This is a genomic window from uncultured Streptococcus sp., from assembly GCF_963456385.1.
Lineage (GTDB): Bacteria > Bacillota > Bacilli > Lactobacillales > Streptococcaceae > Streptococcus.
Map to the genome: position 1 here is coordinate 1 of NZ_CAUOLF010000005.1, position 57,671 is coordinate 57,671.

44 protein-coding genes (1 of these 44 running past the window's edge) are annotated in these 57,671 nt (G+C 43.5%); 9 read left to right on the forward strand and 35 right to left on the reverse strand.

Going from position 1 to position 57,671, the window contains the following annotated elements; translation table 11 throughout:
* The 13 genes from RP262_RS02955 to RP262_RS03015 all read right to left on the reverse strand — a co-directional run.
* Positions 1–3,885, reverse strand: a 3,885-nt coding sequence (locus tag RP262_RS02955; RefSeq protein ID WP_311154258.1) for a CshA/CshB family fibrillar adhesin-related protein, incomplete at its 3' end; no start/stop codon positions are given.
* Positions 3,886–4,094: 209 nt separating this feature from the next.
* Positions 4,095–14,273, reverse strand: coding sequence for a CshA/CshB family fibrillar adhesin-related protein (locus RP262_RS02960; protein WP_311154259.1), 10,179 nt, complete (start codon positions 14,271–14,273; stop codon positions 4,095–4,097).
* Between the two features lie 170 nt (positions 14,274–14,443).
* Positions 14,444–14,935: a flavodoxin family protein gene (locus RP262_RS02965; RefSeq protein WP_002919258.1), complete on the reverse strand. Its 492-nt coding sequence runs from the start codon at positions 14,933–14,935 to the stop codon at positions 14,444–14,446.
* A gap of 74 nt (positions 14,936–15,009) precedes the next feature.
* Positions 15,010–15,729 carry an acetolactate decarboxylase gene (budA, locus tag RP262_RS02970; RefSeq protein WP_125445183.1) on the reverse strand — a complete coding sequence of 240 codons (720 nt, stop codon included), beginning with the start codon at positions 15,727–15,729 and terminating at the stop codon, positions 15,010–15,012.
* Between the two features lie 150 nt (positions 15,730–15,879).
* Positions 15,880–17,109 (reverse strand): hypothetical protein, encoded by a 1,230-nt coding sequence (locus tag RP262_RS02975; RefSeq protein WP_311154260.1) that lies wholly within the window; start codon positions 17,107–17,109, stop codon positions 15,880–15,882.
* The gene (locus RP262_RS02980; RefSeq protein WP_311154261.1) at positions 17,096–18,274 is read right to left on the reverse strand and encodes an AI-2E family transporter; all 1,179 of its coding nucleotides are present in this window, start codon (positions 18,272–18,274) and stop codon (positions 17,096–17,098) included. The genes RP262_RS02975 and RP262_RS02980 overlap by 14 nt, the downstream gene beginning before the upstream one ends.
* Positions 18,275–18,442: 168 nt before the next feature.
* Positions 18,443–19,816, reverse strand: coding sequence for a HAMP domain-containing sensor histidine kinase (locus RP262_RS02985; protein ID WP_311154262.1), 1,374 nt, complete (start codon positions 19,814–19,816; stop codon positions 18,443–18,445).
* A complete protein-coding gene (locus RP262_RS02990) occupies positions 19,813–20,469 on the reverse strand; it encodes a response regulator transcription factor (protein WP_002915478.1) in 657 nt (218 codons plus the stop codon). Before RP262_RS02990 ends, RP262_RS02985 begins: the two co-directional genes overlap by 4 nt.
* 21 nt (positions 20,470–20,490) lie before the next feature.
* Positions 20,491–21,708 carry an ABC transporter permease gene (locus RP262_RS02995; protein ID WP_002897806.1) on the reverse strand — a complete coding sequence of 406 codons (1,218 nt, stop codon included), beginning with the start codon at positions 21,706–21,708 and terminating at the stop codon, positions 20,491–20,493.
* A 12-nt stretch (positions 21,709–21,720) separates the two neighbouring features.
* A complete protein-coding gene (locus RP262_RS03000; protein ID WP_002895848.1) occupies positions 21,721–22,395 on the reverse strand; it encodes an ABC transporter ATP-binding protein in 675 nt (224 codons plus the stop codon).
* A complete protein-coding gene (locus RP262_RS03005) occupies positions 22,382–23,647 on the reverse strand; it encodes an efflux RND transporter periplasmic adaptor subunit (RefSeq protein WP_002910035.1) in 1,266 nt (421 codons plus the stop codon). Before RP262_RS03005 ends, RP262_RS03000 begins: the two co-directional genes overlap by 14 nt.
* A 28-nt stretch (positions 23,648–23,675) precedes the next feature.
* A complete protein-coding gene (locus RP262_RS03010) occupies positions 23,676–23,948 on the reverse strand; it encodes a hypothetical protein (protein ID WP_002895853.1) in 273 nt (90 codons plus the stop codon).
* Positions 23,945–24,136 (reverse strand): hypothetical protein, encoded by a 192-nt coding sequence (locus RP262_RS03015; RefSeq protein WP_002910038.1) that lies wholly within the window; start codon positions 24,134–24,136, stop codon positions 23,945–23,947. The genes RP262_RS03010 and RP262_RS03015 overlap by 4 nt, the downstream gene beginning before the upstream one ends.
* A 54-nt stretch (positions 24,137–24,190) precedes the next feature.
* On the opposite strand from RP262_RS03015, the gene RP262_RS03020 reads away from it, so the two are divergent.
* Together RP262_RS03020 and RP262_RS03025 are read left to right on the forward strand one after the other, a co-directional pair.
* Positions 24,191–25,201 (forward strand): lactonase family protein, encoded by a 1,011-nt coding sequence (locus RP262_RS03020; RefSeq protein WP_002910040.1) that lies wholly within the window; start codon positions 24,191–24,193, stop codon positions 25,199–25,201.
* A gap of 68 nt (positions 25,202–25,269) precedes the next feature.
* The gene (locus RP262_RS03025; protein ID WP_002910045.1) at positions 25,270–25,461 is read left to right on the forward strand and encodes a hypothetical protein; all 192 of its coding nucleotides are present in this window, start codon (positions 25,270–25,272) and stop codon (positions 25,459–25,461) included.
* A gap of 47 nt (positions 25,462–25,508) precedes the next feature.
* Here RP262_RS03025 and mgtE read toward each other — a convergent pair whose 3' ends face one another.
* From mgtE to eno, 3 genes are read right to left on the reverse strand one after another with little or no spacing between them, the layout of a single operon-like run.
* A complete protein-coding gene (gene mgtE, locus RP262_RS03030) occupies positions 25,509–26,849 on the reverse strand; it encodes a magnesium transporter (protein WP_002910047.1) in 1,341 nt (446 codons plus the stop codon).
* A gap of 59 nt (positions 26,850–26,908) precedes the next feature.
* The gene (locus RP262_RS03035; protein ID WP_311154263.1) at positions 26,909–27,538 is read right to left on the reverse strand and encodes an HAD-IA family hydrolase; all 630 of its coding nucleotides are present in this window, start codon (positions 27,536–27,538) and stop codon (positions 26,909–26,911) included.
* A gap of 56 nt (positions 27,539–27,594) precedes the next feature.
* Positions 27,595–28,899: a surface-displayed alpha-enolase gene (gene eno / locus RP262_RS03040; RefSeq protein WP_311154264.1), complete on the reverse strand. Its 1,305-nt coding sequence runs from the start codon at positions 28,897–28,899 to the stop codon at positions 27,595–27,597.
* A 208-nt stretch (positions 28,900–29,107) separates the two neighbouring features.
* Between eno and RP262_RS03045 the strand changes: the two genes are divergently transcribed.
* Together RP262_RS03045 and RP262_RS03050 are read left to right on the forward strand one after the other, a co-directional pair.
* Positions 29,108–29,557: a DUF1694 domain-containing protein gene (locus RP262_RS03045; protein WP_311154265.1), complete on the forward strand. Its 450-nt coding sequence runs from the start codon at positions 29,108–29,110 to the stop codon at positions 29,555–29,557.
* A gap of 1 nt (position 29,558) precedes the next feature.
* Positions 29,559–29,897 carry a nuclear transport factor 2 family protein gene (locus tag RP262_RS03050; RefSeq protein WP_311154266.1) on the forward strand — a complete coding sequence of 113 codons (339 nt, stop codon included), beginning with the start codon at positions 29,559–29,561 and terminating at the stop codon, positions 29,895–29,897.
* Here the strand turns inward: RP262_RS03050 and RP262_RS03055 are convergent.
* The 13 genes from RP262_RS03055 to RP262_RS03115 all read right to left on the reverse strand — a co-directional run bounded on the left by RP262_RS03055 (position 29,894) and on the right by RP262_RS03115 (position 45,345).
* A complete protein-coding gene (locus RP262_RS03055) occupies positions 29,894–31,012 on the reverse strand; it encodes a glycerate kinase (RefSeq protein WP_311154267.1) in 1,119 nt (372 codons plus the stop codon). The two genes, RP262_RS03050 and RP262_RS03055, sit on opposite strands and share 4 nt — an antisense overlap.
* A gap of 34 nt (positions 31,013–31,046) precedes the next feature.
* The gene (locus RP262_RS03060) at positions 31,047–31,997 is read right to left on the reverse strand and encodes an SIR2 family protein (RefSeq protein ID WP_311154268.1); all 951 of its coding nucleotides are present in this window, start codon (positions 31,995–31,997) and stop codon (positions 31,047–31,049) included.
* On the reverse strand, positions 31,981–33,051 hold the full coding sequence (locus RP262_RS03065) for an AAA family ATPase (RefSeq protein WP_311154269.1): 1,071 nt from the start codon (positions 33,049–33,051) through the stop codon (positions 31,981–31,983). Before RP262_RS03065 ends, RP262_RS03060 begins: the two co-directional genes overlap by 17 nt.
* Positions 33,052–33,105: 54 nt before the next feature.
* Positions 33,106–33,759: a phosphoserine phosphatase SerB gene (gene serB, locus RP262_RS03070; protein ID WP_311154270.1), complete on the reverse strand. Its 654-nt coding sequence runs from the start codon at positions 33,757–33,759 to the stop codon at positions 33,106–33,108.
* 93 nt (positions 33,760–33,852) lie between these two features.
* Positions 33,853–34,539, reverse strand: a complete 687-nt coding sequence (locus RP262_RS03075; RefSeq protein ID WP_311154271.1) for a hypothetical protein — start codon at positions 34,537–34,539, stop codon at positions 33,853–33,855.
* A 74-nt stretch (positions 34,540–34,613) separates the two neighbouring features.
* Positions 34,614–35,282, reverse strand: a complete 669-nt coding sequence (locus tag RP262_RS03080) for a hypothetical protein (RefSeq protein WP_311154272.1) — start codon at positions 35,280–35,282, stop codon at positions 34,614–34,616.
* Between the two features lie 96 nt (positions 35,283–35,378).
* A complete protein-coding gene (gene ezrA / locus RP262_RS03085) occupies positions 35,379–37,103 on the reverse strand; it encodes a septation ring formation regulator EzrA (protein WP_311154273.1) in 1,725 nt (574 codons plus the stop codon).
* A gap of 86 nt (positions 37,104–37,189) precedes the next feature.
* On the reverse strand, positions 37,190–39,139 hold the full coding sequence (gyrB, locus tag RP262_RS03090) for a DNA topoisomerase (ATP-hydrolyzing) subunit B (RefSeq protein ID WP_311154274.1): 1,950 nt from the start codon (positions 39,137–39,139) through the stop codon (positions 37,190–37,192).
* A gap of 12 nt (positions 39,140–39,151) precedes the next feature.
* Complete coding sequence (locus RP262_RS03095; RefSeq protein WP_311154275.1) at positions 39,152–39,718, reverse strand: HAD-IA family hydrolase; 567 nt, start codon at positions 39,716–39,718, stop codon at positions 39,152–39,154.
* Positions 39,719–39,954: 236 nt separating this feature from the next.
* Positions 39,955–40,503: a DJ-1 family glyoxalase III gene (locus RP262_RS03100; RefSeq protein WP_311154276.1), complete on the reverse strand. Its 549-nt coding sequence runs from the start codon at positions 40,501–40,503 to the stop codon at positions 39,955–39,957.
* Between the two features lie 72 nt (positions 40,504–40,575).
* Positions 40,576–41,808 (reverse strand): FtsW/RodA/SpoVE family cell cycle protein, encoded by a 1,233-nt coding sequence (locus RP262_RS03105; RefSeq protein ID WP_002906844.1) that lies wholly within the window; start codon positions 41,806–41,808, stop codon positions 40,576–40,578.
* Positions 41,809–41,820: 12 nt separating this feature from the next.
* Positions 41,821–42,801 carry a YeiH family protein gene (locus RP262_RS03110; protein ID WP_311154277.1) on the reverse strand — a complete coding sequence of 327 codons (981 nt, stop codon included), beginning with the start codon at positions 42,799–42,801 and terminating at the stop codon, positions 41,821–41,823.
* Between the two features lie 99 nt (positions 42,802–42,900).
* Complete coding sequence (locus RP262_RS03115) at positions 42,901–45,345, reverse strand: bifunctional DnaQ family exonuclease/ATP-dependent helicase (RefSeq protein ID WP_311154278.1); 2,445 nt, start codon at positions 45,343–45,345, stop codon at positions 42,901–42,903.
* Between the two features lie 135 nt (positions 45,346–45,480).
* On the opposite strand from RP262_RS03115, the gene RP262_RS03120 reads away from it, so the two are divergent.
* The gene (locus tag RP262_RS03120; RefSeq protein ID WP_311154279.1) at positions 45,481–46,119 is read left to right on the forward strand and encodes an MBL fold metallo-hydrolase; all 639 of its coding nucleotides are present in this window, start codon (positions 45,481–45,483) and stop codon (positions 46,117–46,119) included.
* A 68-nt stretch (positions 46,120–46,187) separates the two neighbouring features.
* Here the strand turns inward: RP262_RS03120 and ftsX are convergent, their stop codons facing one another.
* The 3 genes from ftsX to prfB all read right to left on the reverse strand — a co-directional run bounded on the left by ftsX (position 46,188) and on the right by prfB (position 48,939).
* Positions 46,188–47,114 carry a permease-like cell division protein FtsX gene (gene ftsX / locus RP262_RS03125; protein WP_311154280.1) on the reverse strand — a complete coding sequence of 309 codons (927 nt, stop codon included), beginning with the start codon at positions 47,112–47,114 and terminating at the stop codon, positions 46,188–46,190.
* Entirely contained in the window at positions 47,107–47,799 is a 693-nt protein-coding gene (ftsE, locus tag RP262_RS03130) for a cell division ATP-binding protein FtsE (RefSeq protein ID WP_002895890.1), read from the reverse strand. Before ftsE ends, ftsX begins: the two co-directional genes overlap by 8 nt.
* A gap of 44 nt (positions 47,800–47,843) precedes the next feature.
* Positions 47,844–48,939 (reverse strand): peptide chain release factor 2 gene (gene prfB / locus RP262_RS03135; protein ID WP_268688407.1). Its coding sequence is split into 2 segments (ribosomal slippage): positions 47,844–48,866 and positions 48,868–48,939, totalling 1,095 coding nucleotides; the frame shifts between segments, so codons are not numbered across the junction.
* A 310-nt stretch (positions 48,940–49,249) separates the two neighbouring features.
* On the opposite strand from prfB, the gene RP262_RS03140 reads away from it, so the two are divergent.
* Complete coding sequence (locus RP262_RS03140) at positions 49,250–50,110, forward strand: metallophosphoesterase (protein ID WP_311154281.1); 861 nt, start codon at positions 49,250–49,252, stop codon at positions 50,108–50,110.
* On the opposite strand, the gene RP262_RS03145 is transcribed toward RP262_RS03140, so the two are convergent.
* From RP262_RS03145 to RP262_RS03155, 3 genes are all read right to left on the reverse strand, one after another.
* Positions 50,104–50,895 carry a DUF2785 domain-containing protein gene (locus RP262_RS03145; RefSeq protein ID WP_311154282.1) on the reverse strand — a complete coding sequence of 264 codons (792 nt, stop codon included), beginning with the start codon at positions 50,893–50,895 and terminating at the stop codon, positions 50,104–50,106. The genes RP262_RS03140 and RP262_RS03145 overlap by 7 nt on opposite strands.
* Positions 50,896–50,983: 88 nt before the next feature.
* On the reverse strand, positions 50,984–53,680 hold the full coding sequence (locus RP262_RS03150) for a cation-translocating P-type ATPase (protein ID WP_311154283.1): 2,697 nt from the start codon (positions 53,678–53,680) through the stop codon (positions 50,984–50,986).
* Between the two features lie 285 nt (positions 53,681–53,965).
* Positions 53,966–54,358, reverse strand: a complete 393-nt coding sequence (locus RP262_RS03155; RefSeq protein ID WP_311154284.1) for a DUF1934 domain-containing protein — start codon at positions 54,356–54,358, stop codon at positions 53,966–53,968.
* Positions 54,359–54,473: 115 nt separating this feature from the next.
* Between RP262_RS03155 and RP262_RS03160 the strand changes: the two genes are divergently transcribed.
* The 3 genes in view from RP262_RS03160 to RP262_RS03170 are tightly spaced (at most 1 nt apart) and all read left to right on the forward strand, a layout consistent with a single transcriptional unit that may run on beyond the window.
* Entirely contained in the window at positions 54,474–55,775 is a 1,302-nt protein-coding gene (locus tag RP262_RS03160) for an HD domain-containing protein (RefSeq protein WP_311154285.1), read from the forward strand.
* A gap of 1 nt (position 55,776) precedes the next feature.
* The gene (gene yidA / locus RP262_RS03165; RefSeq protein WP_311154286.1) at positions 55,777–56,586 is read left to right on the forward strand and encodes a sugar-phosphatase; all 810 of its coding nucleotides are present in this window, start codon (positions 55,777–55,779) and stop codon (positions 56,584–56,586) included.
* Positions 56,586–57,671 carry the 5' portion of an aminoacyltransferase gene (locus tag RP262_RS03170; RefSeq protein WP_311154287.1) on the forward strand. 129 nt of this gene lie beyond the right edge of the window, so the window shows 1,086 of its 1,215 coding nt (coding positions 1–1,086); the start codon lies at positions 56,586–56,588; its stop codon lies beyond the right edge, outside the window. The genes yidA and RP262_RS03170 overlap by 1 nt, the downstream gene beginning before the upstream one ends.

Consider the following 57,671-nt stretch of genomic DNA (forward strand, 5'->3'; position numbering starts at 1 on the left):
ATCAACACGTTTCACAGTAACTGGATCTGGCTTGCCTACGAATTGCTTCTCAGGAGTGAAGGTCACTGCCCCATCTGGAGCAATCGTGTAAGTTCCTTGACCTGGAATGTTCTTCTCTTTACTTCCATCTTCAAAGGTCGGTTCAACTGTTTCATCAATCGGAACTAGTTGGTCACCGCCCGCAAAGGTTGGAGTGCCCGTTTGTGGAAGACCTTGAGGGCCAGTGCCAGTCGCATTAGTACCTACCGGCGTTACCTTAGTAACAGTTGGCGTGTAAGTTGCAGTCACTTCCGTGCCATTTTTATCAATACGTTTTACTGTAACTGGTGTTGGTGTGCCAACATACTGTTTCTCAGGAGTAAAAGTGATAGAACCATCTGAGTTAATAGTGTATATCCCCACTCCCTGAACAGTCTTCTTAGGCTGACCATCTTCGAAAGTCATTGGAGAATCCATATCAATTGGAACAGTTGAGTCGCCAGGAGTGAAAGTAGGCGTCCCCTTTTGCGCTTGACCTTGGAGGCCGGTTGATTCAGCATTGATGCTGGTTGGGATTACTTGCGTAACGTTTGGCCAATAAACTGCATCTGCAGTAGAACCGTTCTTATCCCTTACACGAAGATGTGCAGGAGTAGGCGTTCCGTAGAAATCAGGAGCAGGTTGGAAACTAATATCTCCATTAGCTTGAACAGTGTAAGTTCCTTGTAGCTTGCCACTTGCGTCGCTAACTGCCAAGGTATTACCCTGTTGAACCTGCCCATCCACAACGAATTGTGGTCCTGCTGGGTTTAATGGGACTGTTTGTGTTTGGTTATTAACAGTTGCTTGACCAGGAGTAAAGTTTAGGTGACTCGTTTGAAGTTTCCCTTGGAGGCCAGTAGTCTGTGTATCTTGACCTGTTGGGGTTGCGGCCTTAACTTCAGCTTGATAAGCAGCGGTTACTTCTGTCCCGTTCATATCAACACGTTTAACAGGTTCAGCACTTGGACGGCCAGTGTAGCTAGGAACCGGTTGGAAGGTTACGCGACCTGCGTTATCAACCATATAAGTTCCAACATTCGGAATAACCTTAGTTGTTTGACCGTTATCAAAAGTTGGAGCAACTGCCTCATTAATTGGCACACGATTATCACCTGGCGTAAAGATCAAATTACCAGATTGTTCAGCACCTTGAATACCTTCAGAGTTTGCTCCTTGTGCTGTTGGAACAAGACGAGTTACTGTCGGTTGATAGGTTGCAAGGTGCTCTGTTCCATCGGTATCATACAATTGTAGGTTAACAGGGTCGACCGTCCCTACAAATGACTTATTCGGAGTGAAAGTCACACGACCAGTAGCTGGATCTAACTCAAAGCTTCCCACTTCTTGGCCTTGCGAGGTTGCCTTCGCACTTGTTCCAGCAATACGATTGCCATCAGCATCCAAGAAAAAGACAGGATTCGTTGCAGATGGTTGAGCAGGTGTCTTAGCAGGATTGCCATCATTAAAGACAATATCTTGCACTTGAGGCAAACCTTGTGCGTCCGTCGAACGATGTTCCGTGAAATTCAAAACAGTCGGAATATAGCGGGCATCCATATTATTCAACTTATCGTTGATAACAGGTTCTCCATTATTCTTCGCAATCCAATCTGTACTTGCACCATTAGTATCAACACGGCGGATATTAATTCCTTGAGTAGTACCGATAAAGCCAGTGCTAGGTTCAAATATCACATCCACATTTGCACCCTTGGCTGTTACTTTATATCGTCCCTCAGCAGTACTGTACCAACCGTCGCCATCTGCTGTTAATGTATGACCTGCATTGTCCAAAACGACAGGTGCTACAGTTGTATCAATAGCCACTTTCTTGCTTTCATCATTTTGATCAATACCTTGAGGTGTAAACTGAAGAGTAGCTTTCTGACGCTGGCCGATTATTCCCGTACTTTCCTTCTTTTCACCCTTTGGCGGATAGGTCAAGACGACTTCTAAGTCTTCAACTTCCCCACTAAAGGCTGTTCCAGTAGGTTTTTCAATATCTCCCTTATTCAGGGCAATGCGGACCCGCATTCCCAGCTTGCTAACTGCAGGATTGGTCATCGCTGGATTATTCTTAAAATTAACAGTATAGTCGCCAGCCGTTGTTACTTCAGTAAATTCGCTGGCCTCATTTTCATCAAAAACACCGTTTTGATTGAAATCAATCCAAGCACGAACATAGGCCTTGCTATTGCCATTGGCAGATGCTTGGAGACGAACTGAGTAGTCACCATTTTGAAGACGATTAACTCGGAAGAGGTTATTTGTCTTACCAGTCAAATCAGAAGGCAAGAGCTGATCAACCCCTTCGTCTGCGTGATCAGTATCGTCATCATGTCTCCAGTCATTACCCGAAGTAGTATCAATATCAGCTTCAACTCGACCCAAGAATGGCTGAGGAGTTCTTGCACCTGTATTGGCATCATAACCAGAAATAGCATGAACAGCATTTCCATAAGAGGCCGGTGCATCCCCTTCATCAACTACCATAAAACCAATCATAGCAGCTTGCTGACCAGAAGAAGCAATATAAATTCCAACTTCTGAAGCGCCACGTGTCATCACAATCGGAACTGTGTGATCTTTAGAAGTATTAGGACCAAAGACCTGGGAGCCTAAGCCTCCTGTTTTTTGATCTGGATTAGTAAAAGCAGTCCAGTCGATTACAGGTATAGTCGCATTATCTCCTATATATTGACCATATCTGTTAGGGTTCATTGGAGAATAGGTATCCGTAATTACAGCACCATCTGGCCGAACGCGTTTCCATTCTGCCAAGTGTTCCCATCCTTGGCCATTGGTCGTGAAGATAGCATACTCCCCTGGGTTAGCTTCTTCTCCATCAGACATGATAACGGTTGCTTTTACAGGTTTCCCAAGGTAAGTCGCTTCCACCTTGAACTTTATACCATAGCTAGCACCATTTTTAGGGACTTGTAATTGAGTCTTTCGACCATTGGTGTTAATCCCTTGGTCTCGGACGGCTGTCCATTGATTCTGTTCCGAACCTATAATTTTGGGTCTAGCCGAATCTCCTTCGGCTTCTTGCTTTTTATAGTCTTCGTTTACATATCTGAACCAAGTGTTTTTCGCATTCGGATCATAGCTGTTTTCATACGCAGTACCCTTGACGCGGTCACGATAAATCTCTGTTGAGTGGAAGGGTTTTAATTCCGTCACTGTCAGTTTGATACGATAGCCTGGCGAAATTTCTTTTTCATAAACAGTACCAACTTTAAAGGAATCGTCCGTATCTAAGTTGCTGATGGCACTTTTATCACCAAGATCCAGCCAGTTAATCTGCTTCATCAACTCCGTAGGGTTCTTTTTTTCAGAATCAGCCAAAGTAGGCTTCTCAATGGTGTTGTTAGGATCACCATCTCGCAGACCAGTAGGTGCTGCATCCCGTCTTACCCGACGAGAGCGACTAGGCTGAGCTGCCTCTGCGACTGCTACTGGTTGAGCAGGATCTGGTTGGGTATTTTCCTCAGACTTAACTTCTGTGGGAACACCTGCTTGTGAAGAGGCAGTTTCTGCCGCCGGCTGCTCACTTGTTGACTTGCCATCTGAATCAGTCCTTGCTGTCGATACAGCAGATGCATCTTCTACCTGAGCTGAAATAGTGGCAGGATTACTTTCCTCAGCTGGTGAATTTACTGATTCTGCAGTACTTCCTGCGGAACCTGCTGTACCTGTTTGCGAAACCTCGCTTTGGGCATTAGAACCAACAGTTTCATCAGCGCTAACCTGTGTTGCTGCTCCCAAAAGAAGCAGGGTTGACAAGAGCACAGAACAAACACCGACGTTTAGTTTTCGAATCGAAAACTTACGCAGGTGAGGATTAAATAAATCTTTTCCCATAATAATCTCCTAAATAATCATTTAAATTGCAGATTTTATTATACACTATTCTATTTTAGTTATCCATATATATAACTATAATTGTAAGAAACTAACATTGTAATTAGACACTTTGTTAAAAACAGTCTATTTTTAACAAAAAATAGGAAAGATCCATAAAAGAATCTTTCCTATTTTAATTTGGTATCTAAAACCTAAATTCTTAATTTTTAGTCTTCAGACTTTTTCTTCCTCTTCTCTAATCCAATCAGTCCCAAACCAGACACTCCCGCAAGTAAGCTTGCAGCCAAGTATGAGGTTTCTTCTGTACCAGTCTTAGGAAGAGCTTTTGCACCCTCACTCTTGGAAAGAGAAGGTGGTACTGGTGTAATCGTCCGCTCTGGCTGAACAGGATTTTCTGTCACAGTCGGAACGTAAACCGCTGAAATAGTCTGACCATTACGATCTTTGCGAATCACTGTTACGCCGTCAGCTTGACCGACAAAGCCCGTTTCCGGTACAAAGGTCACAGTACCATCTGGCGCAATCGTGTAAGTACCTTGGCCTGGAACAGCCTTTTCGGTGCTGCCATCCTCGAAAGTTGGCGGAACGGTTGGATCCACGTCTCCTTCAAAGATAGGTTTACCAGTCTGAGGCTGGCCTTTAAGCCCCGTACTTCCACTGTCTATAGTATCAGTGCTTCCCAATACAGTCGGAGTATAGGTCGCTGTTACGGCATTGCCATAAATATCGAGACGTTTCACGACGACTCCGCGAGCAGTTCCGACAAAGTCAGCTTCCGGCACAAAGGTCACTGCTCCCAGCATATTGAACCGATAAGTTCCTTCTCCTGGGACAACCATTTCGGTGCTACCATCCGCAAAGGTTGGTGCTACCGCTTGGTCAATCGCCCCTTCAAAGGTTGGCGTTCCCGTTTGAGCTTGACCCTTGCGACCACTGGACACACTGTCCTTGCTGGTTGATGGTTCAACCACAGTTGGAACATAGCGAGCCGTCACTGAGGTACCGTTCTTATCACGACGGACAAGGGTCACACCAGTACCCTGACCAAGGAAATCAGCTTCTGGAGTGAAGGTGACTGTCCCATCTGGTGCGATGGTGTACGTTCCCTGACCTGGAATGGTCTTTTCCTTACTTCCGTCTTCGAAGCTTGGTTCAACGGTTTCATCAATTGGAACCAATGGATCACCTGCTTCGAAGACAGGTTTGCCAGTCTGAACATGGCCCTTGATATTTGTAGATGTGGTATTTTTACCAGTTGGGACTACTGCTTTCACTATCGCTTGATATTTGACAATAACAGGAGTTCCGTTAGCGTCTAAACGAATTAATCCCTGTTCTGATGTTTCACCCTTGAATTGTTTTATTGGAGTGAAGGTCACCTTGTTATCCACATCCACTTCGAACTTACCAACATTTGGCACTTCTTTAATATTCTTTCCGTTACCAAAGAGTGGAGTAGATCCAGCAGGGAATGGAACTAATTTATGTCCTGGCGTGAAAGTCACTTGACCTTTTTGAACCTGACCTTGCAGACCTTCTGTCTTAGTGCCAGTACCAGTCGGAGTTACCTTAGTGAACTCTGGACTGTAGGTCGCAGTTACTGGTGTACCATTTTTATCTACTCGTTTCACAGTGATTGGATCTGGTTTGCCCACAAACTGCTTGTCGGGAGTGAAGGTTACTGCGCCATCCGGAGTAATGGTATAAGTTCCCTGACCTGGAATGGTCTTCTTCTTGCTTCCATCTTCGAAAGTTGGCTCTACTGTCTCATCGATCGGAACTAGTGGGTCTGCACCTTTGAAAGTTGGAGTGCCGGTTTGCGGAAGACCTTGTGGGCCAGTGCTCATTACGGTTGTGCCTGTTGGAGTCACCTCTTTCACTACCGCTTGGTACTTAACTGTAACAGGGGTGCCATTGACATCAGTGCGAGTTAATTCGAGTTCTGGTGTCTCACCCTTGAATTGTTTGTCGGGAGTGAAGGTCACCTTGCCGTCTGCGTCCACTTCAAACTTACCAACATTTGGTACTTCTTTAACTGTGGAACCATTGTCAAATAACGGAGTCGAATCCGCTGGGAATGGAACTGAATCATGACCAGGCGTGAAGGTCACTTTGCCTTCTTGGACTTGGCCTTGAAGCCCTTCTGTCTTGACACCAGTACCAGTTGGAGTTACCTTGGTGAACTCTGGACTGTAGGTCGCTGTTACTGGTGTGCCATTCTTGTCCACTCGCTTGACTGTGATTGGGTCCGGCTTACCTACAAACTGCTTGTCCGGTGTGAAGGTCACTACGCCATCTGGAGTAATGGTGTAAGTTCCCTGACCTGGAATATTTTTCTCTTTGTTTCCATCTTCGAAGATTGGCTCAACTGTTTCGTCAATCGGAACCAATGGATCACCACCTGCAAAGGTTGGAGTACCCGTTTGAGGAACACCCTGAGGACCAGTGCTGGTTGCAGTAGTACCTATTGGGGTCACTTTCTCGACAGTAGGCGTGTACTTAGCCGTCACTGGAGTACCATTCTTATCTACTCGCTTAACAACAACTGGGTCTGGTGTCCCAACAAATTGCTTGTCTGGTGTGAAAGTAACAGAACCATCTGGTGCCACTTCAAAGGTACCGACATTTGGAACTTCCTTGCGTTTACTTCCATCATCAAAAGTCGCTGGAGTGTCATTATCCAGTGGTACATCTGGGTCGCCACCGACAAAGTTTGGTTTACCCATTTGTGGACGGCCTTGTGGACCAGTGCTGGTTGAGGTAGTACCTGTTGGAGTTACCTCTTTCACTACCGCTTGGTACTTAACCGTAACAGGGGTACCATTGACATCAGTGCGAGTCAATTCAATTTCTGGCGTTTCACCCTTGAACTGCTTATCTGGCGTAAAGGTTACCTTGCCATCTGCATTCACTTCAAACTTACCAACATTTGGTACTTCTTTAACTGCGGAACCATTATCAAACAGCGGAATTGAACCAGCTGGGAATGGAACTGAATCATGACCAGGCGTAAAGGTCACTTTGCCTTCTTGGATTTGGCCTTGCAGACCTTCTGTCTTAGTGCTAGTACCTGTCGGAGTAACAGCAGTCACAATTGCTTGGTAGTTAGCCTTAGCTACTGTACCATTTACATCAGCGCGGCTGAGTTCGATTTCCGGTGTCTTACCAACAAACGTTTTAACTGAAGTAAAGGTGATATTCCCCTCTCCGTCTACTTCGAACTTACCGACTTTGGCAATTTCTTTCAGATTAGTACCGGTATCAAAGACTGGCGTACTGTTTTCTGGGAAGCCGACTTGCGGATTTCCTGCTTCAAAAGTAATCTTACCTTTTTGAACTTGGCCTTGAAGCCCCTCTGTCTGAGCACCTTTCGCAGTCGGAGTGACTTTCTCAACTGTAGGTGTGTACTTAGCCGTCACTGGTGTACCATTCTTATCTACCCGCTTAACAGTTACCGGATCTGGTGTACCAACATATTGCTTGTCAGGTGTGAAAGTGACAGAACCATCTGGTGCCACTTCAAAGGTCCCGACATTTGGAACTTCCTTGCGTTTGCTTCCATCGTCGAAAGTAGCTGGAGTGTCATTATCCAGTGGTACATCTGGGTCGCCACCGACAAAGTTTGGTTTACCCGTTTGTGGACGGCCTTGTGGGCCAGTACTGGTTGAGGTGGTAGCTGTTGGAGTTACCTCTTTCACTACCGCTTGGTACTTAACTGTAACAGGGGTGCCATTGACATCAGTGCGAGTCAATTCGAGTTCTGGTGTTTCACCCTTGAACTGCTTATCTGGCGTAAAGGTTACCTTGCCATCTGCATTCACTTCAAACTTACCAACATTTGGTACTTCTTTAACAGAAGAACCATTGTCGAATAATGGAGTCGAATCTGCTGGGAATGGAACTGAGTCATGGCCTGGCGTGAAGGTGACTTGGCCTTCTTGGACTTGACCTTGCAGACCTTCTGTCTTGGCTCCAGCACCTGTTGGAGTTACCTTGGTGAACTCTGGACTGTAGGTCGCAGTCACTGGTGTGCCGTTCTTATCGACACGTTTCACAGTGATTGGATCAGGTTTGCCTACAAACTTCTTGTCTGGAGTAAAGGTCACTGCACCATTTGGAGTGATGGTGTACGTTCCCTGGCCTGGAATGGTCTTTTCCTTGCTGCCATCTTCAAAGCTTGGTTCAACGGTTTCATCAATTGGAACTAGTGGGTCCGCACCTTTGAAGGTCGGAGTGCCAGTTTGAGGAAGGCCTTGAGGACCGGTGCTCGTAACGTTAGTTCCTGTTGGAGTTACCTTGGTAAACTCTGGACTGTAAGTCGCAGTCACTGGCGTTCCATTCTTATCCACACGTTTAACAGTGATTGGATCTGGTTTGCCTACAAATTGCTTGTCTGGCGTGAAGGTCACTACGCCATCTGGAGTTATGGTGTACGTTCCTTGACCTGGAATGGTTTTTTCCTTGCTGCCATCTTCAAAAGTTGGCTCGACTGTTTCATCAATTGGAACTAGTGGATCCGCAGCTTTGAAGGTTGGGGTTCCTGTTTGCGGGATACCCTGCGGACCGGTGCTCGTAACGGTGGTACCTGTCGGAGTTACTTCTTTCACTACCGCTTGGTACTTAACTGTAACAGGAGTGCCGTTTGCGTCCACACGAATAATCCCTAATTCTGGTGTTTCACCCTTGAACTGTTTGTCTGGAGTGAAGGTAATAATACCATCTGCATCCACTTCGAACTTACCGATATTTGGTACTTCTTTAATATTTTTTCCGTTACCAAAGAGCGGAGTCGAACCTGCTGGGAATGGAACTAATTCATGGCCTGGCGTAAAGGTGACATGACCTTTTTGAACCTGACCTTGAAGACCTTCTGTCTTATCACCAGTTCCTGTTGGGGTAACAGCAATCACAGTCGCTTGGTAGTTGGCCTTGGCTGCTGTACCATTGATATCTGCACGGCTAAGTTCAACTTCTGGTGTCTTACCGACAAACGATTTGACTGGTGTGAAGGTAACATTACCCTCCTCATCAACCTCGAACTTACCAACTTTGGCAATTTCTTTGACATTTGTGCCGGTATCAAAGACCGGTGTGCTGTCAGTTGGGAAGCCGACTTGCGGACTTCCGGCTTCAAAAGTAACCTTGCCTTTTTGAACCTGGCCTTGAAGCCCCTCTGTCTGAGCACCTGTCGCTCTTGGAGTCACTTTCTCAACTGTAGGCGTATACTTGGCTGTCACAGGAGTGCCATTTTTGTCCACTCGCTTAACAACAACTGGATCTGGCGTGCCAACATATTGCTTATCTGGGGTAAAGGTAACAGAACCATCTGGTGCCACTTCAAAGATACCAACATTTGGAACAACCTTGCGCTTGCTTCCGTCGTCGAAAGTAGCAGGAGTGTCATTATCCAGTGGTACTCCAGGAGTGCCGCTTACGAAGTTTGGCTTGCCTGTTTGTGGCCGACCTTGCTCACCAGTGCTGGTAATATTTGTTCCTGTTGGAACCACTTCTTTCACTACCGCTTGGTATTTGACTGTTACTGGTGTACCATTCACATCTGCTCGAATCAATGTTAGCTCAGGAGTGGTTCCCTTAAACTGCTTGTCTGGCGTGAAAGTAACCTTGCCATTAGCATCCACTTCAAACTTACCGACATTTGGCAATTCTTTAACAGTCAAACCGTTATCGAAGAGTGGAGTTGTTTCAGCTGGAAACGGCACAGAATCATGACCTGGTGTGAAGGTGACATGACCTTCTTGAACCTGACCTTGTAATCCTTCAGTCTTATCACCAGTACCTGTTGGCGTCACCTTGGTGAACTCTGGGCTGTAAGTTGCCGTCACGGGCGTACCATTCTTATCAACACGTTTCACTGTCACTGGCTCTGGTGTGCCTACAAACTGCTTCTCCGGCGTGAAGGTCACTGCGCCATCTGGAGCAATGGTGTAAGTTCCCTGACCCAGAATAGCCTTTTTCTTACTGCCATCTTCGAAAGTTGGCTCTACTGCTTCATCAATTGGAACCAGTGGATCACCACCTTGGAAAGTTGGGGTACCCGTCTGAGGAAGACCTTGTGGACCGGTGCTAGTCACATTAGTTCCTGTTGGAGTTACTGGTGTAACTGTCGCGATATAAGTGACTTTCGCGGCAATACCATTTGCATCTTTGCGAGAAATGCTAATTTCTGGTGTTTCACCTACAAAGCGCTTGTCTGGCGTGAAGGTGATATTGCCCTCCGCATCTACTTCAAACTTACCGACTTTGGCAATTTCTTTTACATTGGTGCCGGTGTCAAAGACTGGTGAACTGTCAACTGGGAATCCTACTTTAGGATCTCCAGCTTTAAAAGTTACACGTCCTTTTTGAACTTGGCCTTGCGGACCTTCTGTCTGATCTCCAGTTCCCGTCGGAGTCACAGCAGTCACAGTCGCTCGATATTTGGCCTTAGCTACTGTACCGTTGACATCTGTACGGCTGAGTTCGATTTCTGGTGTCTTACCTACAAATGTTTTGACTGGAGTAAAGGTGACATTCCCCTCTCCGTCCACCTCGAACTTACCGATTTTGGCAATTTCTTTCACATTCGTGCCAGTATCAAAGACTGGAGTGCTGTTTTCTGGGAAACCAACCTGAGGACTTCCTGGTTCAAAAGTAACCTTGTCTTTTTGAACTTGACCTTGAGGGCCTTTTGTCTGAGCGCCTGTGGCTCTTGGAGTCACTTTCTCAACAGTAGGCGTGTACTTAGCCGTCACAGGAGTGCCATTCTTATCTACACGCTTAACAACAACCGGATCTGGTGTGCCAACATATTGCTTGTCCGGTGTGAAAGTAACAGATCCATCTGGTGCCACTTCAAAGATTCCGACATTTGGAACCACCTTGCGCTTGCTTCCATCTTCGAAAGTCGCTGGAGTATCATTATCCAATGGTACATCTGGGTTGCCACTGACAAAGTTTGGCTTACCTGTCTGTGGACGGCCTTGTTTACCAGTGCTGGTGATGTTTGTTCCTGTTGGAGTTACAGCAGTGACTGTTGCCTTGTAGATAGCTGTAGCTGTGCTGCCATTCGTATCTGTACGAGTAATCCTGATGTCAGGTGTAAGGCCTTTAAATTGTTTCTCTGGAGTAAAGGTTACATTTCCATTCACATCCACTTCAAACTTACCAACAGTAGGCACTTCTTTAACAGTCGAACCATTGTCAAAGAGCGGAGTTGAGCCAGCCGGAAAGACCACTGTTTGTTTTTGACCGTTGACTTGCGCAGAACCTTCTGTGAAGCTGACTTTCCCTTGCTGCACTTGGCCTTGTATACCACTGGTTTCAGCATTCGTCGCACTTGGTGCTGCTGCTTTTACATCAGCCTGATAGGTAGCTGTTACTTCTGTTCCATTGACATCTACTCGCTTGATAGTCTCTGCTGCTGGACGTCCAGTATAAGTCGGCAGTGGAGTAAAGGTAACTAGACCTTGATTATCAACCTGATAGGTACCAACACCAGCAACTATTTTAGTCTGGCTGCCATTATCAAAGGTTGGCAACTTCTTGCTATCAATAGGCACACGATTATTGCCCGGATTGAAGGTCAGCTGTCCTGTCTGAACTGCACCTTGAATGCCCTCACTGCTGGCACCTTGAGCAGATGGTCTAACAGGAGTCACCTTTGGCTGATAAACAGCTTGATGCGGAATACCTTTGCCATCAAGCATTTGAACAGACACAGGGTCAACAGTACCAACGAAGTTTTTGTTTGGTTTGAAAGTAATCTTACCTGTTGAAGGCTCGACTTCAAAACGACCAATTTCCTGACCATTTGATAAAGCTGGAACTCTAGTATCATCTGTAGTCGTTCCATCTGCTCTCACAAATTTTACAGGATTTGTTGTACTTGGACTTGCAGGAGTTTTGCCAGCATCTCCATCATTAAAGACAGGTGTCTTTTCTTGCGTTAGTCCTTGAGCATCCCTTGTTTCATACTTAGGAACATTCAGCACGGTTGGCACATAGCGTCCATCCATAGTGTTGAGCTGGTCGTTGATGACTGCTTCAGCTTGATTCTTAGCAACCCAGTCTGTGCTTGCACCGTTAGTATCAAAACGACGGATATTAATCCCCTGAGCTGTGCCGATAAAGCCAGCCTTAGGCTCATATACCACATCTACATCAGCGCCGTTTGCAGTTACTTTATAACGGCCTTCAGCAGTGTTGTACCAGCCTGCTGCATCAGCAGTCAGTTCATTTCCTCTCGCATCTAATACAATCGGAGCTTTAGTAGTATCAATTGCTACTTTCTGATTTTCAGTATTTTGAGCAATCCCCTGTGGAGTGAAATGAAGAGTGGCTGTCTGTCTCTGATCACGGATTCCAGTACTTTCCTTCTTCTCACCTTTTGGTGGATAAGTCAGTTCAACTTCTAGGTCTTCCACCTCACCACTAAATGCAGTTCCGGTTGGCTTTTCAATATCTCCCTTGTTCAAGGCAATACGAACCCGCATTCCAAGCTTGCTAAGTTCAGGATTGGTCATGGCTGGATTCTTCTTAAAGTTGACAGTATAATCTCCCGCAGTTGTTACTTCGGTAAATTCACTGGCTTCGTCTTCGTCAAAGACACCATTATTATTGAAGTCAATCCAGGCACGGACATAGGCTTTTTCGTATCCGTTAGCTGAAGCATGGATGCGGAGAGAATAATCTCCGTCGTGCAGACGGTTTACTGGAAAAAGACCATTGGTTTTCCCGACTAAATCATCAGACAAGAGCTGATTAATACCTTCATCGGCTAAATCATTCTGATCGTCATGCTTCCAGTTGTTTCCAGATGTGGTATCAATATCAGCCTCCACTCGACCCAAGAATGGCTGTGGATTTTGACCGCCAGTTTCAGCATTGTATCTTGAAATAGCATGGATAGCTTTTCCATAAGAATCCGGTGCATCCCCTTCATCAATTGCCATAAAACCAATCATCGCAGCCTGCTGACCAGAAGAAGCTATGTAAATACCAACCTCTGAAGCACCACGAGTCATCACAAGCGGAATTGTATTGTTTCTAGAAACGTTCGGTCCAAATACTTGACTTCCCAGTCCGCCAGTCTTTTGGTCAGGACTGACATAGGCCTGCCAATGAACACCAGTACCGTCATTTCCAATAAATTGGCCTTCTGTAGTAGGCTTCATTGGCTTATAGGTTTCTGTAATCTCAGTAGTCACACCATTTGCGTCTGTAACTGTTCGCTTCCACTCGGCCAAATGTTCCCAACCCTTACCATTGGTTGTAAAGATAGCATACTCACCAGGGTTTGCCTCTTCGCCATCAGCCATGACAACTGTTGCTTTAACTGGCTTCCCACGATATCTAGCTTCAACTTTGAACTTCACACCATAGTTGGCTTCATCTTTAGGAACCTGCAGTTGGGTCTTACGACCCTTAGTATCAATTCCCTCTGACTTAATAGCTGAATATTGATTCTGAGCAGCACCAGTAATTTTAGGACGGTAATCATCACCATACCAATACTGATAAGCATAATTATTACTATTGTTATATTGAAGCCAAGTATTTTTTGCATTGGGATCATAACTGCTTTCGTACTCAGTTCCCTTTACTCGATCACGATAGATCTCTGTCGCATAGAAAGGTTTCAATTCAGTAACAGTCAGTTTGACCACATAGCCTGGAGAAATCTCTTTTTCATAAACCGTTCCAACTTTAAAGGAGCCATCTCTATCTAGATTTCTCAGTGATTTAGTATCACCAAAATCTAGCCAGTTTACTTGCTTCATCAACTCATCAGAGCGTTTTCTTACAGATTCTTCCAGTGTTGGTTTAGAAACTGTAGGATTAGCTGTTGCATCTTGTGTGGCAGAACTAGCTTGGCCAGCAGGACTGGTAGTACGAAATGATGTTCCTCTTTCCATCGGCTGGCCATTACGTTCAGACCTAGGCATAGCTGCAGAACTTGGTTTTGGCGTATATTGCACTGAGTAAGAGCGCGTCCGACTAGCTTCAGCAGGTCCTGCTTCATTAGAGGTCTCAGCTGTCTGATTAGCTTCTTGCGCCTTTTCAGGTGCTGTTTGCTCTGGAGCTGCAACTGGACTTACCAGCTGATTTTGATTAGCACTTGCTTCTGAGTTAGCTGTTTCAGAAACAGCAGATGTTGCTGTATTTTCATTAGCAGGCTGACTGACTGACTGACTGACAGCTGACTCCGTCGGCTTTTCTGGCAGTGAGATATTATCATCCACAGTTCCGCTGGCAGTTTCATCTGCATTGACTGTAGCCGCAGTACCTAAAAGGAAAACGGTAGATAATAATACCGAGCAAACTCCAACATTTAATTTTCGAATTGAAAACTTGTTTAAATGGGGATTAAATAATTCTTTTCCCATAGAATCTCCTATATTAATATTTAATAGCAACTGGTATTATACAACATTTATATTTAGTTAGCCATGGATATGACTGTAGTTGAGGGCTATTGTGTCCAAAAATGGACACATAAAAAAAAGGCTCCATTTTTATAGTAAAAAAGAAGATCCGCAAACGAATCTTCTCACTTTTAACCTTCTGATAAAACCTTATCTAATTTTTCCTGCAGGGCTGCTAATTCCCAACCTTCGATTTCTTTTAGCTTATGATTGGTCACTGCCAGCCCCTCATATTTGAGTCCGCAGTTCCGGCAAAAACGGTTCATGACGTAGTCCAGCATTTCAATTTCTTTGCTGGGCTGAGAACCTTGCAAGAGCAAGAATACCTTTTTGCCCTTAAGTGCTTCCTGCGGCTCATGCACATCAGCCACTCGGTCCAACAGAGTTTTTAGCAAACCCGAAAAAGACCACCAATAAATAGGACTGGTAAACACCAAAACATCGGCTTGGCTCAGCTGCTCATAAACTTGAAAGAACTGATCGTTTTCTGCTGACTGGCCATATTGCTCAATATGGTAGTCCACTAATTGAAGGGCCTCGTAATCTCTATCCCGCAGAAAAAAGTGCCCCAGCTTAAAACTATTGCCATTCCTATTTGGGCTGGCGTTTACCAAATAAATCATAGCTTCACTTCTCCTCTGTTCTTTTTCCAATTATATCAAAAAAGAGGGCAGCAAACAATGCTAGCTCCTGCTATTTATTCCGACTTTTCCATATCTTCTTTCATCTCATCCATATTAAACTTAGCAAAGAGATACTTGCGATCCTGAACTGGAAAACGCTGATCCAGCTGGTCTACAGCTCCCAACTCGACAACGCCTTCCTTGATGACAAAGTCCATGACATGACCGCCAAAAGTCAGATCATCCGATACAAAATGCAGATGATAGCCTGCCAGACTGACCCCGTGGAAAATCTCAGGCGTCCAGATACCAACGATGGTTCCAGTGATATTTTCCTTACAGTACTCAGGCTGATTGACCGCTACTTCTGCAAACTTACGCTCCGTTGTAGACTTGGGAATCATCCGAACATGCATGCGGGCGAAATCACCATGAATCTTGATAGAGCGGAAAAGATTTTCCCCATCATAGTAAGACTCAATCCGCTTTTCCAGTTCCTTGTCGTTCATCTCAAAGCGCTGACGGAAAATGACCTCCGCTTGGTGAGGAACCACTGCCGCATAAGGCACAGTCATATCCGGTGACACTTCAACCACTTCTGGCACCTCTCCAGATCCCTTTGCCTGATAAGCCTTACCATCGAGAATAATGAGCTCTCCATCAATAGAGTCCAGCGTTCCCAAACCCAAATCTCCATACTGCAGCAGCTCTCCAACAGTCATACTGCCATCGTAAAGACCAGCCATCAAAGCTCCCAAAGTATTATATTGAAATAATTTGATTGGTTCTGCCATTCTTTTTCCTTAATCTTTCTCTTCTTATAAATACTATTGCCCATCCAGCTAAAATTTTTTCATCCTAATTACATGTACTTACTGAATTTCTACCGCCAATCATTATACCATAAATTGTGGGAAAGAGCTGAGCAAGTGCTTCTTGAGCTCTTATAAGCTTTCATAAAGCTCCTGCATACTAGCATCATCAGGTACCAATCTCAAGTAAGAAGCCGCAGCCTTTTTAGCTTCGTCGAATCTGCCTAGTTCTCGCAAAAGATAGACATACTGCTCCAGAAACTCTGGATTGTCTTGCAGTTCATGAGCCAGTTGATTATAAAGTTCCTCTGCTTTTTCCAGACTTTCCAAAGCCTGATAAGCACGCGCCAAATTCCAGCGGGTCAAGGCATTATCGACTTCTTGCTCTGCAAATTCTAAAATCTCCTCATAGCGCTCCTGCTCCAAATAAAGAGTAGTCAGTCGCAAGGCAATCTCTTCCAAACCATCCGCATCTTCCTGAGCATGCAAAAGATAATTTTCAGCAGCTTTCTCATCATGAAGTTCATAAGAAAGCTGTGATGCTAGGAGCAAGAGCCGAGTCTCAAAAGGATTCTTAGCCAAGCCCTGCTGGGCAAGAGTCAGAGCTTCGGCCGTCCGATGCTCCGCATGAAGAGACAGGGCATAGCCATATTCGTAGCCTTCAAAATCCGGTGACAGAGTATCCAATTGCTTGAAATAAAGATTGGCCTTTTGGTATTCTTCCTGATCCGCTAATATAGTTGCCAGCTCATAAACCGCAGCATCGTCATACTCCAGCTCAACTGCTTTCTCCAAAAACTCAATGGCCGGCGCAAATTTTCCAAGACTGGCATAGCAGACCCCAATCCGCTGATAGGTTGAGACGCCTGTCTGTTCAAAGATTGAGCGATTGTCTAGCTGGGCATATTCCTTAATCGCCTGAGAAAAATCCCCCAACTCCAAATCTATCTCAGCCAGACCAAAGGTTACTAAAGCCTCATCAGTCAGCTCTGCTGCCTGAGCTAATTTTTCACGAGCCACATCAGGAAGCCCCTCTAGCTGATAGAGGTCAGCCTTAGCCAAGAGAGCAGCGACATACCAGTCACTGCTTGGCTGAATCTCCTCCAGATAGGCAAAAGCCTGCTCCAAGTCCCCATCGTCACTGGCAATAGCTGCCAGACTGATATAAGAAGCTGGATAGCCAGGAGACAACTTTTCAAAAATACGCTTGGCCTGAGGGAAAAAGCCGATACTCTCTAAGTAATCGGCCAAATCCAATAATTCTTCTTCGCTGTCTGTAGTCAAGGCTTGCTCGAAATAACGGTCAGCCAGAGCTAGGTCCTGCTCCTGTAAAGCTGCCAACATTTGCTCACTCTTGCTCACTGCTCTCTCCTTCTTGTTCAAAATCGGCTTCATAGAGGCCACTTACTTTCTGATACCACTTAAAGATGGCTGCAATGGCAACCTTGGCCGAAGCATAGGCAGGAATTCCCAGGAAAACGCCCCAAATGCCAAACATGGTACCAGAAGTCAATAATACGAATAAAATCGTAATCGGATGAATGCTGAGCTGACTGCCCAAGACCAGAGGAGAAACAAAACGCCCCTCGATAGTCTGCTCAATGATGAAAACGACAATGACCTTAGCCAGCATCACCGGACCCCCGGCAATCAAACCGATTGCCAGAGCCGGAAGCATAGCCAAAAAGCTGCCCAGGTAAGGTACCAGATTGAGAACGCCTGCAATGACTCCAAGAGTGACACCATAGCGCAGACCAATAATCTTGAAGAAAACGATAAACATCAGAGCTACAATGATAGCAACCGTCACCTGACCTCGCACATAGTTGGCCAGCTGACTGTTGATATCCGTCATCACTTGACCAAAGGATTCTCGGAATTTAGTTGGCAGAAACTGGGTTACATAGCCTTTCAGGTTTTTCCCGTCTCTCAGCAGATAAAAAAGGATAAACGGCATGATGATAATAGCCACGACAATCTGCGAAGTTGTACTGATTAAGTTCCCCGCCCAATTGACTGCCCGCGATGAAAAATTGCTGGCCCAATCGGTAATCTGGCTAGACAGATTGCTAGTGTATTCCTCAATCTGCGGCTTGAAATCTGCCGAAATATACTTGGTCACAACATCGTCGATGAACTTGTCAGCCTGCTTCAGATAAGCCGGAACATTTCTGACAAAGGCCATGACCTGATGCTGCAAGCTAGGAATAGCAACAGCCAAGCCCCAGATAATCAAAAAAGCAATTAAAACAAAGACAATGGTAATAGCAACCAGTCGATTAATCTTATGCTTTTCCATCCAGTCAACAATCGGATTTAACAGATAATAAAGCAGACCAGCTAAAATAACCGGCAGCATGATTACTCCCAAAAATTCAATGACTGGACTAAAAATAAAACTGATTTTACTAAGTATAAAAATATTCAGTCCCATCAAGAGGGTTACTAGAAAGACTGTAATGGCCTTGTTATCCAAAAACCATTTAAAAAACCAAGATAGGCTAAAATCTTTTTCTTTGTGCTCCATATTCTCCTCCTTTAACTTGTCATTTCATTGTAACATTTTTCAGAGAAAAATTCTCTGCTCAACTATAGGGAAAAGCAAAAAAAGAGGAGCCAGAAGACTTGTATTTTTCGCAAAATACAGCTTCTGACTTCTCTCTTTGGCTCCTGCAGGGCCAGCTAGAATGCAAGGCTATTTTTCGACAGCTGGCAGAGAAATGCTAAAGCGCATCTTCCGCCCATCAAGGGCTTCAAACTGATATCGCAGACCATGCTTGTCCAAAATCTGCTGAACGATAAAGAGTCCCAGACCTGTTCCGCCATCCTTTCGATTGCGACTGTAGTCTGGCCGGTAGAAAGGCTGAAAAATCTGCTGGATTTGGTCTTTGTTTAAGACTCGTTCCGCTTCATTTTCGATGACTAGCTTACGCTCTTCCAGCCTAAGTAGAATCTGTCCGCCTTCTACTGTATAATGAAAGGCATTGTCCAGAAGATTTTTGATAGCCTTGAGCAGATAGGTGCGGTTACCCTTGACCTTCGCTTCTGCCAGCTCAACTTGAAAATGGTAGTGTCTGACATCTGCTAAAACTCGATAGGTGCTCAGATTTTCCTCCAAGACCTGCTTGAGTGAAAAGACTTCTTGTTCGGTTTCGGTCTTCATCTCCAGTTTAGAAATGGCTAAGATAGACTGGACTAACTCCGACTGCTCCTCTAGAATTTCTCGGCACTTCTGCAAGTACTTGTCTCGATCTTTAAACTCTCCTACTCCATAGATCATGCCATCGACCATCCCCATCATACTGGTAATGGGGGTCTTAAGCTCATGCGAGGTCATCCGCAGAAACTCAGCCTTTTCCCGTTCGCTTTCTGCTACCTTTTCATTTTCTAGGCGCAGAGCCTCGATACTGGTCAGCAGATTGGCATAGAGATGATTGATATCTTGAGCCAGTTCAGCAATCTCATCACGCCCCTTGACCTGACAGGTCACATCGGGCGCCAGACTCGTCATTTGACGGGTGCTCTTAGAGATGGCTTTGATACGCTGACTGGAAGTCCGGCTATAGAGATAGGCAGCCAGACCACCTAGACTCAGAGACACAAGCAAGACAAATGGATAGAGATTGAGCAAAATCCGACTAGCATCAGAAACAGGCTGTAAGGAATATTCTCCTCTCAGGACAACTTCTTTACCATCTGAAGTTCGAAAACTTTCTGATAAACTCTTGCTCTCATAGTCACTGTTGGCAATTGTCGGAACGATGGTCAGCTGCAGAGAACTTTCATCGCCAGCTTCGAGTGAAGGATAGAGAATCGTATTGTCTTTCGCCAGCAAGGTAAACCAAATCAGATTACTCTTTTTACTATAATCACTCAACAATTCGCCGATTTCCTGACTGGACTTTCCTTTAACTTGCTTGGAAACTTGGTCAAATTCCCGCTGAGCTTCTCCACTCTTAACCTGCTGATAATACACCGGCATGGCAAAGTAAAGACTGGCTAGAACGATAGTCACCACCACGAAAATGATGGACGAGGTCAAGAGAAAGTTCTTTTTGACAATTTTCACTTGTCTTCTCCTCCAAGCTGGTAGCCCATACCTGTAATGGTTTTCAGCGGCACACCCGGAATCTTTTTGCGGATATTCTTGATATGATTATCCAGTACCCGACTATCCAGCTCGCTGTAGCCCCAAATGGTATTCATCAGCTGATCACGGGTCACCAAGTGGCCCTTCCTCTTAGCTAGAGTCTGCAAGATTTCATATTCTTTCTTGGTCAGAGGCATCTTCTCACCCTGCCAGTAAACCGTGCAGTCATCAATCGAAACCGTCAGGTCGCCAACAGCAATCTCTGAAGCAAGAGTATTTCTGCGCAGAATATTCTCAATCCGTTTGACTAAGATTAGCGGTGAAAAAGGCTTGGTTACATAATCACTGATGAGATGGTTAAAGCTGACCAGCTGGGTATACTCGTCATCCAGAGCTGTCAAAATCATGACCGGAATCTGAGAAGTCTTGCGGATTTCCTTCAGTACTTCCAGACCGCTCTTGGTCGGCAGCATCATATCTAAGATGACCAGATCGAAGGGCTCTTCTTCAAAAGCCTGCAAAGCATCGCCTCCGTCAAAGACTGGCCTTACCTCATACTGACTTTCCTTTAAAAACTCGCAAATCACCTGATTAATCGTCGTATCATCTTCCACCACTAGAATCTTGTGCATACTTAGATTTTTCTCCTTTACCTATTCAAATCGCAGGGCTTCAATTGGATCCAGCTTGGATGCTTTCACAGCTGGCAAGAGCCCAAATACTACTCCTATTATACAACAAAAGAGCAAACTTACAAAGACAGAAAAGAGGGATAGAATATACGGATAGGCTAGAGACTGGGTGATGGCAAAGCCAGAGGCGATACCAGCCACCACGCCAATAATTCCTCCCATCAAGGTTAGGATGACTGCCTCTATCAGGAACTGCTTGAGAATGATCTTCCGTCGAGCTCCCAGAGCCTTTTTAATACCAATTTCACGAGTCCGCTCAGTCACTGAAACCAGCATGATATTCATAACACCGATACCTCCGACTAGGAGGGAGATGCTAGCAATACCAGCTAGCAAGACGAAGTTAGACTTGTTGAGATTATCCAGCTGCCGTTCAAATTCCTGCAGGTTGAGCACACCAAACATATAGTCTGACGGTGGCATTTGCTGATTGAGATAATCACTGACCTTCTTGGCCACCTTCTTTAAATCATCGGCCTTGTGGGTTTGGACAGTCACTTCAGGACTGACATTAATGGTATCAAAAATCCGATGCCACTGCTGCAGGGGAATATAGGCCACCTTTTCCGCACCAGCTGTTAAGCCACTCTGCTCTGTGGACTCAAATACGCCAATAACCTTAAAGGGATTTCCTAAGACTTCAACATATTTTCCGATACCATCACCCTTTGGAAAAAGACTGTCATAAAGGGACTTTTCCAGATAGGTCACCTGCTCTTGATTTTTAAAGGCTTCTGAGTCAAATCCTTCACCTTCTAGCAGACGTTGCTGCTTGATGTCAGCGGCTGTCTGCGAAACAGCTTGAATCTTCCCAGATGACTTTTGGCTCAGGTAGTAAATCTTCTCATCTGTACCATAGGTCAGCAGAGCATTCTTGACCCCAGAGATTTCCTTAATCTTGCTTAATACATCCTCTCCCATAAAGGGAATATAAGAAGGTTTCTGAGCTTGAGATTTCTCTGGAATGGTTGGATCTATGGCGCTTTTCTTGTCATAGACGACCTTGATTGTGTTATTGTTGCCGCCAATGAGCTGACGCTTGGTATTTTCCGTATTCCCCTCAATGATAGAAAAGATAGCGATGATAGCGCCTATCCCGATGATAATCCCCAACATGGTCAGCATAGAGCGCATTTTATGCGACAAGATTGAATTCAGAGCTACAAAAATATCTTCCATACAGCTTCCTTTCTATCCTATCGCTTTGCTCTCTATATTACCGTCCCGCAGGATAACCGTCTGCTTGCAGAGTTGAGCTACTTCCGGCTCATGGGTAATGATGACAATGGTCTTACCCTCATCATTAAACTGCTTGAAAAGGTCCATAATCTGCACACTGGTCTTGGTATCCAGAGCCCCCGTTGGTTCGTCACCAAGGATGAAGCTGGGATTGGTTACCAAGGCTCGCGCAATGGCTACCCGCTGCTTTTGACCACCGGACAACTCCATAGGCTTGAAATCACTTCTTTCTTCCAGCCCGACCAACCGCAGCATTTCCAGAGCCCGCTCCCGTCTCTCTTTTTTAGGAATTTTCATGTAAGTCAGAGGCAGTTCCACATTTTGGCAGGCCGTCAGCTTGGGCATGAGGTTAAAATTTTGAAAAACAAAGCCAATCTTCTGATTGCGCAAATCGGACAGCTGATTGTCAGACAGCTCAGACACATCGGTCCCTTCAATATGATAAGTCCCTGAACTTGCCTTATCCAGACAGCCGATAATGTTCATCAGAGTGGACTTGCCAGATCCAGACGGTCCCATGATAGCTAGAAAATCCCCCTCTTTCACATGCAGATCAATTCCTTTTAAAATTGGAAATTCCTGACTGCCCTGCTGATAAGATTTGTGGATATCCTTAAGCTTTAACATGCTGTCCTACCTCCATCCCTTCTTCCATACCTGCTCTCGGTGTTGAAATGGTATCCTGCATAGTCAGACCTTCTGTAATCTCCACCAAACGGTCAGACACTTTCTTGGTCTTGACTTCATGCATTTTCAGAGTCTTACCCTCTACCTTCCAGACATAGGTCTTGCCATTTTTACTGAAAGTATAAGCCTTATTGACAACTACCTTGCCGGCCTCGGGAGCATTCTCCACGATATTGACATAGGAATGGGAACCCACTAGCGGCATCTCACCACCCTGATCCAGCTCTACAGTATAAGGATACTTACCTTGGTTGGGATTTTCCTGTTGCTTATTCCCACCATTATTATTGGAAGTATTTTCTGCTGTCAAGCTGCCGACCTGAGTTACCGTACCACTCCAGCGTTTCTTAGGATCCTTGCGATCCACTACTTCCACTTTCTGGCCAACACTCAGCTTCTCACGGTCAAATTCACTGACAGTACCTTTGACCAGAGTTTTGGACTTGTCCATAATCTCAATAAAGTTTTCTTCTTCCTTTTTGGCCTTGGACTGATTGGGCAAATCTTCATTCATAGAGGTAATTGTTCCTGCTGTATCGGCAGTCACAGTATCATACTTCATCCGATCTGATTCTGTCTGAGCTGTCACCTGAGCCTTTTCAGCCTCAATCTGAGCTGTCGTTACTTCATTATCCGCCGTCTTGGCATCGCTCAGCGCCTGAGCCAGCTCGTCTTCAGCAGACTTAATCTGCTCTAGCAGTGACTCATCCTGACTGGAATTGTATTTGTCTTTGAGAGCATTGAGACTGGCCAACTTACGATTATAGGTTTCCCATTTAATCGCAGCGCTATTTTGAGCGGCTGTAATGCCATTAGCCTTGGACTGAGCATCATATTGAGCCGACTGGGCTGTCAATTGCTGCTCTGTCGCATAGGAAAAGAGCGGCTGCCCTTGTGTAACAGTATCGCCATTTTTGACAAATACTTCCTTGACTTCCCCCTTAGAAGGGTCAATCTTGACCTTACTGCTATTGTTGGCAACTACTTCCCCAGATAAAACCAGGCTTGTTTTTTTACTGTTGTTGACAGCTTCTTGGACTGTCAGCGAATCAATCGTCTTATCTACCATTTTCATGGCCTGTTGTTGATTGATCTGTCTAAAATACAGATAGCCTCCCAGTCCAGCACAAGCGAGAATGACCGTGCTGCCCAATAGAATGGTCTTACGATTCATTTTTTTTCTTCGAAACATATTGCCTCCAACCTACATGTTTTAATCTTTATTCAGCTTCTGAGCTAGATCCTGATCCGTCTTCTGGAATTTCCTCACCATCTGCTGGAATTTGGATAACATTTCCATCAGGCATTGTGTATTCTGTCACTTCTTTGCCATCTACTGTCTTGGTCTTCTTATCAACAGCATCCTTCTGGAAGTCCACTTGTTTCCCGTCCTTAATTTCTGAGTTATCTGCTTCTTTATTTCCGCATGCGGCTAAAAAGAATCCTGACATTCCGATAAGAGCAACGAGCATAGCAATTTTTTTAACGTTCATTTGATTTCTCCTTTGTTTAGCAAGCAGGAAGTTTGTTGCTTCCTGACAGTAATTGTTTTTTTGAACAATTCTATTCTAACAAAGCCATCTATCCCCTTCCTACCCACTATCTGTTTTTTATCTGTTTTTTCCAAACTAATACTATTCTTTTGAAAATCAGGCAAATCCTCCGCTCTCAGGCCTATCATCTGCTTTTATGATATAATAGTAGCAAGCAATCTAAATATACACGAGGTAATGTCATGACACAAACGGTTTACTTTGGAACCTATACTCGCAAAGATTCCAAGGGAATTTACAAGGCAGATTTTAACTCTAGCAAGGGAGCGCTAGAAAACTTGACCTTGATCGCTGAAGAGCCTAGTCCAACCTACCTAGCCTTTGATAAGGCTGGACATCTCTATTCTGTCGGGGCAAAGGACGGACAGGGGGGAATTGCAGCCTTTGACAAGGCAGGTCAGCTCCTCAACCATGTCGTTGAAGAAGGAGCTCCGCTTTGCTATGTGGCAGTTGACGAAGAGCGTGACTTGGTTTACGGTGCCAATTATCATAAGGGACAAGTCTTGGTCTACAGACAACTGGCTGATGGAAGACTGGAACTGGCTGACTCAGCTAGCCATCAAGGTCAAGGACCACACGCCAACCAAACCTCTGCCCATGTCCACTATGCTGACCTTACACCAGATCAATACCTGATCACCTGCGACTTGGGAACTGATGAAGTCACCACCTATGATGTTTCTGAAGATGGAAAGTTCGCTCCTCTGAACACTTACAAGTGTGCCGCTGGAGCTGGTGCCCGCCATATCGTTTTCCACCATCATTATAAAATCGCATATTTGATCTGTGAGCTTAATTCTACTATTGAAGTCCTAATTTACGATGGAGTCGGCCATTTTGAACACCTGCAAACTGTCTCCACCTTACCAGAGGACTTTGAAGGAGCCAATGGAACAGCCGCTATCCGCCTGTCTGCTGACGGCAAGTTCCTCTACGGTTCCAACCGCGGTCATGACTCTCTTGCCGTCTACAAAATCTTAGCTGACGGCAGTTTGGAGTTAATCCAGATTGCACCTACCAATGGCCAAAATCCGCGGGATTTCAACATCACACCAGATCAAAACCATATCATCGCCGTCCATCAAGACTCTGATAATGCAACTATTTTCAAACGCGATGCAGAGAGTGGAAAATTAACAGAAATCTCCCACGATTTCTACGTTCCCGAAGCTGTTTGTGTGACCTTTAAATAAGCAGAATTCTTGTCTTTCTATTAGAAATTTGATTAAATAGTATAAAAAATTACTAAGGAGTAACAACTATGAATCCAGTAGATTTATTTAACCAAGTAAAAGAAATGATTGAAAAGAAAGACTTTGATGGCGCCAAAAAGTTTATCGAAGAAAACAAAGACAAACTCGGTGAATACCTTGATCAAGCTAAAAAATTAGTAGCTGGAAATGAAATGGCCAGCGGTGCTATTGATAAAGTTAAAGGTTTGTTCGACAACTAAGAAAACAAAAACGCTTGAAAAATCAAGCGTTTTTTGTATATCATTTTTTATATAATCAATGGTAAGAAAATTTGTGCTAAGCCTAGAAAAGCTAGATAACCTAACACATCTGTTGCTGTGGTAATGAAAATGGTCGAAGCTAGAGCTGGATCCTGATTCAGTGTCTTGATAATCAGCGGTACAAAGTAACCAAATAGAGCACCACATGCTAGATTGATCATCATAGCCAATACAACAATCACAGACAGATAGAAATTTTGATAGAAGACAAACATGACAATCGCTGCAATCAAGCCAGTAAAGAAACCATTAACCAAAGCTAGCAAGATTTCTTTGAATACTAAATTCCGATCTTCTTTCAGATCCAGTTTCCCCAAGGCAATTCCTTGGATAACCAAAGCAAGTGTCTGAGAGGCAGAATTTCCACCCATCCCCGTGATAATAGGACTAATCGCTGCTAATGCTACAACTTTTGAAATCGTATCATCAAAAAGTGCTACTGTCGCAGAAGCTAGAAATGCTGTTACTAGGTTAATCATCAACCAAGGTAAGCGTTTCTTGAGTGATTCGACGAAAGGCCCACCAATTTCTTCACTTTCTTGTACACCACCCATCCGCAAGATATCTTCTTGATACTCTTCTTGCAAAACATCGACGATATCGTCAATTGTGATGATTCCTAGTAATACCTGCCGATGATTAACGACTGGTACGACAGATAAATTATATTTGGCAGAAAGCTGTGCCACCTCTTCTTGGTCAACCTCTGGCGTCACAGTCACTAACTGAGTGTTCATAAATTCGCTGAGTTTCATCTCCGCATCATGAATAAACAAATCACGGATATCAATCCAGCCAACCAGCGAATGATGAGCATCTCTAATAAATAAGGTATCAATAACTTCCGTATTGGGCGAAATTTCCCTCAATTTATTGAGAGTCGCGGAGACAGTTAGATTTTCTTTTAAGGTGATGAATTCTGTCGTCATCAGACCACCAGCTGTCTGAGGATCGTAAGCCAACATAGCTTTCAAATTCTCTTGACTAGAATTTTTCATCATACTTAAGTATTGCTTACGCAAGTCCACACTCAAGTAACCCAAAATGTCTACCACATCATCATCTGGCATAAGATGAAAAAGAGTGCTGGTACGTTTGAAAGAAATCGATTGGATAATCTGTCGTTGCAACTCCGGCTCGGCTTCTTTTAAAATCTCTACCAATTGATCGTCACTAGCCATTTCTGTAAAGGTTTTGAGGAGATTTCCTTCCTCATCCTCCAAGGTTTCCAGAGAAAGAGCAATATCAATGGCATAGTAATCGTCAAATATCTGATTGAAAACTTCCCTATCCTGTGATAGTAAGACCTGATTTAATAATTCTTCCATTGTACTCCTCCTTCCACTTTGCTAGTATACCATAAAAGACTGATTTTGATACAAGAAAGCTATAAAATCTTCAGTAAATCACTCACTTTTTCAACCATGTAGTCACAAGGGAACGCAGGAATTTCTTGATTATATTTTCCTAAACCTTGTCGAATCCAGATTGTTGTCATTCCTAGCTTTTTAGCAGGAATCATATCATTGTCAATACGATCTCCAACGTAAATAGCTTCCTGTGGAGAAATACCTGCTTTTTCCAAAGCGTATTCAAAAATAGCTAGATCAGGTTTACTGAATCCAACATCAGCAGAACCTACAACTACTCCAAAATAAGAGCCTAGTTCAAATCGTTCTAAACGCTCTGCTAGATTTTCTTGCTGATTGGCAATGATGCCGAGGCGATAAGATTTACTCAATTCTCCCAAAACAGTTGCTACATCTTGAAAGAGAATATCTGTTGTATGATCCCATTTGGGACGTGAAAGAGCACTCGGTGCAAAGAAAGTCCATGTCTCCTTAACAGGATCTTTATTTTCCTTAGCAAAAGCTATCATTTTAGCCTCAAATTCCTCAAGAGATAAAGTATGCCCAGCCTCACACAGAACTTCTAAGCAATGTTCTCGGAAAAGATGATAGGTCTCCCTTTCATCAATTAGGGTTGACCCTAAATCAAAAAATATCCATTGTTTCATCTTTCTACCCCAAAAAAGCTAGGACTTAGTCCTAGCTCCTCTTATATCTTGTTAGATTATTTTTTCAAGTTATAGAAAGCTTGAAGACCTTTGTATTGAGCAACTTCACCAAGTTGATCTTCGATACGAAGCAATTGGTTGTATTTAGCAATACGGTCTGTACGTGAAAGTGAACCAGTCTTGATTTGACCTGCGTTAGTTGCAACTGCGATGTCAGCGATTGTTGAATCTTCAGTTTCACCTGAACGGTGTGATACAACGGCAGTGTAACCAGCTTCTTTCGCCATTTCGATAGCGTCAAAAGTTTCAGTAAGAGTACCGATTTGGTTAACTTTGATAAGGATTGAGTTAGCAGCACCTTCTTTGATACCACGTGCAAGGTAGTCAGTGTTTGTTACGAAGAAGTCGTCACCAACAAGTTGTACTTTCTTACCAAGACGTTCAGTAAGAGCTTTCCAACCATCCCAGTCATTTTCATCCATACCATCTTCGATAGTGATGATTGGGTATTTGTTAACCAACTCTTCAAGGTAGTCGATTTGTTCTGCAGATGTACGAACAGCAGCGCCTTCACCTTCAAATTTAGTGTAGTCGTATACTTTACGTTCTTTATCGTAGAATTCTGATGATGCACAGTCAAATCCGATAAATACGTCTTTACCAGGAACATATCCAGCAGCTTCGATAGCAGCAAGGATAGTTTCAACACCGTCTTCAGTTCCTTCGAAACGAGGAGCGAATCCACCTTCGTCACCTACGGCAGTTTCCAAACCACGTGATTTAAGGATTTTCTTAAGAGCGTGGAAGATTTCAGCACCGTAACGAAGAGCTTCTTTAAATGTTGGAGCACCAACTGGCAAGATCATGAACTCTTGGAAAGCGATTGGAGCGTCAGAGTGAGAACCACCGTTGATGATGTTCATCATTGGAGTTGGAAGAACTTTAGTGTTGAATCCACCAAGGTAGCTGTAAAGTGGGATTTCAAGGTAGTCAGCAGCAGCACGAGCTACAGCGATAGACACACCAAGGATTGCGTTTGCACCCAATTTACCTTTGTTAGGAGTACCGTCAAGTGCGATCATAGCACGGTCGATAGCTTGTTGGTCACGTACATCGTAGCCGATGATTGCTTCAGCAATGATGTTGTTTACGTTGTCAACAGCTTTTTGTGTACCAAGACCACCGTAACGAGATTTGTCACCGTCGCGAAGTTCAACTGCTTCGTGTTCACCAGTAGAAGCTCCTGATGGAACCATACCACGTCCGAAAGCACCTGATTCAGTATAAACTTCTACTTCAAGTGTTGGGTTACCGCGTGAGTCTAGGACTTCGCGAGCGTAAACATCAGTAATAATTGACATTTCTTACTCTCCTTATTATTTAAAATTATTTACTAGTCTATGATACCTCAAAAACGCTTTTTTTTCAAGGAAAAATAGAGAATCTAAGCAAATTTGAGAATTTTTGCACAAGAAAGCGATTCCAAATTTATTATATAAATGTTTTTCCAGCGAATCAGAAAGAAGATTCGACCTTTTAGAATTTCTCCTTTTATGGTACAATTTTATTATGACTGATATTAATAAAGTAATCATGGAAAAAGCTCAGGGCGGAGTCAAGCTCAACCCTGATGAACAGCGTAGATTTTTAGGTACTTTTGAGGAGCGAGTGCTGGCTTCCTGCTCTATTGAGCAAGCTAACAGCTCTCTCATTCGCAGTCATTTCAAGGAAATGCTCAGCAGCATTATCAAAAACTGCCAACCAGTAATTGTCAAAATTTCCCCAGAAGTCGAGTCTAGCAATCAAATCTTTTATCTAAAAGCCTCTAAGGAGCTAGGCTGCGAAGCCACTATCGTCTCTAGCGATTACCAGTCCTCTCCTTTTGGACTGATTGTCCATAGCGACCATCTTGTCCAAGTAGATGACAAGGACATGAGCCAACAGTTTGCTAGCCTCCTTCAGCCAGCAGAAAAACCAGTAAAAGAAAAGCGCTCCCTGTGGAAAAAATGGTTTGGGTAAGATGACAAATTTAGAAAAACTTTTTGCCTTTTTTGAAGCTGAAAATCAGCGCGATTGGCACACCTATCAGACCTTTCTTTCTGATCATGTTAGTTGGGAATTAGAGGGTGACACAATCGAAATCATCAAAGGCAAAGCGGACTACCTGACTAAAATTCAAAAAGTCTACCATAACAACCCCGTCCAATTTTCTTGCACTCATTATCAGCTTAGTCCCGACCAGAATCGGATTGTGACCCTTCTAGAAAATGACGTTGGTGACCTTTCTTGTGACATCTTCTTCTTTGAAAAGGGCATGATTGTAAAAGAAATTGAATATCTACTAAAAAAAGCGGACTAACCGCTTTTTTTCATTTTTAGTACATTGCCAATATTTCTTGCTGTGCGAATCAAATTTTGCTCCGCTTGCTCTAGAATCCTATCCAACCTATCCGCTCGCGCAATAATCGGAAAAGCTGCCTGGATATTCTCAACTGGGAAATCCGGTAAATCATCAGCCAGGCTACCGCAAATCGCCAGTACAGGGATGCCTTCTGGTGTTCGTCTTGCGACCCCGATCGGTGCCTTGCCCGCCAAGGACTGACGATCCATCCGCCCTTCGCCAACTACGACCAAGTCCGCTTCTTTAACTCTTTCATCAAAATCCAGTAAATCTAGACAGGTTTCAATACCCGAAACGATTTTTCCTCCGGCAAAAGCAAGCAGTCCTGCTGCCATTCCGCCTCCGGCTCCGGCTCCCTCCATATCAATCACCTGAGGAGCGACCAACTGATAGAAGCTTGCCATGGCTTGGTCTACTTGAGAAAAGAGTAGGGGAGCTAGACCTTTCTGTCCTCCGAAAACAGTTGTCGCACCTCGCTCTCCGCAGAGAGGATTGTCTACATCCGTCAAAATCTCAATCTCAACTTCCTTCAAGAAAGCAGGAACCTGCTCAGCTGAAATTCGAGCGACTTTTCCCAAAGACGAGCCAATGGGGCGCAGTCTATGATTATCCGCATCGAAAAATTCATAGCCAAGGCCCGCTGCCAGCCCAATTCCACCGTCATTGCTAGCTGAGCCCCCAACACCAACTAAAATCTTTCTGACACCGTCTTCAGCCAGGTGCAAAATCAATTCTCCCAACCCTTTGGTCTCTATGGCCAAGGGATTTCGTTTTTCCTGAGGAATAGATGCGAGTCCGACCAAATCAGCCATTTCAAAAAGTGCTTGCTGACCATTTCTGGCGTAGGGCATTTTTACTGGCTGGCCAAAGGGTCCAGTCACAGTGTGGTAAAATTCAGCCCAGCCCAAGTTTGCTGTCAGCGCAGCCATTGTCCCCTCGCCGCCGTCACCGACTGGCAGCAAGTCAAAACTTGCATTTGGCAAGGCCTGAGAAAAGCCCGTCTGCAGAGCCCGAGCAACCTGAGGAGCTGACAAACTTTCCTTGAAAGAATCCGGTGCAATCAAAATGTGCATGGCGTCACCTCAATCAATCCGTCTTCATATTAGTTTATTTTTTTAATGCTTCTATGATTTGATTATCGCTTTTATTGAATAACTCTTTCTTGTCAACTGCACTATAACCTTTTATCTTTTCTTTTATTTGTAATAATTCTTTTAATGAGTCCTTTAGAATCTCACTATGTCCTGTTGTATCAAAATTAAGATCTACAACTTTTATTCCGTACTTTTCTTGCATTCTATTCTTTTGATAATTTGACATATTTTTGTTAGTGTTAAGAAAAAACATATTTTTCCATACGCCTTTTACTGCATATAGTTTTTCAAACAGCAACTGAATATCAGGATCTGACAAAGAATATCCTACAATAATAGTGGTAGAAGTTAATAAGAGTGCTGGTAAGATTTTTTCAAAAATATATGAGTTAGAATTCATGAGATCAGAATATTGTTTACTTGAAAAAATAAAACTTTTCTTTTCACCTAATTCTCCATGTAATCTAATTATTAGAGGATCATTTTCATTATCATGGAAAACAAGTTTATCTTTTATGTCATCTTCTTTATTATAGCAATAAATGATTGAAGACTTTTTCCCAGCTTTGCTTTTAGTAAATTCTAATGAATTATCAATATTAGTTGTTAAATAGGCATGTGCGTCAAGTTTTAATAACAATAATTCATTTGAATTATCAAGAATCGACGAGTCATAAGACTCCTTGTTAAATTTCCTACACATATAATCTATAACTTTTTCTTGATCAATACTGTTAAGAAATTCCATAGCTTCTAAATAATCATTATTACTTATGTAATTATTTAGTTCTTCCTCCTGTTCGGAATTAAATTCCACTTTGAATTCCTCATTTAGTTCATCAATCAATGTCCCCCACAAGGGAAAACCAAATTCATTAGGAATTCCTGCTCCAAACAAAACTGCTAAATTATTATAAGCTATGCTTCTAAGTAATAGTTTAGGCCATTTAACTTTTATTTCCATTTAGCTCTCCGATATTTTTTTCAATACAATCTCTAATATGCCCAAAAGTACTTAAAATAGCATATTCTGAATTTTCTACACTTCTTTTAGACCATTTTTGCTCTAAAGCCATTTTTTTGGCAACACGAGTATATGCTGGGACGTGATTCGCTTGAGATTCTGTTAATAAACTCCTGAGTTCTACAATTAAGCCTAATTCTAACGCATCCTTAATCTCATCGGGAATTGAAAAACTCAATGAATCATCTATTGTTTGTCGTATTTCATCTAAATGTGTTTTTTGATAAGAAATTACTTTTTTCTTATCCTTTCCCATTTTAGCTCTTGATATAATATAACCTAAAAATTTATTGAAATTATCCTTAGATATTATCTGATTTATCTGCGATTCCTCTAATGTAGATGTGTCGTAATCATCTTTTAGATAACCTAGAGAACGTTCATAGATTTTTATCCAACTCTGAATCCAACTTCCTATATTTTTTATACCATATATATTGTATATATCTCCTGTAACTGGAATAATAAAATGATCAATATTTAAAAGTATAGATCTATTTAGAGCTCCTAGCGACGGACTTAAATCAAGTAACACAAAATCATAATCATCTTTCAATTGATTTCTTAATTGAATAAACCAATTAGTTCTTCTAAATCCCCCCAATTTATTAGCGCGTAAATCAGACCAAGCATCACTCAGAGTATCTTCAAATTCAGATAAACTTAAATGAGATGGTATCAAATCGCATTTAAAAGAATGTCTATTTCCTGGCAAAACAGCAGCCCTTACATCACCAATAATCGCCTCGTTAGAATCCCGCATAGGATTATAAATATCCTTTATTGTCTTGATTCGATCTGGTCTCTTTAAATTATCTAAATAAATTCTTTCTACTTGCTCTTCTTTAAGGATTACTTGCGTTGTATTTGATTGAGGATCTAAATCAATCATCAATACCCTTTTACCTGCTCTGCTTAATTCATAAGCTAATGTAGTAGCAATCGTAGTTTTCCCTACACCACCTTTATTATTAAATAATGCAATTGTTTTCATTTGAACCTCCTATTATATGTGATTATGCCATATATCAGAAAAAATTAAAAACTATTATAAAATTCTTTTAAAAGTATCCAAAATCTCCAGCACCTGAGATAAATCAGGAACATCAATCCGATAAGGTGCCTGCTCTCGCACGATTGGCTTGGCCATAAAGGCAATTCCTATCCCTGCCGCCTGAATCATGGGCAGATCATTGGCGCCGTCCCCCATAGCAATTGTTTGATTTAATTCCAACTTATTTTCAGCCGCCCATGCTTTTAGCATGGCAAGCTTGGTCTCCTTAGTGACAATCTCTCCTAAGACTTGGCCTGTCAAAATGCCTTGCTGGATTTCCAAACGATTTGCCTTGACGTAGTCAATTCCAAGCTGCTCAGCCAGTCTGTCCACCGTTTCATGAAAACCACCCGACACCAAGCCTACTTTATAGCCACGTTTATGCAGCTCATCGACCAGTTCCTCGGCTCCCGGAGTGAAGTGGATCCTTTCAGCAATTTGAGCAAAAATATCCTCTGGCAGGCCTTTTAAAAGTGCAACACGCTCACGTAAGGCAGCTTCAAAGTCCAACTCTCCGCGCATGGCACGCTCGGTAATAGCCGCAACCTGAGCTCCTACACCCGCTTCCTCACCTAGCAGGTCAATCCCCTCTTCCATGATTAAGGTGCTGTCTACATCCATGACTAAGAGACCTTTAACTTTATCCATCTCTTGACTCCTTTTCTATTGACATCTATAGCAGCAGATAAAACAGCTGACATTTTAACTCGGCGGTTACTTTTTTCAATTGGATTCATAAATTCACTTCCTTTTAACTAAATAAATTGCTGTACTGATTTGTATCACCTTTTGCTTGGATTCAAAATTTAATAAGGCATCATATCTATTATAGTACGCATGACTAAGACTAACCGAAAGTTTCGAGTCCGATGGTAGATTATATTTTTCCACTATTTTTTTGTATAATACTGACTGATTTTCAGCTTTATAAATAATGTCACTCAATTCAGTTTCTGCACTCTTAAAGGTTTCTTTAACTTCAAGCGCTTCAAAATAGCTCCTGTCAAATAAAAGATTGAATATTTCTTCATCAAATGGTGGCTCCAATTCTCCCTCGTATTGCAATTTCCCATCAGTATAAGTCACACCAACTTCTTGACCATCTTTCTTATACTTCCCTTTGCTGATGGTATATGTACCTTTACCAGAACCAGCTTGGAGCTTTAAAAAAATGTCATATGTTGTCATTTCACCATTTGAGTCAATTATAGTCAATGACGGAGAGTAAGTTTCAATCTCCGTAAAATCCTTCTTTTCTTGCTCCAAAAATTTAAACATTGGTTCAAATGTGCCTTCAAAATAATACTGTTCTCTTGTTCTGTTTTTTGGAATAGTTTCGCCGCCAAAATCACATCCATGTAGTGATGCGACAAAAAATAGGAGCAGCCCTGCTATCACTATCCCTAATAACCAGTTCTGTTTTTTCATTCTTTGCTCCCTACCTAATCAGACATTTCAACTCGACGATTACTTTTTTCAATTTCATTCATTGATTATCCTCCCTATTGTTTAAATATAGTTAAATCTATTTGAACAGCCTCATCCTTAGATTCCATTAGTATTGAAATTCCATAGATTGTTCCACTAGAGTGATCTAATCTTATTCGACAGGTAGTATCCTCTGGCATATTATACTTATTTTTGAGATATTTAAAGAGTTCAGATTGATTTTCTGGTTTGTAGATAATATCACGAAGCTCTGTTTCTGCACTCTTAAAAGTCTCTTTCACATCTAAGGATTCAAAATAATTTCTTTGAACAACTAAGTTAAGAATCTCTTCATCAAATAAAGGACTTATCTCTGAGCTATAATTTAGTTTACCATTAGAATAAGTAACAGGAACAGTCTCTTCTTTATCACCGATTGTTATTGTGTAATCACCCTTAATATCAGCTTGAGTAATATCTAAATCCACTGAATATTTTTTGACTTCGTCTCCATGCTCTATATAAACATGACTTATGTAACCCTTTAGTCCAGTAAAATCCTTTTTCTCTTGTTCTAAAAATTTAAACATTTGTTCAAATGTACCTTCAAAATCATACTGTTCTCTTGTTCTGTTTTTTGGGACAGTGTAATCATCCAAACGCCAGCCATTTATCAATGTTATCGATAAAACGGCTACACCTCCAAGAATAATGAAAGTAATATATTTTTTAATCTTTTTCATTTCTTTTATAGACTTTCCGCTTTCATTTGTCCCTCTATTATAACATAAGAGCCTTTTTGCTGAGAATGGAAAAAGAAGCTCCCGAAGGAACTTCTTTTAAAAACGAATATTCTCGCGTGTTTTTTCGTAGGATGTCACAAAGCGTTCTGTCACACCTGGCTCGACAAGATCCAAAGCTTTTGAAATGATTTCCAAGGATTGAGAATAGTCGTAGTCGTGTTCAAAGACATACAAGGACTTGTTGAAAGCTGCTTGTACGTTATCATCAAAGGAACGATAGCGGTTTGAATACTGCAGCAGCTGCTCGGTCAATGTAGCATCTTGGACGATACGATAGGTTTCTTCTTCCAATTGCTCCATATCATTTCCTAGAATTTCCAGCCAACGGTTAACTGATTCAATATTGACTCGTGTAGCTTCCAATTCCTTCACCAACTCTTCAATATTATTGCTGGTTGAGAAGAAAATTTCTAAGAAAGAGTCTGGAATACCTGGCAAATTGCGTTTTTCCATATATCTCTTAATGGTATGCAATTTGTTAGCATAGATATTGACTTTCTGGCGAGCGTTGGCATCATCTTTTTCAATCTCTGCCAATGCTTCACCAAGAGAAATCTGCTCATCTTCGATTTCTTTCAAACGCTCTTGGATAGCTTCCAACTCTTCCTGAACCACTGAATAAGCTTGTTTGGTTTCAGAAGAATCTTCTACCGCGCTAAGTACCACATCTTCCTGGGCAGAAAGCTCGGCCTGCAACTCCTTGACATGAGAAGTTTCTGTATCAGAGATAAGGAAGGTTTGAGATAAACGTTCTATCTCTTTTTGGAGTTGCTGGTTGTTTTCCTTTGTATGAGCCAGATAGCTAGGCAAGTTTTTAATCAGCTTCTCCACTACTTTGTGGGCTTCAATTTCCCGCGTAAAAATTTCATAGAGAGCGTTAATCTCTTCTTGCGCCTGCTCATTTTCATACTCAGCATTATCCAGCTCTAGAGCTGAAATATTAGCTTCGTTGCGTTTGAGGCTTGCATGGAGCTGTTGGAAACGAGACTCTATATCTGTTTCGATAAAGTGATAACCAGATTCCAAAAGCTTACGATGACCAGATTCTAAGTCTTCCAACTGATCTGGCAGTTTCACAGTCAACTCTTCAACAATAGCAGGAACTTTCTCAACGATATGCGTCAGAGCAAGAATATGATCCTCTGCCTTGTCCAAGATTTCAGCCGCTTCAACCGGGTCACCCGAAGAATTAAGAGTCACAAACTGAGAAAATTCTGACTGGATATTTTCCAGCTGTTTCTCAATCTCAGCTAGGGCTTGCCCATACGAGTCAGCATTCTCCGCCACCTGGGTTTGCAGTTTTTCAAACAAATCCAGGGCATGGAGTACACGACCGCTGTTCTTAGACTCTTGTTCTTTAAGATCTTCCAAGGCAGCACGAATCATCTTGATATCTTCGTCAATCAAATCAATCTGACTCTCAATATTGCCAATGGCATGCTTGGCTTTTATGAAACGGAAAGAATTATTGTAACCTTCTGCTTCAAATAGATTATTTTCGATATCAGCAAATGAATTTAAGGACAGGTCTACCCATTTTTGATTCCATTCACGGAAGGCTACCTGACTCTGCCCAATCAAATGCATATTTTTTACTTCTTCAACTTCATCATTTACCGGGAGATTATAGAGTGCTTCTTTTCTCTCCTCCAAATTTTGAAGTAAAGCTTCATTTCTCTTTCTCATCAGAACTGCAGTACCATAGCCGACAACCAAAAGCAGAGCTACCACAGCAACGAGAATAACTAGTCCAATAGACATATAGAACTCCTTCACATTGTTACTATAAAGCAAACATAATGATTATATCATATTTTTGCCCATAATGGTTGATTTTTCTGATTTTTTTAGACGTCGAGCGTACTGTATACAGCATTTTCTTCGATAAATTCACGACGAGGTTCAACGCGATCCCCCATCAGCATGTCAAAAATCTTGTCAGCTTCCGCTGCATCATCCACTGAAACCCGTGCCATCAAGCGATGTTCAGGATTCATAGTTGTCTCCCACAGCTGATGGTCATCCATCTCTCCAAGCCCTTTATAGCGCTGAATAGTTGGCTTGGAGCGACCTTCACTGTAGCGAGCCAAAGCAGCTTGAAGCTCTTCTTCTTGGTTGGCACCTGGCTGGATGTATTCTTTGACTTCACTTCCGACCTTGACACCATAGATTGGCGGTTGAGCGATATAAACAAATCCAGCTTCCAGAACCGGCTTCATATAACGGTAAATCAAAGTCAAGAGCAGAGTCCGAATGTGAGCACCGTCTACATCGGCATCGGTCATGATGACTAATTTTTGGTAGCGGGCCTTGCTGACATCAAAGTCAGCTCCAAAACCAGTTCCCATAGCAGTAAAGAGACTGCGGATTTCTTCATTGGCCAATATCTTGTCCATGCTGGCTTTTTCAACGTTGAGAATCTTACCGCGAATTGGCAGAATGGCCTGGAATTCACGATTACGGCCAGACTTAGCTGAACCACCCGCTGAATCCCCCTCCACAATGAAAAGTTCCGTTTCCTGAGGGTCGTTAGACGAGCAGTCAGCCAATTTCCCTGGCAGATTGGAGATTTCCAAGCCAGACTTCTTGCGGGTTACTTCCCGAGCTCGCTTGGCAGCAATTCGGGCCTTAGAAGCCAAAATTCCCTTTTCAACGATTTTGCGAGCCACCGCAGGATTTTCCAAAAGGAAATCTGAGAAAGCTTCGCTGAAGAGGCGATTGGTAATCTTGACCACTTCGCTATTGCCCAGCTTGGTCTTGGTCTGACCTTCAAACTGAGGGTTAGGGTGCTTGACAGAGATGACCGCTGTCAGTCCCTCACGCACATCTTCCCCAGTCAGATTGTCCTCGTTTTCTTTGAGAAGCTTGTTTTTCTTGGCATAGTCATTGATAACCCGTGTCAGGGCTGTCCGGAAGCCTTGCTCATGCGTTCCACCCTCGTGGGTGTGGATGTTATTGGCAAAGCTCATGACTGTTTCATGGTAGCCAGTCGTATACTGTATAGCTACTTCAACCGTAATGTCGTCCATTTCGCCGTCGGTATAAATCGGCGTTTCAAAGATTACATCCTTATTTTCATTGATGTATTGTACATAGCTGGCAATCCCACCCTCATAGTGGTAATCCTTGACCTGCTCCATTCCGTCTCGCTTATCGGTGATGGAAATTCTGAGGCCACGATTGAGGAAGGCCAGTTCCTGCACCCGCTTATTGAGCTTTTCAAAGTCAAATTCTACTGTTTCAGTGAAAATCTCTGGATCCGGCGTGAAGTGAACTGTCGTACCAGTACGGTCTGTCTCACCGATGATTTCTAGATCAGCGACTACTTGACCGCGACTGTATTCTTGGTAATGAATCTGACCGTTCTTATAAACGCGGACATCCAGCTGAGTGGACAGGGCATTTACAACGGAAGAACCCACACCGTGCAGCCCCCCTGATACCTTGTATCCGCCACCGCCGAATTTTCCTCCAGCATGGAGAACAGTAAAGACGGTTTCAACTGCTGGACGGCCTGTTTTCTCCTGAATATCAACGGGAATTCCCCGACCGTTGTCCACTACTGTGATGGAATTGTCTTTTTCGATAAAGACTTGAATGTGGCTGGCAAAACCAGCCAGCGCCTCATCAATCGAGTTGTCAACAATTTCCCATACTAAATGGTGCAGACCTTCCTTGGAGGTCGAACCGATATACATCCCTGGACGCATACGAACGGCTTCTAGGCCTTCTAAGACCTGAATCTGACTGGCATCATATTCTTGGGCCTGTATATCTTGTTGCTTTTCTTCTGTCATAGTGTTCCTTTTCTAATCAATATCTACAAATTCTTCAAGATGCTGCATATTATCAAAGAGATAGGTGTCAAAGCCAGCTGCCTGCCCTGCTTCAATATCCAGCGGACGGTCACCAATGACCAAGCCAGAGGCAATCTGATACTTGTCTTTTAGATAGAGCATGGAGTCTGGAGAGGGTTTCCTTGGAAAATCATTTGCAGCTGTCACCACTTCTGTAAAAGCTGATGAAATGGCAGTTTTCTCCAAGATTTCCAGTACTTGGTTGTCCCGGTGGGAGACCAGAAAGTTCCGCCCACCCTTGGCCACAATCCGCCTAAGCAAGTCTGCCGCACCGTCAAATAAGACAGGGTGAGTCAACTCTTCTGCTTCATTGGCCTTATAAAACCTTAAAAAGTCTTTTTCTTGGGGAGCAAACTGCTGGACAGCATAGTCCGTAGACACCTTGAGGGCCTTATAAACTTCGTCATGATCAGCTTGCAGACCGTACTCTTTCAGGGTTTGAACAAAAGCCGCCGTCGAAGTTTCATAATTATCCAAGAGTGTTCCACCTAAATCCCAGATGTAATCTTGATAATTCATACCTTTCATTATACCATAATTTTCATGAAAAAGGGGCTAATATTTGCCTGAATCCAGCACTTTTCCGACTTTTTTCAACCCTTTTTCTAAACAAAATATCTCAAAGAATCTAAAATTTAAAAATGGCTGCTAATTTCGTCCATTCCAACATCTCTGAACCCGTTCCATATAGAGGACGACAAAGATGAATAAGGGTTCAAAAAAGCTGGGACATAGTTTGAATCCCAGCATCTTCTTTAGTTCTCAAATACATCTGTATAAAGCATGGCATCAGCCAACTGGTCAGCATCTCCTCCCAGCTGACGAACCAGCTCATAGGCGAAAGCCAATGCAGTCGATGGACCACGGCTAGTAATCAGCTTCCCATCAGCAAGAACTGTTTCTTTACGGTAAGTTCCATTTTTAATATTGTCTTGAGCACCATCATAGCAAGTGAAATACTTACCAGTCAAGATACCTGCGCGGTCAAGAGCAATGGGTGCGGCACAAATGGCAGCGATGAATTTGTCCGCCTGCTGAAAGTCCTGCAAAAGCTGCATCAGGCTGTCATCGTCACGAAGATTGGCCGATCCTGGCATCCCCCCTGGCAAAATAACCATATCGTAGTCATCCAGTCGGCCCTTCCAGACCTGATCCGCTTGAACAGTGATGGCATGAGACCCAGTCACTGATTCATCAAAACCAATCATATCACAGACAAGACCTGCACGGCGCAAGACATCCACAACTGTCAAGGCCTCTATTTCTTCAAAGCCGGGAGCTAAGAGTAAAGCTGCTTTTTTCATAAAAATATCCTTTCTGAGATGAGCCAGTCACAAAATCGCATCTGATTTGTGAGTCAAAAACTTACTTTATGTTTATTTTAATTTCTTCAGTACGACTTTTTTTCGGACAGCTGGAATTCGCTCCTTCTTTTCATCCGTCAGGCTGTTCTGATAGGAGACGGACAGCAGGAGACCAACACCGATAAGATTACTGATGATGGAAGAACCACCCTGTGAAATAAAGGGCAGCGGAATCCCTGTCAGAGGCAGAATCCCTGTCACCGCTCCAATATTTTCAAAGATATGGAAGAGCAGCATCATGATAAAGCCAGTTGAGATATAGGTATAAAACTGGTTGTTGGATTTAATCGTAATCTTGAGCATGCGATAAATCAGCAGTAAATAGAGCATGATAACCAAGGTTGAGCCCAAAAAGCCAAAATCTTCTGCAATAACGGTGAAAATCATATCGCTTTCCCGAACAGGAACCAAGAGATTAGAGACATTAAAGCCTTGACCAGTCAGACCGCCGCTTCCGACAGCGATTTGTCCCTGTGCTTGCTGGAAGGTGGTCGTCTGAGCGTAGTCAAAAGGATGAAGCCAAGCCAAAATCCGATTGATCTGGTAAGTCGGCATGCCTAGATTATGCAGAAAGGCACGACCGCCATCGGAAATAAAGATAAAGAGAAATCCTCCCAACAGCAAGACTCCCGTCAGAAAGACCGGCAGAATAATCTTCCAAGAAACACCTGACAGTAGAATGATGCCGCCGTATATAGCAACAAAAACCAGAGCTGTTCCCAAATCACTCTGAAGGGTTAACAAGACCAGAACAGGCACTGTGTAGAGCCCAAGCTTCAGAATCAGAAAAAAGTCTAAAGCCAAGGTTCGCTCATCCTGCTTATGCTGCTGGAGAAAATGGACCACCAGCCGTGACAGCATGAGGATGTAAGAAATCTTCATGAACTCCGAGGGCTGAAAGAGGGTCACCCCACGAATAGCAATCCAGTTTTTGGCCCCTGTGGAGGCTACCAGAGATTCACTGTAAAAAATCAGAGGCAAGACCATGAGGCCAAGACCAAAAACATAGAGATAAGGGGTGATTTTCCAGAGAAACTTGGTGTTAAAAAACATGAGGATAAAGCTGAGCAGGAAGCCCACCGCAATCCAGGCGATTTGCTGACCAACCATGGGCCAGGCGTTGTCAGGATAATCATGACTAACAGCAATGTAAATAGCTACAACTCCTATTGAGAGCAGCATCAAAACGGGCAAAATTAAACTATAATCAATCCGAGACTCAAAGGTCCGTCTTTGATAGGGCATAGTCCCTCCTTTTTAGAAAAAATACTGGATAATCAAGCTAGAAACAGCGACGCAGAACCAAGCAAAGGCACCAGTCAGCAAAGGCGCTGCTCCTGCTTGCTTAAACTGCTTAAAGGAAACCTTCGCGCCAATAGCTGCCAAGGCCATAGCCATCAGCCACTGAGAAATGAATTTTGTATAAGGAATGATAGCAGCCGGCAGAAATCCAAGACTGCTGACAAGTGAGGCTAGTACAAACCAAGCTATAAACCAAGGAAAAATCTGTTTCAAGTTTGTCTTTTGTGACGACTTCTTAGACTTGATATAGCGATAAGCTGCGAAGATCAAGCAGGCCGGTACAATCATCAGAGCCCGACTAAGCTTAACAATGGTCGCCAAGTCCCCAGCTGACAAGCTATATGTATAGCCTGCTGCCACTACTGACGAAGTATCATTGATAGCTGTTCCAGCCCAAGTCCCGAAAAAGGCATCCGACATCTGCAGCAAATGCCCTAAAAAAGGGAAAATGAATACTGCTAAAATATTGAAAAAGAAAATAGTGGAGATGGACAAGGCGATTTCTTCTTCATCAGCTTCCAAGATTGGTGAGGCGGCCGCAATGGCAGAGCCGCCGCAGATAGCTGTTCCAAAACCGATTAAAATAGTCAAGACGCGGTTCATTTTAAAGAAACGGCCAGCCAAATAGGCAGCCAGAAAGGCTATCAGAATCGTGATAAGACTGATACGAAGAGAAGAAAGCCCCGTCTCAGAAACTTGACCTATAGACATGGAAAATCCCAAAAAGATGATGGAATACTGCAGCAATTTCTTCCCCGAATAGCTGAGTCCTTCCTGAAAAACAGCTGGCAGCTTCATGCTGTTATTCAAAACAATCCCAAAGACAATAGCCAAAACACTAGAGCCTATCAAGGGAAGCAAGCTGCCTAAAAAGATAGAAACAGCTGCTATGCCAAAGGATAACAGAATTCCTGGTAAATATTTTTTCACGAACACCCCTTCTTTCCTATGCCTCTCATTATAACAAATTTTATCCTAAAAATCTGAATGAATTTAAAAAATCAGCCGATAAAACTCAGCTGATTTCAGATAGTTTCAGTCAAAAAAGTCTCGTAACTCCTGCATAATGGCTGCCTCCGGCAGAATATCCAAAGAAGCCAATTGTGACAGATGATGCTGAATCTGCTTGCCATAGCGTTTGCTAGAGATTCGGTTGTCCAAAAAAATAACAGCTGACTTCTGATGTTCATTACGTCGGGTCCGGCCAATGGCCTGCTTAAGCCGTAAGATAGCAAGAGGCAGTTGATAATCATAAAAGGCATTCTTACCTTCCGCTTTCAGGCGACTGTTAATCTTCTGCACAAAGAAATCCTTGGGATTGTCAAATGGAATCCGCGTAATCAGCTGAATAATCTGGTCTTGCTCAGCAAAATCAGCTCCCTCCCAGAAGCTGCCAGAGCCTAAAAGAATACCTGCCTCTCCTCTATCAAAACGCCGCTTGATATTGCCAGCATCGCCATTTTTATATTGGGCCAAATGCGGCAGAGCCAGCAAGTCCGAAACAGTCAAAAGCAAGTCTTTAGAGGTGAAGAGAACGACGATAGGCAGACCGAGTTCCGCCACTTCTTGCAGACTCGCAACAATCTCTCGAGCAAAATCCTCAGTTGACAAATCCACTACTGCTGGAAAACTCTCATCTAAAAAGAGCTTCTGCAGCGGCTTCTTCTTGCTTTTCAGCTTGTAAAAGTGATAACTTTCAAAGCCTAGTAACTGCGCCAGATTGACCTTAGAGCTGATTTCCAGAGTAGATGACACCAAGATAACCTTAGCCCTTTCAGGTAAAAAGTCTGTGAAATGCAGTAATTCTGAACGGCCAGCATGCAGAGTCATCAAGCGATGGTCTGCCAAATCTTCATCAACCAACCAATAATACTGGTATTTGCCACTGAACAAGTGCTGCAGCTCAGGCAGTGCACTAGTCTTTAACTCAGACACATCCTGAAGCAGTCGGGCAATCTTTTCCGGACTTAGCTCAGATGCTTTCTTGCGATGCTTCTCTGCGGCATCAGCTAGCTCAAACTGAATGCTTTGCAAAAGCCGTTGCTGCAAAAGTTCCCCTTCTTCTTGAAGGAGATGATTTATCTGCTGCAGCGTTTTAGTTAAATTTATACTGGACTGAGAAAAGCTTTCCAAGGCGAAAAACATCTTCTGAGCTTCATCAACTACCAGAATGCGATTGTCCAGCAAAGACTGGTCATCCTCTAAACGCGTCAGTAGGTAAGCATGATTGGTAATCACGACTCGACTGGTAGCTGACTTGACCTGTCCCAGCCGCCAAAAATCTTCCTCATAAAAAAGAGAATGCTTGCTTAGCTTGCCATCATGACGGATTTCATTGAAGTAGCTTGAGAAGCGATGAGCCTGCCCGATTTCATTCAAATCACCTGTTTTGGTTTCTGTCAGCCAGACCAAGAGTTGCAGCTTGCAGCGATTAACCAAACGGTTGTCATATTCTCTATCCAGTGTCTGATAGAAATGGTCCAGTTTGAGATAATTCTCCGGACTCTTGAGAGTGTGAAAGGAAATCCCAAATACTTCCTCCAACAACTGTCCTTCCTTTTGCAGCAGCTGGTCCTGCAGGAACTTAGTCGGAACCGTCACTAGTACTTTTTCTTGACCTCTAGATAGAATAGGCAGCAAGTAGCCAAAGGTCTTACCTAAGCCTGTCTGCGCCTCTAAAAAACTAGCCTCCTGCTGGTCCAGAGCTTCCTCCATAAAGCGAGCAAACTTGAGCTGTTCTGGCCGCTCTTCTAAGCCCAGCAGGTATAGATTGGTGAGGAAATCCTGCGACATTTTCTTTTCCGAAGTCAGCTTTTGGAGACGTCGCAGGAAAATACCATGGCAGGATTGCAGTTCCTTATCTTGCTGATCCGGCATCGTCTGATAAACTTCCTCGATAGTAAGGCGCGACTCATAGATAATGCTGTCCGCCAACATTAACATTTTCTCAACCAAGGCCTTGGGAAGACTCTTGATTTTGTCTTGTATTTTTAAAAATAGCTGAGCCGTTGCTTGAGCATCTGCCAGAGCAGTGTGGGCGTTTTCCAGAGAAATATCCAGCAGATCACAGAGATTGCCCAAGGAATATTTATCAAAGGTCGGGTAGAAGACCTGAGCCAGCTCTACCGTGTCCACACGCGGTGTCAGCAAGTCAAACCCTTCCCAGAAAAGGGCTTCAGCTAGTAGATTAGCGTCAAACTTGACATTATGAGCGACAAAAATCGCATCCTGAATCAGCTCATATACTTCAGCCGCTACCTGTGAAAACTCTGGGGCTTGGCTCAGCCGCTCATCATCCAAACCTGTCAGCTCTTTGATATGCTCATCCAGATCCTCATGAGGATTGACATCTGTTTCATAAGTCTTGATAATGCTTCCATTCTCAATCAGAACAATACCAATCTGGATAATCTTTGCACTGCTGCCCGTTCCTGTAGCTTCCAAGTCCACAACGGCATACTTATAATCATTTTGTGTCATACTGCTACGATTATATCATAAAAGCCTTTCTGAGACATCTGAAAATTTTCAGCCCTAGCCTAGAAAGCAATTCTGTGCAAAAAAAGCGCTTTTCTGTTACACTCAATAGCAGAATACATTTTCCGAGGAAATCAGATGAAAATTCATAAAATTATCAACCTTGTAGCTTTTGAAAATACCTATATCTTAGAAAATAATCAGGGCCTCCTAGTCGTCGATCCTGGCAGTGACTGGAAAAAGATTAAGCGCAAGTTGGAAGAACTCGCCAAGCCTGTGATTGCTATACTCTTGACCCATACCCATTATGACCACATTATGAGTTTAGAAAAGGTCCGGGAGCACTATGCTGCCCCATCTGTCTATGTGGCTGAGAGTGAAAGCAGCTGGCTCTACACACCGACAGATAACCTATCTGGTCTGGCGCGCCATGCTGATATGGATGATATTATCTGTCGACCAGCAGAGGAGGTTTTCTCCTACGAGACAGACTATACTCTTGGAGGCTTTCACTTCTATGCGCTTGCAACACCTGGCCACTCCATCGGAGGTGTCTCTCTAGTCTTTCCTGATGACCGCCTTGTTTTGACGGGTGATGCCCTCTTTCAGGAAAGCATCGGACGAACGGATCTTCCTACAGGAAACATGGAGCAATTACTGACGTCAATTCGTAAGAAACTTCTGGTTCTCCCCAAAGACTACGTTGTTTATCCTGGTCATGGTCATGATACCACTATTTCACATGAAAAAGTCTTTAATCCATTTTTAGCTCAGTAGCTATTAAAGCAATTACCTATAACAAAAACAGAGTTTGAAAATCTTCAAACTCTGTTTTTTATGATTTGTTAAATCTTCAAGAAGCGTCTCATAGAGATGATAGATCCCAATGATCCGATAAGAATTCCCAATACAAAGAGTACTGCAATCATAATCGGACCAAAGAGTTTCGGATCAATCATAGAAAGCCCTTGACCTACCAAGCTCTTGTTCATAGTCTGGAAGGCTATACCATATGTCAAATATACTACAAGTGACGGAACTGTTGCTCCTAGCAAGCCAATCCATGCTCCTTCAAACAGGAATGGTCCGCGGATATAGCTATTCTTGGCACCAACCAAGCGCATGATTTGAATCTCGCGACTTCGGGAAATAATGGTAATCCGAATAGTATTGGAAATGAGAAGGATAGCAATGAAAATCAGAAGCGCTGTCCCAATCAATCCCCATGTTTGGATGAAATTAGAAAACGCAAAGAGATTTTTGGTATTGGTACCACCATTTTGAACCTCTGAAACACCATCAATCTTACGAGCATCTTTTGTAACAGATTCTACATACTTAGGTGCCTTGGTCTCAACAATATAAGCATCGTAAAGAGGATTATTTTCTTCATCAAAAACATCCCACTCACTACCCATGGTCTCTGTTAGCTTATTATACTGCTCTTGCTTGCTAGAAAAAGTAACCTTCTCTACATTTTTCATAGAAGTCAGAGCATCATAAACCTTGTGGTAGTCCTCATTCTGAACTGTTTGGCCTTCTTTTACAATCGTTTCGCTATTATCGGCAACATCCTTACGCATGTATACCATAACGCGGACATTATTGGAAATATCATTTGCCAGCTTAGCTGTATTTAAAATTACTGAAGCAAAGACAGCCACTAAGCTCAAGGTAATCATAACCGAGCTGACAGCCGCTACAGTCATCCAACCATTCCGCGTAAGACTCTTAAGCGACTCAATCAAATGACGAAAAAATCTTCTAATCATCGTATCCGTATTCTCCTTCCGCTTCATCACGTACCACACGGCCATTTTCAATAGCAATAACGCGGTGACGCAGAGTATTTACAATCTGGCTGTTGTGGGTTGCCATCAGGACAGTTGTTCCCTGAAGGTTAATCCGCTCCAGCAGGTTCATAATCTCCCAAGAATTATCTGGGTCCAAGTTTCCTGTCGGCTCATCCGCAATCAGGACTTTTGGGTTGTTGGCAATCGCACGCGCAATGGCAATCCGCTGCTGCTCGCCACCGGAAAGCTCATTAGGGAATGAGCGAACCTTGTGCTTAAGACCAACTAGGTCCAGCACTTCCATAACTCGCTTTTTAATATTGCGGCGGCGTTCACCGATAACTTCCATGGCGTAGGCAATATTCTCATACACTGTCTTTTTAGGAAGAAGTTTGTAGTCTTGGAAGACGACCCCGACCTGACGGCGCAGCATTGGAACATCGCGCTTCTTAATCTTGGCTAAGTCGAAATCAGCTACTTTCAGACTTCCCTTATCCAGCTTTATCTCCCTGTAAAGCAAACGAATAAAGGTTGACTTTCCTGCTCCTGAAGGACCTACAATATAGGCAAACTCCCCAGGTTCTACATTAATAGACACACTACGCAGAGCAGTGGTCCCGTTGCCATACTTCTTGACAACATCTTTCATTTCAATTATTGACATCTATTGAAATTTCCTTTCAATCTAATTCTAATCTCTTACATTTCCTAGTTCAAACGCCATTTCAAATAAGCGTCGATGAAACCATCCAAATCTCCGTCCATAACCTTGTCCACCTGTGCTACTTCGTAACTGGTCCGATGGTCTTTGACCATGGTATAAGGCGTAAAGACATAGGAGCGGATTTGGCTTCCCCAGGAAATTTCCTTCTTATCTCCCTTGAGTGAATCGACTTCGGCTGCTTGTTTCTCTTGCTCTAGCTGATAAAGCTTGGCCTGCAGCATCTTCATCGCTCGATCACGGTTTCCATACTGAGTCCGGTCAACCGTAGACTGCACCACGATTCCTGTAGGAATATGCGTCAGCCGCACACCAGTAGAAACTTTATTGACGTTCTGTCCGCCGGCTCCTCCCGAGCGGAAAGTGTCCATCTTAATATCGTCATCGCGAATTTCCACCTCAATGGTGTCATCCAGCTCTGGCATGACCTCTACTGAGGTAAAGGAAGTATGGCGACGCTTAGCTGAGTCAAATGGCGAAATCCGAACCAAACGGTGGACTCCCATTTCTGACTTGAGCAGACCGTATGCATACGGCCCTTCAAATGAAAGAGTCACTGACTTAATTCCCGCTTCATCACCAGCTTGATAGTCCAAGACCTCTACTTTGAAGCCCTTTGCATTGCCAAAGCGTGTATACATACGCAGCAGCATATCTCCCCAATCCTGGGCCTCTGTACCACCAGAGCCCGGGTGAATTTCAAGGATAGCATTGTTATTGTCATAAGGCTCAGATAGGAGCAGGGTCATTTCATAGCCGGTCATCATTTTCTCGAGTTCGTCCAGCTTTTCTTCCAACTCTCCCTGAACCGACTCATCTTCAGCCAGAAAATCAAGCAAGATTTCCGATTCATCAAAAAGCTCGGTCATCTGATGGAAATTTTCATAGGTTTGCTTGAGTTCATTCAGCTCTTGAGATGTCTTCTGGGCTGCAATATTGTCATCCCAAAAGTCGGGTTCTGTCATCTTATTTTCTAAGATGGCAATTTCTTCTTCCAGACCTTCTAAGTCAAAGAGACCCCCTGAAAGAAGCTAATTTTTCACGATTTGCGTCAATCTTTTGACGAATTTCTGAAATGTCCATAAATACCTCTTTTCACATATCGTTTAATTATAACATAAATTAAACAGTTTGCCTAATCTCACATTCAGCAGCTTACATTTTATCGGATTTTCCCTAGCTAGGCAAGACAAGCGACTCCTTGTCACCTAATTGTTAGAAAAGTAATATAATGACATGGGCTTGGAAGAATTATTTCAAGACTTCCTAGACTTCATTCATGGATAAACGAAATACAAAATTACGAAAATTTATGAGGTGTTCAGATAAAAGGGAGACTCTCCATAGGTGCTTAAGCATTTCCAAGTTTTGAAAAATATGCTAGACTAAAACCATGACAAGAATCGGATTTATGAGCGATCTCCATCTGGACTCCAACCAGTTTGGAAATTTTGAGCGCCAAGCTCTTTGCCAGCTTTTAAAAGAGGAAGGGATTGACCACCTACACATTGCTGGAGATTTATCCAACGACCTGACCAAGATTAGTTTGCCCTTTCTTGAAACTTTGAAGCAAGAGATTCCCCTTTCTTTTAATCTGGGAAACCACGATATGCTGGGACTTTCTGAGCAAGAAATTTCAAACTATGATTTTCAGGTCCAGCAGTTCGGTCGGACCAAGCTCGTCAGCTTTTCTGGCTGGTACGATTACAGCTTTGCTCCAGAAAAAAGCAAGGAAGAGCATCTGAGAACAAAGACCAATTTCTGGTTTGACCGCAGATTGGCGCGTCAACTCGACGATCCTAGCATTACAGCTCAGACGTTGCAAGAGTTAGAAAAACTGTTGGCGACTTTAGATGGTCCCATTATTGTTGCTCTGCATTTTGTCCCCCATCAAGACTTTCTATACGATCATCCCTATTTCCAGCGCTTCAACGCCTTCCTAGGAAGTCAAGCTTTTCATCGGCTCTTTGTCAAATACAGGGTGAAAGAAGTCGTTTTCGGCCATCTTCATCACCGCCACCAAAGCCGTGTTATCGAAGGTGTCCGCTACCATATGCGTCCTCTGGGCTACATCCGCGAATGGGAACTGACTCGGAACTTTTTTAATGACTTTCCTCAGTATAAGATCCCCCAGATGTACCGCCTGCACAAGCGTTATAATGCTGTTAAAGATTTAGCCGAATTTCGAGACTACAAGAAAAAACACCTAGCAGCTGAACTGCGAGATGCTTTAACAGTAATTGAAGTTCAGTAATGGAAATGTTGAATAGCAGCTCTCAGCTCATCTGAGAGCTGTTTTTTGCTGTCCAACTGCACATAGACTTCGAATAAGCAGGAGCGAAAATTGGAAAAAGCAATGAAATCTTGGTTGCTTTCTAATGGAAAACTCTTTGATTGAAGCCACAGTCTAAGTTCATGCTGCGACAGTTTTTCTTTTAAGACAGCTTGATAGAGCACCTGGGCTAAGCGCCAATCCTCATCATTTCCGAAACGGACTGAAACTCTTTTAAAAACTTGATGAATGACCTCTAAAACCTCTGGCATCCTACTGGAGGGAAAGTCCTGATGACAAGCCACTTCTGTCAATAAGTCTGCTCCATGAGCGAAGGCATGAACCCAACCGTATTTCCTGGAGTAACCCCTTGTGTCTCTTTCTACTGACAGGTAGGTTAGCCCCTTATCTAGTAAATATTTTCTTCCTGGCACTGATAAAGCCTGATAATACGAAGAGTTTGGATTACCATCACAGTTTAAGAGATTGGCATAAAGTAAAGCCGTGAAGGAACGTGTTAAGGTAGCTTGACCATTTTTATCACTCTTGTAAAAAAGTCCTTGTCTTTTGACTGCTTCTTGAGCCAAGAAACGAAACTGTTCAACTGAAAATATGTCAGCCTGAAGTCCCCTCGCTAAGGACGAAAAGACTAACTCATCACGGATTGTCGCTTCTGGATGACCAATACGATCCAGTAACCATAAGATTTCTTCCTCATAATATAAAGGAGAAGCCTCTTCCAACTTCTTTCGTAAGTTTTGATACATACTTTCACCGTCCTTTCGAGTTGCTTTCTTTGAATTTGATTATATCGCCTTGTACGCAAAAAAGCCATCCGCAGATGACTTTTTGCTGTTAAATAGCATTTTTGTCCATACCTAATTTACGCTGGATGAACTTAACAATTTCAACAATGACAATCATGGCAAAGCTACCAATCAGAACAACTGTCCATTGTGACAAGTCCAGCTTGGTAACATGGAAAATCTTTTCCAGTGGATCAATTACAATAGTCGAAATCAATAGGATGAAAGAAACCAGGATAGACCAGTTAAAGGTCTTAGACTTGAATGGACCAACTGTAAATATAGACTGGTAAACAGATTTTACATTATAAGCATGGAAGAGCTGGATGAGGCCAAGCGTTGCAAAGGCCATTGTCAGAGCGTCCGCATGGATAGCCTTGATATCACCGGCATGGACGGGATTAGAGATAGCATAACCATAAACCGCCAGAACCAAAGCCCCTTGCAGGACCCCCTGATAGATGATAGAGCTCATCACTCCACCTGAGAAGAAGCTAGACTTACGGCCGCGAGGCTTATGACTCATGACACCTGGCTCAGCAGGCTCAACTCCCAGAGCAATAGCTGGGAAGGTATCCGTTACTAGATTAATCCAAAGCAGATGAACTGGCTGCAGCACATCCCAACCAAAGAGGGTTGCCAAGAAAATAGTCAGTACCTCAGCTGTATTAGCTGAAAGGAGATACTGGATGGTCTTTTGAATATTAGAGAAGACCTTACGCCCTTCTTCCACGGCTACAATGATTGTCGCAAAGTTATCATCTGCTAGAATCATGTCAGAGGCACCCTTAGATACTTCTGTACCTGTAATACCCATACCGATACCGATATCAGCTGTCTTCAGAGCTGGCGCATCATTAACACCATCACCTGTCATGGCTACGACCTTACCTTGGTTTTGCCAAGCTTTGACAATCCGAACCTTATGCTCAGGAGAAACTCGGGCATAGACAGAGTATTGGCCAACAACCTTTTCGAATTCCGCATCAGAAAGCTCATTGAGCTCTGCACCAGTCAGGACATGGTCTTGAGTATCTCCTTCTTCGATGATCCCCAAACGCTTAGCGATAGCTTCAGCAGTATCTTGATGGTCACCGGTAATCATAATCGGACGAATACCTGCTTCCTTGGCTACGCGAACAGCTTCTGCTGCTTCTGCACGTTCTGGGTCAATCATACCGATTAAGCCAGTAAAGATTAAATCATTTTCCAGATTTTCAGATGTCAAGTCAGTCGGAACTGCATCAATAATCTTGTAGGCACCTGCAAGAACACGCAAGGCTTGATGAGCCATGTCTGAGTTGTTAGACTTAATCAGCTGTGAAGTAGCGTCATCAATCGCTGCAACATCTCCAGCCTTATCACGAGCAACACAGCGTTTCAAGAGTTGGTCTGGTGCTCCCTTTATTGCCACAAGGAATTTCCCATCTGGCAATGGATGAACAGTAGACATGAGTTTACGTTCTGAATCAAAGGGCAGCTCAGCTACTCGAGGATATTTCTCTAAAAAGGCCTTCACATCATAGCCCTTGTCCAAAGCATACTGGATAAAGGCTGTTTCTGTTGGGTCACCAATTAGCTTCCCTTCTTGGTCAATCTTGGTATCATTGGCTAAGACAACCGAACGTAAGAGCGGCAGCTCCAGTCCAAGTTCAATATCTTGTCCAGCTTCATTTAGGACTCCGTCGTAAAAGACTTTTTCGACCGTCATCTTATTCATGGTCAGGGTACCGGTCTTATCTGAAGCGATAATCTCGGTTGATCCCAAAGTCTCAACAGCTGGAAGCTTGCGGACAATTGAATTCCGCTTAGCCAGAACCTGAGTTCCCAAAGCCAGCACGATAGTAACGATAGCAGGCAGACCTTCTGGAATAGCCGCCACAGCCAAGGCCACAGATGTCATCAGCTCATCCAGCGGATTTTTCCCTTGAATGAAGACACCGACTACAAAAGTCACTGCAGCAATCACCAAGATAGCATAGGTCAGAACCTTAGACAGACTATTAAGATTTTGCTTAAGAGGTGTGTCCGTTTCATCCGCATCCTGCAACATACCTGCGATATGGCCGACTTCAGTATACATCCCTGTATTGACAACCAACCCAACCCCACGACCATAGGTCACATTTGAGTTTTGGAAGGCCATATTCACACGGTCGCCAATACCAGCATCTGCAGCTACCTCAACAGTCAAATCTTTCTCAACTGGAACAGACTCACCTGTCAGAGCCGCTTCTTCGATTTTCAGTGAATTAGCTTCCAAAAGTCGCATATCTGCTGGGACAACGTCCCCGGCTTCCAGTCTAACGATATCACCAGGTACCAACCCCTTAGAATCTACTTCTGTGACATGGCCATCACGCAGGACACGCGCAGCAGGGCTAGACATAGATTTGAGTGCCGCAATCGCTTCTTCAGCCTTGCCTTCCTGATAGACACCAAAGATGGCATTGATGATTACTACAGCTAAGATGATTAAAGCATCTGCAATATCTTCACCACCTGATGTGACAACAGACAAGACCGCTGCTACCAACAAGATGATAATCATCAAATCCTTGAACTGCTCCAAAAACTTCATTAAGAGAGATTTTTTCTCCCCTTCATCCAGTTCATTGCGGCCATAATCAGCTAAACGCTTGGCTGCTTCTTGACTGGATAAACCTTGCTCTGAAGCGTCCAAAGTTTTGAAAATTTCCTCAGGACTCTGGGTGTAAAAAGCTTGGCGCTTTTGTTCTTTTGACAATGTATTCCTCCTCTTGGCCTCTTTTATTTCTGAAGTTTTCTGACCACTACGACTCATCATCTCGAGCCGCATCAGTCATATCCAAAAAGTCAGAAACAAAAAAGAGACCTGTTTATTAACAAGTCTCGCTATTTCATACAAGGCCGGAAATTTCTTTCGTATTGACGACCTTGTAACGGTTATTCCGTTAGCTACTCCCTTGAGTTAGAAACTATTATACCAAATTTTCAAGCTTTTGCAAGGGGAAACATTATGATTTTCAAGAGTTTTCTCGGAGGATAGCAGCTAACCCCAGCTAATCTCCATCTCATAGCTGGCAAAAATCTGCTCCCCATCAACAGTTTTTAGCTGATAATGAAGTTGCAGAACTTGATTAGTATAATCAACCTTATAGAAAGGAGTATCGATCACAAACTGCTGCAAGCCCACAGGTGTATGGATGCCAACCAAGGCCTGGCCCTGGCCCTGGCTGATGAAGCGCATGATGGACTTGGGCTCAGAAAAGCGGGTCATAACCAACTCTTTATCATGAAACTTCAGAACTACTTTCTCTCCTTCTTCATTCTTGTATAGCAGATAATGATAGTCTCCTTTTTGCGTCCAGTCCGTATCGTAGACCTGATTAATTAGCTCGGTATGCCCGTCCAGCTGGATGTGATTTTTTATTCTGATTTGCATCTTCATCTCGTTTCTGTTTTTCTTTCCCTATTCTATCAAAAAAAGAACAAAATTGCTCTTCTTTCAGTCGCAGCTTTGATTTTTTTCCTACTATGATTTGTGGTATAATGGTAGCATGATTGAAAAAGTATTTCGGGACCCGGTCCACAATTACGTTCATGTGGACCATCAGGTCATTTATGATTTAATCAATACCAAAGAATTTCAACGGCTGCGCCGCATCAAACAGCTGGGTACCTCCGGCTATACTTTCCACGGCGGGGAGCACAGCCGTTTTTCGCATTGTCTGGGAGCTTACGAGATTGCTCGGCGCATCACCAAGATTTTCAATGAAAAATACCAAGCCAACTGGGACAGCCATGAAAGTCTGCTGACCATGACAGCTGCTCTCCTGCATGACTTGGGGCACGGAGCTTATTCACACACCTTCGAGCGCCTCTTTGATACTAATCACGAGGACATAACGCGGCAAATCATCACCAGTCCTGAAACAGAGATTCATCAGGTACTGGTGCAGGTTTCACCAGATTTCCCAGAAAAGGTAGCTAGCGTCATCAACCATACTTATCCCAATAAGCAGGTGGTCCAGCTGATTTCCAGCCAGATTGATGTGGACCGGATGGATTATCTCTTGCGAGATTCCTTTTTTACTGGCGCTTCCTATGGACAATTTGACTTGACTAGAATTTTACGAGTGATTTGTCCTGTAGAAAACGGCATCGCCTTCAAGCGCAATGGCATGCATGCGGTAGAAGACTACGTAGTCAGCCGCTACCAGATGTACATGCAGGTCTATTTCCACCCGGCCAGCCGAGCTATGGAAGTTCTGCTGCAAAATCTGCTCAAGCGGGCCAAGTTTCTCTATCCGGCTCAGAAGGATTATTTTGCCCTGTCATCGCCCAATCTCATTCCATTCTTTGAAAACAGAGTGACCCTGCAGGATTATCTGGCCTTGGATGATGGGGTCATGAATACCTATTTCCAAGTATGGATGACTAGTCCGGACAAGATTTTATCAGACTTGGCTCAGCGTTTTATCAACCGCAAGGTCTTTAAGTCTATCGTCTTCTCTCAGGAAAACGAAGCGCATTTGGATATCATGCGAGACATAGTTGGACAGGTTGGTTTTGACCCTGATTACTATACTGCTATTCATCGTAACTTTGATTTGCCTTATGATTTCTACCGGCCTGACGTTGAAAAACCTCGGACTCAAATTGAAATCTTGCAAAAAGATGGCAGCTTAGCAGAACTATCCAGCCTGTCACCTATCGTTCATTCGCTAGCCGGGACCAGACAAGGCGATAATCGCTTCTACTTCCCTAAGGAAATGCTGGCAGAGACCGGACTTTTCAGCGAAAAAAACCAGACTTTTATGCACTATATCAAAAACGACCAATTTACCTACGGAGAATAATATGTCTATCAAATTAGTTGCCGTTGACATTGACGGTACCCTTTTAAACAACCAAAAAGAAATCACTCCTGAAGTCTTCAGCGCTGTTCAGGATGCCAAGGCTGCTGGCGTTAAAATCGTCATTGCAACCGGTCGACCTATTGCAGGCGTAAAAAAACTCCTCGAGGAGCTAGAACTTAATCAGCCAGATAACTACGTCGTTACCTTCAACGGCGGACTGGTGCAGGATACTGTTACGGGTCAAGAATTAATCAAAGAAACACTGACCTATGACGACTATCTGGATATCGAACTGCTTGGGCGAAAATTAGGTGTCCATATGCATGCCATCACCAAGGACGGCATTTATACAGCCAATCGCAACATCGGTAAGTACACTGTTTACGAGTCCAATCTGGTCAGCATGCCTATCTTCTACCGCACACCTGAAGAAATGGCCAATAAAGAAATCGTTAAGTGCATGTATATTGATGAGCCAGAAATTCTGGATGCGGCCATTGCCAAGTTGCCACCGGAATTAGCCGAAAAATATACACTGGTTAAATCAGCTCCTTTCTATCTGGAAATTGTCAAAAAGACTGTCAATAAAGGGGCTGCTATCCTCCATCTGGCTGAAAAACTGGGCTTGAGCAAGGAGCAGACCATGGCTATCGGTGATGAAGAAAACGACCGCGCCATGCTGGAAGCTGTCGGCTCTCCTGTTGTCATGGAAAACGGTAAGGAAGAACTCAAGAAAATCGCCAAATATATCACCAAATCGAACGATGAATCCGGCGTAGCACACGCCATTAGAGAGTGGGTTTTAAAATAATGTTTAGTTACAAAATTGGAATTTCAGCTCAGGAACACGACGATTTTGTCACGGCTCATCCACAGGCCAATCTTCTGCAGAGCTCAGCCTGGGCTCAGATTAAGGATAACTGGGCCAATGAGCGCTTGGGCTTCTATAAAGACGACCGCTTGGTTGCTGCAGCCAGTGTCTTGATCAAACCACTGCTCTTGGGGATGACCATGCTTTATATCCCTCGCGGTCCTATAATGGACTATGGTGACAAGGAGCTGCTGACCTTTGTTTTGGCGTCGCTCAAGAAATTTGCCAAGGAGAAAAAAGCGCTCTTTGTCAAGTTTGATCCTAGCCTCTTTCTGGCAGAAAGCAAGATGGGCGCTGAATTGCAAGATAAAGCCGAGACAGTAAAGCTGATTCAAGAGCTGCAGCAGGCAGGAGCTGTCTGGGTCGGACGGACTGAGTCTCTAGATGAAACCATCCAACCTCGCTTGCAGGCCAATATCCATAAAGAAGATTTCAGCGAAGAGCTGCTTTCTAAAAGTACTCGCCAGGCCATTCGTACAGCCCGTAACAAAGGCATTCAAATCCAATTTGGCGGAGCAGAATTACTGGATGACCTTTCAGACTTGATGAAAAAGACAGAAAACAGAAAAAACATCCACCTGCGTGGAAAAGACTATTACCAAAAACTCTTGGATACTTATCCTGATCACTCCTACATCACCTTGTCCAGCATTGATCTAAAGGCACGCTTGGAAGACTTGCAGACGCAGCTGACCAAGACACTTAAAGAATCAGAGAAATTTACTGAGAAAACTAAGCCCGGAAAGATTGAGAATAACCAGCAAGAACAGAATCGTCTGCAGGAAGAGATTGACTTCCTGCAGGACAAAATCAGCCAAGGTGCTACTGTCGTTCCCCTGTCTGGCACACTGGTCTTGGAATACGGCAAAACCTCTGAAAATATCTATGCCGGAATGGACGAGGAATACCGTCGTTATCAGCCTGCCATTATCACTTGGTACGAAACGGCCAAACATGCTTTTGAGCGCGGAGCTGATTGGCAAAATATGGGCGGAATCGAAAACGACCTCAAGGGTGGTCTCTAT

Excerpts from the sequence above, each read along its gene's own strand:
- RP262_RS03015 (WP_002910038.1), bottom strand. The coding sequence starts at position 24,136 with ATGATAGGCCTGAGAGCGGAGGATTTGCCTGATTTTCAAAAGAATAGT.
- RP262_RS02965 (WP_002919258.1), bottom strand. The coding sequence starts at position 14,935 with ATGATTTATTTGGTAAACGCCAGCCCAAATAGGAATGGCAATAGTTTT.
- RP262_RS03080 (WP_311154272.1), bottom strand. The coding sequence starts at position 35,282 with ATGAAAAAGATTAAAAAATATATTACTTTCATTATTCTTGGAGGTGTA.
- RP262_RS03025 (WP_002910045.1), top strand. The coding sequence starts at position 25,270 with ATGAATCCAGTAGATTTATTTAACCAAGTAAAAGAAATGATTGAAAAG.
- serB (WP_311154270.1), bottom strand. The coding sequence starts at position 33,759 with ATGGATAAAGTTAAAGGTCTCTTAGTCATGGATGTAGACAGCACCTTA.
- RP262_RS03075 (WP_311154271.1), bottom strand. The coding sequence starts at position 34,539 with ATGAAAAAACAGAACTGGTTATTAGGGATAGTGATAGCAGGGCTGCTC.
- RP262_RS03160 (WP_311154285.1), top strand. The coding sequence starts at position 54,474 with ATGATTGAAAAAGTATTTCGGGACCCGGTCCACAATTACGTTCATGTG.
- RP262_RS03035 (WP_311154263.1), bottom strand. The coding sequence starts at position 27,538 with ATGAAACAATGGATATTTTTTGATTTAGGGTCAACCCTAATTGATGAA.
- RP262_RS03140 (WP_311154281.1), top strand. The coding sequence starts at position 49,250 with ATGACAAGAATCGGATTTATGAGCGATCTCCATCTGGACTCCAACCAG.
- RP262_RS03115 (WP_311154278.1), bottom strand. The coding sequence starts at position 45,345 with ATGACACAAAATGATTATAAGTATGCCGTTGTGGACTTGGAAGCTACA.
- yidA (WP_311154286.1), top strand. The coding sequence starts at position 55,777 with ATGTCTATCAAATTAGTTGCCGTTGACATTGACGGTACCCTTTTAAAC.
- RP262_RS02990 (WP_002915478.1), bottom strand. The coding sequence starts at position 20,469 with ATGCACAAGATTCTAGTGGTGGAAGATGATACGACGATTAATCAGGTG.
- RP262_RS02960 (WP_311154259.1), bottom strand. The coding sequence starts at position 14,273 with ATGGGAAAAGAATTATTTAATCCCCATTTAAACAAGTTTTCAATTCGA.
- eno (WP_311154264.1), bottom strand. The coding sequence starts at position 28,899 with ATGTCAATTATTACTGATGTTTACGCTCGCGAAGTCCTAGACTCACGC.
- RP262_RS03045 (WP_311154265.1), top strand. The coding sequence starts at position 29,108 with ATGACTGATATTAATAAAGTAATCATGGAAAAAGCTCAGGGCGGAGTC.
- RP262_RS03005 (WP_002910035.1), bottom strand. The coding sequence starts at position 23,647 with ATGTTTCGAAGAAAAAAAATGAATCGTAAGACCATTCTATTGGGCAGC.
- mgtE (WP_002910047.1), bottom strand. The coding sequence starts at position 26,849 with ATGGAAGAATTATTAAATCAGGTCTTACTATCACAGGATAGGGAAGTT.
- ezrA (WP_311154273.1), bottom strand. The coding sequence starts at position 37,103 with ATGTCTATTGGACTAGTTATTCTCGTTGCTGTGGTAGCTCTGCTTTTG.
- RP262_RS03105 (WP_002906844.1), bottom strand. The coding sequence starts at position 41,808 with ATGCCCTATCAAAGACGGACCTTTGAGTCTCGGATTGATTATAGTTTA.
- RP262_RS03000 (WP_002895848.1), bottom strand. The coding sequence starts at position 22,395 with ATGTTAAAGCTTAAGGATATCCACAAATCTTATCAGCAGGGCAGTCAG.
- ftsX (WP_311154280.1), bottom strand. The coding sequence starts at position 47,114 with ATGATTAGAAGATTTTTTCGTCATTTGATTGAGTCGCTTAAGAGTCTT.
- RP262_RS03010 (WP_002895853.1), bottom strand. The coding sequence starts at position 23,948 with ATGAACGTTAAAAAAATTGCTATGCTCGTTGCTCTTATCGGAATGTCA.
- RP262_RS03020 (WP_002910040.1), top strand. The coding sequence starts at position 24,191 with ATGACACAAACGGTTTACTTTGGAACCTATACTCGCAAAGATTCCAAG.
- RP262_RS02980 (WP_311154261.1), bottom strand. The coding sequence starts at position 18,274 with ATGGAGCACAAAGAAAAAGATTTTAGCCTATCTTGGTTTTTTAAATGG.
- gyrB (WP_311154274.1), bottom strand. The coding sequence starts at position 39,139 with ATGACAGAAGAAAAGCAACAAGATATACAGGCCCAAGAATATGATGCC.
- RP262_RS03065 (WP_311154269.1), bottom strand. The coding sequence starts at position 33,051 with ATGAAAACAATTGCATTATTTAATAATAAAGGTGGTGTAGGGAAAACT.
- RP262_RS03155 (WP_311154284.1), bottom strand. The coding sequence starts at position 54,358 with ATGCAAATCAGAATAAAAAATCACATCCAGCTGGACGGGCATACCGAG.
- ftsE (WP_002895890.1), bottom strand. The coding sequence starts at position 47,799 with ATGTCAATAATTGAAATGAAAGATGTTGTCAAGAAGTATGGCAACGGG.
- RP262_RS03060 (WP_311154268.1), bottom strand. The coding sequence starts at position 31,997 with ATGGAAATAAAAGTTAAATGGCCTAAACTATTACTTAGAAGCATAGCT.
- RP262_RS02995 (WP_002897806.1), bottom strand. The coding sequence starts at position 21,708 with ATGGAAGATATTTTTGTAGCTCTGAATTCAATCTTGTCGCATAAAATG.
- RP262_RS03145 (WP_311154282.1), bottom strand. The coding sequence starts at position 50,895 with ATGTATCAAAACTTACGAAAGAAGTTGGAAGAGGCTTCTCCTTTATAT.
- RP262_RS03050 (WP_311154266.1), top strand. The coding sequence starts at position 29,559 with ATGACAAATTTAGAAAAACTTTTTGCCTTTTTTGAAGCTGAAAATCAG.
- RP262_RS03055 (WP_311154267.1), bottom strand. The coding sequence starts at position 31,012 with ATGCACATTTTGATTGCACCGGATTCTTTCAAGGAAAGTTTGTCAGCT.
- RP262_RS03095 (WP_311154275.1), bottom strand. The coding sequence starts at position 39,718 with ATGAATTATCAAGATTACATCTGGGATTTAGGTGGAACACTCTTGGAT.
- budA (WP_125445183.1), bottom strand. The coding sequence starts at position 15,729 with ATGGCAGAACCAATCAAATTATTTCAATATAATACTTTGGGAGCTTTG.
- RP262_RS03120 (WP_311154279.1), top strand. The coding sequence starts at position 45,481 with ATGAAAATTCATAAAATTATCAACCTTGTAGCTTTTGAAAATACCTAT.
- RP262_RS03100 (WP_311154276.1), bottom strand. The coding sequence starts at position 40,503 with ATGAAAAAAGCAGCTTTACTCTTAGCTCCCGGCTTTGAAGAAATAGAG.